Annotated in this window: 56 protein-coding genes (2 of these 56 running past the window's edge); 25 read left to right on the plus strand and 31 right to left on the minus strand. The window is 52.7% G+C overall.

Translation table 11 applies throughout. The features are described from left to right. On the minus strand, positions 1-359 hold the 5' portion of the coding sequence (locus ACZ2GZ_RS14770; RefSeq protein WP_408584500.1) for a sensor domain-containing diguanylate cyclase. It extends 1,159 nt beyond the left edge of the window; only the first 359 of its 1,518 coding nucleotides appear in the window; it begins with the start codon at positions 357-359; its stop codon lies beyond the left edge, outside the window. Between the two features lie 200 nt (positions 360-559). On the opposite strand from ACZ2GZ_RS14770, the gene ACZ2GZ_RS14775 reads away from it, so the two are divergent. Further along, positions 560-1,033: a DUF6188 family protein gene (locus ACZ2GZ_RS14775; RefSeq protein ID WP_125318031.1), complete on the plus strand. Its 474-nt coding sequence runs from the start codon at positions 560-562 to the stop codon at positions 1,031-1,033. Positions 1,034-1,153: 120 nt separating this feature from the next. On the opposite strand, the gene ACZ2GZ_RS14780 is transcribed toward ACZ2GZ_RS14775, so the two are convergent. From ACZ2GZ_RS14780 to ACZ2GZ_RS14805, 6 genes are all read right to left on the minus strand, one after another. Continuing rightward, positions 1,154-2,605: a glycoside hydrolase family 1 protein gene (locus ACZ2GZ_RS14780; protein ID WP_031200425.1), complete on the minus strand. Its 1,452-nt coding sequence runs from the start codon at positions 2,603-2,605 to the stop codon at positions 1,154-1,156. Between the two features lie 9 nt (positions 2,606-2,614). Further along, positions 2,615-4,468 carry a beta-glucoside-specific PTS transporter subunit IIABC gene (locus tag ACZ2GZ_RS14785; RefSeq protein ID WP_021067991.1) on the minus strand — a complete coding sequence of 618 codons (1,854 nt, stop codon included), beginning with the start codon at positions 4,466-4,468 and terminating at the stop codon, positions 2,615-2,617. Between the two features lie 99 nt (positions 4,469-4,567). Next, a complete protein-coding gene (licT, locus tag ACZ2GZ_RS14790; RefSeq protein ID WP_021067990.1) occupies positions 4,568-5,419 on the minus strand; it encodes a BglG family transcription antiterminator LicT in 852 nt (283 codons plus the stop codon). Between the two features lie 212 nt (positions 5,420-5,631). Beyond that, positions 5,632-6,372 carry an AAA family ATPase gene (locus tag ACZ2GZ_RS14795; RefSeq protein WP_029596342.1) on the minus strand — a complete coding sequence of 247 codons (741 nt, stop codon included), beginning with the start codon at positions 6,370-6,372 and terminating at the stop codon, positions 5,632-5,634. Next, complete coding sequence (locus ACZ2GZ_RS14800) at positions 6,363-7,631, minus strand: HAMP domain-containing sensor histidine kinase (protein WP_029596343.1); 1,269 nt, start codon at positions 7,629-7,631, stop codon at positions 6,363-6,365. Before ACZ2GZ_RS14800 ends, ACZ2GZ_RS14795 begins: the two co-directional genes overlap by 10 nt. Continuing rightward, positions 7,631-8,278: a response regulator transcription factor gene (locus ACZ2GZ_RS14805; RefSeq protein WP_214827779.1), complete on the minus strand. Its 648-nt coding sequence runs from the start codon at positions 8,276-8,278 to the stop codon at positions 7,631-7,633. The genes ACZ2GZ_RS14800 and ACZ2GZ_RS14805 overlap by 1 nt, the downstream gene beginning before the upstream one ends. 142 nt (positions 8,279-8,420) lie before the next feature. On the opposite strand from ACZ2GZ_RS14805, the gene ACZ2GZ_RS14810 reads away from it, so the two are divergent. Then, complete coding sequence (locus tag ACZ2GZ_RS14810; RefSeq protein WP_214827782.1) at positions 8,421-8,990, plus strand: hypothetical protein; 570 nt, start codon at positions 8,421-8,423, stop codon at positions 8,988-8,990. Between the two features lie 29 nt (positions 8,991-9,019). On the opposite strand, the gene ACZ2GZ_RS14815 is transcribed toward ACZ2GZ_RS14810, so the two are convergent. The 3 genes from ACZ2GZ_RS14815 to ACZ2GZ_RS14825 all read right to left on the minus strand — a co-directional run bounded on the left by ACZ2GZ_RS14815 (position 9,020) and on the right by ACZ2GZ_RS14825 (position 11,508). Further along, positions 9,020-9,727 (minus strand): membrane protein, encoded by a 708-nt coding sequence (locus ACZ2GZ_RS14815; protein ID WP_029596346.1) that lies wholly within the window; start codon positions 9,725-9,727, stop codon positions 9,020-9,022. A 90-nt stretch (positions 9,728-9,817) separates the two neighbouring features. Further along, complete coding sequence (locus ACZ2GZ_RS14820; RefSeq protein WP_408584501.1) at positions 9,818-10,357, minus strand: hypothetical protein; 540 nt, start codon at positions 10,355-10,357, stop codon at positions 9,818-9,820. After that, on the minus strand, positions 10,354-11,508 hold the full coding sequence (locus tag ACZ2GZ_RS14825) for a MutS2 family protein (RefSeq protein ID WP_408584502.1): 1,155 nt from the start codon (positions 11,506-11,508) through the stop codon (positions 10,354-10,356). Before ACZ2GZ_RS14825 ends, ACZ2GZ_RS14820 begins: the two co-directional genes overlap by 4 nt. 459 nt (positions 11,509-11,967) lie before the next feature. Between ACZ2GZ_RS14825 and ACZ2GZ_RS14830 the strand changes: the two genes are divergently transcribed. From ACZ2GZ_RS14830 to nagE, 3 genes are read left to right on the plus strand one after another with little or no spacing between them, the layout of a single operon-like run. After that, on the plus strand, positions 11,968-12,456 hold the full coding sequence (locus ACZ2GZ_RS14830; protein WP_051627763.1) for a PTS sugar transporter subunit IIA: 489 nt from the start codon (positions 11,968-11,970) through the stop codon (positions 12,454-12,456). Positions 12,457-12,475: 19 nt separating this feature from the next. Further along, positions 12,476-13,324, plus strand: a complete 849-nt coding sequence (locus ACZ2GZ_RS14835; protein ID WP_029596349.1) for a PRD domain-containing protein — start codon at positions 12,476-12,478, stop codon at positions 13,322-13,324. Next, positions 13,321-14,808, plus strand: a complete 1,488-nt coding sequence (nagE, locus tag ACZ2GZ_RS14840; RefSeq protein WP_214827785.1) for an N-acetylglucosamine-specific PTS transporter subunit IIBC — start codon at positions 13,321-13,323, stop codon at positions 14,806-14,808. The genes ACZ2GZ_RS14835 and nagE overlap by 4 nt, the downstream gene beginning before the upstream one ends. A 476-nt stretch (positions 14,809-15,284) precedes the next feature. Here the strand turns inward: nagE and htpX are convergent, their stop codons facing one another. Then, entirely contained in the window at positions 15,285-16,166 is an 882-nt protein-coding gene (gene htpX / locus ACZ2GZ_RS14845) for a zinc metalloprotease HtpX (RefSeq protein WP_353049062.1), read from the minus strand. A gap of 21 nt (positions 16,167-16,187) precedes the next feature. Beyond that, on the minus strand, positions 16,188-16,736 hold the full coding sequence (locus ACZ2GZ_RS14850; protein ID WP_021067978.1) for a LemA family protein: 549 nt from the start codon (positions 16,734-16,736) through the stop codon (positions 16,188-16,190). 137 nt (positions 16,737-16,873) lie between these two features. On the opposite strand from ACZ2GZ_RS14850, the gene ACZ2GZ_RS14855 reads away from it, so the two are divergent. Together ACZ2GZ_RS14855 and ACZ2GZ_RS14860 are read left to right on the plus strand one after the other, a co-directional pair. Then, entirely contained in the window at positions 16,874-17,302 is a 429-nt protein-coding gene (locus ACZ2GZ_RS14855; protein WP_029596352.1) for an NUDIX hydrolase, read from the plus strand. 14 nt (positions 17,303-17,316) lie between these two features. Beyond that, complete coding sequence (locus tag ACZ2GZ_RS14860) at positions 17,317-18,501, plus strand: M20 metallopeptidase family protein (RefSeq protein WP_408584503.1); 1,185 nt, start codon at positions 17,317-17,319, stop codon at positions 18,499-18,501. A gap of 10 nt (positions 18,502-18,511) precedes the next feature. Here ACZ2GZ_RS14860 and ACZ2GZ_RS14865 read toward each other — a convergent pair whose 3' ends face one another. The 5 genes from ACZ2GZ_RS14865 to ACZ2GZ_RS14885 all read right to left on the minus strand — a co-directional run bounded on the left by ACZ2GZ_RS14865 (position 18,512) and on the right by ACZ2GZ_RS14885 (position 22,298). Beyond that, positions 18,512-19,837 carry a hemolysin family protein gene (locus tag ACZ2GZ_RS14865; protein WP_029596354.1) on the minus strand — a complete coding sequence of 442 codons (1,326 nt, stop codon included), beginning with the start codon at positions 19,835-19,837 and terminating at the stop codon, positions 18,512-18,514. Between the two features lie 91 nt (positions 19,838-19,928). Beyond that, a complete protein-coding gene (locus tag ACZ2GZ_RS14870; RefSeq protein WP_029596355.1) occupies positions 19,929-20,405 on the minus strand; it encodes a DMT family transporter in 477 nt (158 codons plus the stop codon). A gap of 11 nt (positions 20,406-20,416) precedes the next feature. Beyond that, positions 20,417-21,088, minus strand: coding sequence for a Crp/Fnr family transcriptional regulator (locus ACZ2GZ_RS14875; RefSeq protein WP_021067973.1), 672 nt, complete (start codon positions 21,086-21,088; stop codon positions 20,417-20,419). An 11-nt stretch (positions 21,089-21,099) separates the two neighbouring features. Further along, the gene (locus ACZ2GZ_RS14880) at positions 21,100-21,525 is read right to left on the minus strand and encodes a DMT family transporter (RefSeq protein ID WP_021067972.1); all 426 of its coding nucleotides are present in this window, start codon (positions 21,523-21,525) and stop codon (positions 21,100-21,102) included. 113 nt (positions 21,526-21,638) lie between these two features. Beyond that, complete coding sequence (locus tag ACZ2GZ_RS14885; RefSeq protein WP_021067971.1) at positions 21,639-22,298, minus strand: type 1 glutamine amidotransferase domain-containing protein; 660 nt, start codon at positions 22,296-22,298, stop codon at positions 21,639-21,641. A gap of 371 nt (positions 22,299-22,669) precedes the next feature. Here ACZ2GZ_RS14885 and ACZ2GZ_RS14890 point away from each other — a divergent pair, with 371 nt between their 5' ends. Next, positions 22,670-23,776, plus strand: coding sequence for a glycerol dehydrogenase (locus tag ACZ2GZ_RS14890; protein ID WP_214715230.1), 1,107 nt, complete (start codon positions 22,670-22,672; stop codon positions 23,774-23,776). A 19-nt stretch (positions 23,777-23,795) separates the two neighbouring features. Here ACZ2GZ_RS14890 and ACZ2GZ_RS14895 read toward each other — a convergent pair whose 3' ends face one another. Together ACZ2GZ_RS14895 and ACZ2GZ_RS14900 are read right to left on the minus strand one after the other, a co-directional pair. Next, positions 23,796-24,266, minus strand: coding sequence for a hypothetical protein (locus ACZ2GZ_RS14895; RefSeq protein ID WP_214715232.1), 471 nt, complete (start codon positions 24,264-24,266; stop codon positions 23,796-23,798). A gap of 61 nt (positions 24,267-24,327) precedes the next feature. After that, positions 24,328-24,546: a hypothetical protein gene (locus ACZ2GZ_RS14900; RefSeq protein WP_021067968.1), complete on the minus strand. Its 219-nt coding sequence runs from the start codon at positions 24,544-24,546 to the stop codon at positions 24,328-24,330. Between the two features lie 208 nt (positions 24,547-24,754). On the opposite strand from ACZ2GZ_RS14900, the gene ACZ2GZ_RS14905 reads away from it, so the two are divergent. Beyond that, complete coding sequence (locus ACZ2GZ_RS14905; protein WP_214715234.1) at positions 24,755-25,594, plus strand: M15 family metallopeptidase; 840 nt, start codon at positions 24,755-24,757, stop codon at positions 25,592-25,594. Between the two features lie 78 nt (positions 25,595-25,672). Then, entirely contained in the window at positions 25,673-26,008 is a 336-nt protein-coding gene (locus ACZ2GZ_RS14910; RefSeq protein WP_029596360.1) for an antibiotic biosynthesis monooxygenase, read from the plus strand. Here ACZ2GZ_RS14910 and ACZ2GZ_RS14915 read toward each other — a convergent pair. Next, positions 25,991-26,692, minus strand: a complete 702-nt coding sequence (locus tag ACZ2GZ_RS14915) for a CBS domain-containing protein (protein ID WP_214715241.1) — start codon at positions 26,690-26,692, stop codon at positions 25,991-25,993. The genes ACZ2GZ_RS14910 and ACZ2GZ_RS14915 overlap by 18 nt on opposite strands. Before the next feature lie 111 nt (positions 26,693-26,803). On the opposite strand from ACZ2GZ_RS14915, the gene ACZ2GZ_RS14920 reads away from it, so the two are divergent. Both ACZ2GZ_RS14920 and ACZ2GZ_RS14925 read left to right on the plus strand, forming a co-directional pair. Beyond that, a complete protein-coding gene (locus tag ACZ2GZ_RS14920) occupies positions 26,804-27,532 on the plus strand; it encodes an AzlC family ABC transporter permease (RefSeq protein ID WP_214715243.1) in 729 nt (242 codons plus the stop codon). Continuing rightward, entirely contained in the window at positions 27,529-27,831 is a 303-nt protein-coding gene (locus ACZ2GZ_RS14925; RefSeq protein WP_029596363.1) for an AzlD domain-containing protein, read from the plus strand. The genes ACZ2GZ_RS14920 and ACZ2GZ_RS14925 overlap by 4 nt, the downstream gene beginning before the upstream one ends. Positions 27,832-27,867: 36 nt before the next feature. Here ACZ2GZ_RS14925 and ACZ2GZ_RS14930 read toward each other — a convergent pair whose 3' ends face one another. Both ACZ2GZ_RS14930 and ACZ2GZ_RS14935 read right to left on the minus strand, forming a co-directional pair. Next, positions 27,868-29,346: an HD domain-containing phosphohydrolase gene (locus ACZ2GZ_RS14930; protein WP_214715250.1), complete on the minus strand. Its 1,479-nt coding sequence runs from the start codon at positions 29,344-29,346 to the stop codon at positions 27,868-27,870. 112 nt (positions 29,347-29,458) lie between these two features. Beyond that, entirely contained in the window at positions 29,459-31,246 is a 1,788-nt protein-coding gene (locus ACZ2GZ_RS14935) for a mechanosensitive ion channel (RefSeq protein ID WP_029596365.1), read from the minus strand. Positions 31,247-31,471: 225 nt separating this feature from the next. On the opposite strand from ACZ2GZ_RS14935, the gene mgsA reads away from it, so the two are divergent. From mgsA to ACZ2GZ_RS14955, 4 genes are all read left to right on the plus strand, one after another. Then, entirely contained in the window at positions 31,472-31,885 is a 414-nt protein-coding gene (mgsA, locus tag ACZ2GZ_RS14940; RefSeq protein ID WP_021067960.1) for a methylglyoxal synthase, read from the plus strand. Between the two features lie 90 nt (positions 31,886-31,975). Next, positions 31,976-32,785 carry a hypothetical protein gene (locus tag ACZ2GZ_RS14945; RefSeq protein ID WP_241764624.1) on the plus strand — a complete coding sequence of 270 codons (810 nt, stop codon included), beginning with the start codon at positions 31,976-31,978 and terminating at the stop codon, positions 32,783-32,785. A gap of 113 nt (positions 32,786-32,898) precedes the next feature. Continuing rightward, positions 32,899-33,414 (plus strand): YflT domain-containing protein, encoded by a 516-nt coding sequence (locus ACZ2GZ_RS14950; RefSeq protein WP_029596367.1) that lies wholly within the window; start codon positions 32,899-32,901, stop codon positions 33,412-33,414. A gap of 13 nt (positions 33,415-33,427) precedes the next feature. Beyond that, entirely contained in the window at positions 33,428-34,123 is a 696-nt protein-coding gene (locus ACZ2GZ_RS14955) for a YflT domain-containing protein (RefSeq protein ID WP_029596368.1), read from the plus strand. A 47-nt stretch (positions 34,124-34,170) separates the two neighbouring features. Here the strand turns inward: ACZ2GZ_RS14955 and ACZ2GZ_RS14960 are convergent, their stop codons facing one another. Genes ACZ2GZ_RS14960 through ACZ2GZ_RS14970 form a run of 3 tightly spaced genes read right to left on the minus strand, consistent with a single transcriptional unit; the run spans position 34,171 to position 37,458 of the window. After that, a complete protein-coding gene (locus ACZ2GZ_RS14960; protein WP_029596369.1) occupies positions 34,171-35,133 on the minus strand; it encodes a 2-hydroxyacid dehydrogenase in 963 nt (320 codons plus the stop codon). A gap of 51 nt (positions 35,134-35,184) precedes the next feature. Further along, positions 35,185-36,327, minus strand: coding sequence for a YcjF family protein (locus ACZ2GZ_RS14965; RefSeq protein WP_029596370.1), 1,143 nt, complete (start codon positions 36,325-36,327; stop codon positions 35,185-35,187). Between the two features lie 12 nt (positions 36,328-36,339). Continuing rightward, a complete protein-coding gene (locus tag ACZ2GZ_RS14970) occupies positions 36,340-37,458 on the minus strand; it encodes a GTPase (RefSeq protein WP_029596371.1) in 1,119 nt (372 codons plus the stop codon). 81 nt (positions 37,459-37,539) lie between these two features. Between ACZ2GZ_RS14970 and ACZ2GZ_RS14975 the strand changes: the two genes are divergently transcribed. Beyond that, positions 37,540-37,926, plus strand: coding sequence for a VOC family protein (locus tag ACZ2GZ_RS14975; protein ID WP_214715258.1), 387 nt, complete (start codon positions 37,540-37,542; stop codon positions 37,924-37,926). Positions 37,927-38,022: 96 nt separating this feature from the next. Further along, positions 38,023-38,823, plus strand: coding sequence for a formate/nitrite transporter family protein (locus ACZ2GZ_RS14980; protein ID WP_029596373.1), 801 nt, complete (start codon positions 38,023-38,025; stop codon positions 38,821-38,823). Positions 38,824-38,874: 51 nt separating this feature from the next. Here ACZ2GZ_RS14980 and ACZ2GZ_RS14985 read toward each other — a convergent pair whose 3' ends face one another. The 6 genes from ACZ2GZ_RS14985 to ACZ2GZ_RS15010 all read right to left on the minus strand — a co-directional run bounded on the left by ACZ2GZ_RS14985 (position 38,875) and on the right by ACZ2GZ_RS15010 (position 44,102). Then, positions 38,875-40,338: an alanine/glycine:cation symporter family protein gene (locus tag ACZ2GZ_RS14985; protein WP_029596374.1), complete on the minus strand. Its 1,464-nt coding sequence runs from the start codon at positions 40,336-40,338 to the stop codon at positions 38,875-38,877. A gap of 353 nt (positions 40,339-40,691) precedes the next feature. After that, on the minus strand, positions 40,692-40,859 hold the full coding sequence (locus ACZ2GZ_RS14990; protein WP_021067950.1) for a hypothetical protein: 168 nt from the start codon (positions 40,857-40,859) through the stop codon (positions 40,692-40,694). Position 40,860: 1 nt separating this feature from the next. Beyond that, positions 40,861-41,064 carry a YwbE family protein gene (locus ACZ2GZ_RS14995; protein ID WP_029596375.1) on the minus strand — a complete coding sequence of 68 codons (204 nt, stop codon included), beginning with the start codon at positions 41,062-41,064 and terminating at the stop codon, positions 40,861-40,863. A 64-nt stretch (positions 41,065-41,128) separates the two neighbouring features. Then, positions 41,129-41,461 (minus strand): hypothetical protein, encoded by a 333-nt coding sequence (locus tag ACZ2GZ_RS15000; protein ID WP_214715260.1) that lies wholly within the window; start codon positions 41,459-41,461, stop codon positions 41,129-41,131. 47 nt (positions 41,462-41,508) lie between these two features. Continuing rightward, positions 41,509-43,206: a glycoside hydrolase family 13 protein gene (locus tag ACZ2GZ_RS15005; protein WP_051627765.1), complete on the minus strand. Its 1,698-nt coding sequence runs from the start codon at positions 43,204-43,206 to the stop codon at positions 41,509-41,511. 140 nt (positions 43,207-43,346) lie between these two features. Beyond that, positions 43,347-44,102 (minus strand): alpha/beta hydrolase, encoded by a 756-nt coding sequence (locus tag ACZ2GZ_RS15010; RefSeq protein WP_021067946.1) that lies wholly within the window; start codon positions 44,100-44,102, stop codon positions 43,347-43,349. Positions 44,103-44,490: 388 nt separating this feature from the next. Here ACZ2GZ_RS15010 and ACZ2GZ_RS15015 point away from each other — a divergent pair, with 388 nt between their 5' ends. The 7 genes from ACZ2GZ_RS15015 to ACZ2GZ_RS15045 all read left to right on the plus strand — a co-directional run. Further along, on the plus strand, positions 44,491-47,997 hold the full coding sequence (locus ACZ2GZ_RS15015) for a chitobiase/beta-hexosaminidase C-terminal domain-containing protein (protein ID WP_214715276.1): 3,507 nt from the start codon (positions 44,491-44,493) through the stop codon (positions 47,995-47,997). A gap of 122 nt (positions 47,998-48,119) precedes the next feature. Continuing rightward, on the plus strand, positions 48,120-49,325 hold the full coding sequence (locus tag ACZ2GZ_RS15020) for an NAD(P)/FAD-dependent oxidoreductase (RefSeq protein WP_029596379.1): 1,206 nt from the start codon (positions 48,120-48,122) through the stop codon (positions 49,323-49,325). Positions 49,326-49,375: 50 nt separating this feature from the next. After that, positions 49,376-50,038 (plus strand): hypothetical protein, encoded by a 663-nt coding sequence (locus ACZ2GZ_RS15025; RefSeq protein ID WP_029596380.1) that lies wholly within the window; start codon positions 49,376-49,378, stop codon positions 50,036-50,038. Positions 50,039-50,147: 109 nt separating this feature from the next. Then, positions 50,148-52,232 (plus strand): heparinase II/III family protein, encoded by a 2,085-nt coding sequence (locus ACZ2GZ_RS15030; protein WP_029596381.1) that lies wholly within the window; start codon positions 50,148-50,150, stop codon positions 52,230-52,232. A gap of 109 nt (positions 52,233-52,341) precedes the next feature. Continuing rightward, the gene (locus ACZ2GZ_RS15035; RefSeq protein WP_214715278.1) at positions 52,342-54,351 is read left to right on the plus strand and encodes a catalase; all 2,010 of its coding nucleotides are present in this window, start codon (positions 52,342-52,344) and stop codon (positions 54,349-54,351) included. Between the two features lie 145 nt (positions 54,352-54,496). Next, positions 54,497-55,681, plus strand: a complete 1,185-nt coding sequence (locus ACZ2GZ_RS15040; RefSeq protein WP_131471984.1) for an MFS transporter — start codon at positions 54,497-54,499, stop codon at positions 55,679-55,681. Between the two features lie 109 nt (positions 55,682-55,790). After that, positions 55,791-57,525, plus strand: the 5' portion of a protein-coding gene (locus ACZ2GZ_RS15045; protein WP_029596385.1) for a PAS domain S-box protein. The gene runs 323 nt beyond the window's last position; 1,735 of the gene's 2,058 nt are visible here — the first part of the coding sequence; it begins with the start codon at positions 55,791-55,793; the stop codon falls past the right edge of the window.

Genomic DNA, 57,525 nt, shown 5'->3' on the forward strand with positions numbered 1-57,525 from the left:
CGCTCACGCTTCAACTGTTTGACGTAGCCGAAGAGCAACGCCGCGCCTAATCCAAAGAAGACATAACTGAGCAACAGTGGAAAGGATAGTATCCCGGATTGACTGTATACTAAAAGCCAGCTGACCATAATTGCAACTGTCATGCCTTTCCAGTGAAAACAGACGAGTCCCGTCATAATCAACAACAGCACGGACCAATGCAAATCATAAAAGTCGAACAACACCCCGTGCCAAATCACGACGAGACTGCTCGTCCCGGCGAGCAGCCAGCGATTCAGGGCGGGGGTCGTCATCAACCGGAGGATGTTGAGGACGATGGTGATTAGGACAGTGCCGCCAATCAATAAGCCATAAACCATGGTTACCCCTCGTTTCATCGATTCATCTATACATTTGATTATAAATCGAATCCTTGAAGGCGGGACCGAATTCGCCCAATCACTGACCAAACTTTTAACTTCCTTGAAGTATTTTCCATAAGATGTCGAACGTCTTTATCTACCTCTCGTATGAGTGATTTCACATAATCCTTTCGTTTACTTTAGTGGAGTAACGTGGAATGATGGAATTAACTAACCTATTTAAGCGAGGTGGAAGCGTGACCCGTACCGAACATCTAGAAGCTACACGGATTTTACAACATCTATTTAACGCGTCTTCCTTCGTCGGAATCGACTTCGGTTCCGGCCCAAACCATCACCTACTTTACTTTAAACGAGACGGCAACGAGTCTTGGCTCTCAATCGAAGGACCTTGGTACGTCCACTCATCGGGTCCGTCGTTCAACGAAGACGAACAACTCCATCACCTCGTCGGACTGCGACGTGAACGCGTCCGCTCCGTCCGTTTAACAGAAGACAACCCCAACCTTGAACTCACATTTGAATCCGGATCGGTCCTGTTCGTGAACGGTTATCATGAGCAGTACGAGAGTTGGCAGGCCGGGGACGCCCGCCCGCTCGGAGGCGAACACTTTTTACTCGTCGCCATGCCTCAAGGAGACTTGGCCGTCTTCGCGGAAGATGACGTCTGATGGCAGCCTGGACGGAGATTCTCACGTATATGTTGATTGCCGGCGGCGTCAGTCTCGCCATCATCGTTTTGCGAAAAATCACGAAAGCATAAGAAAAGAGCGGCCGCGGCCGCTCTTTTCTTATTTCACCGTCTCGTCCTCGAACAAGCTCGCCCCGTTCGTCTGGATGACGTCTTGATACCAGAAGAACGAGTCTTTCCGTGAACGCTCGAGTGTCCCTGACCCATCGTCGTGCTTATCGACGTAGATGAAACCGTAACGTTTGCTGTACTCCCCGGTCGATGCGCTGACAAGGTCGATACAGCCCCAGCTCGTATAACCGATGACGTCGACACCGTCTTCAATCGCCTCCACCATCGCTTTCAAATGGTCACGCAAGTACTCAATCCGATAATCGTCATGGACCGAACCGTCCGCTTCGACCTTATCATAAGCCCCGAGACCGTTCTCGACGATGAAGAGCGGCAATTCATAACGCTCATACAGTTTGTTCAAAATGACGCGAAGTCCCATCGGATCGATTTCCCAGCCCCAGTCGCTTGCTTTCAAGTAAGGGTTTTTCACACCGCTCATGATGTTCCCTGCTGCTTCGTCTTCTGTCTTCTCCGCTTTCTCGGTACGCGACATATAGTAGCTGAGTGAGAAGAAGTCGACCGTGTGTGCTTTTAGCGTCTCGAGATCGCCATCTTCCATCACGAGTTCAATCCCGTTCTCACGGAAGAATCGTTTCGCGAACGACGGATATTCACCGCGAACGTGAACGTCGCCGCAGAAGAAGTTCATCATGCGCTCGGCGTCATGCGCGTACCAAATGTCTTCCGGGTTCGAGCTGTACGGATAGACCGGCGCCGCGATGAGCATGCAGCCGATTTGCATCGACGGGTCGATTTCGCGTGCTGCTTTTGTCGCGAGCGCACTTGCCACGAGTTGATGGTGCAACCCTTGATATGTCAATTGCAACTGGTCGTCCCCTTCACGGATCGCCATCCCGAGACTGAGCATCGGCATGAATTGGGCCCCGTTGATTTCATTGAACGTGAGCCAATATTTGACCTTGCCTTGGTAACGTTCGAACAAGACACGGCTGTACCGCTCGAAAAATGTCACGAGGCGGCGGTCACGCCAACCACCGTATGCTGTCGCCAAGTGGAGCGGCAACTCATAGTGCGAGATGGTGACGAGCGGCTCAATCCCCTGCGCGACGAGCTCGTCGATGACGCGATCATAGAATTGAAGACCTTCCTCGTTCGGCTCGAGTTCGTCACCGTTCGGGAAGATGCGCGACCAAGCGATCGACATGCGGAATGTTTTGAAGCCCATCTCTTTGAAGAGAGCGATGTCTTCCTTGTAGTGATGATAGAAGTCAATGCCTTCGTGGTTCGGGTACGTATACTCGTCATGTAACTCGAAATCGAACGTCGGGTCATGGATGATTTTCATCCGGTCCTTGCCGCCCGGCATCACATCCGCGATCGACAGTCCTTTGCCGCCTTCTTGATATCCGCCTTCAAATTGGTTCGCCGCTGTGGCGCCACCCCATAAAAAGTTTTTCGCTACTTGTTTCATATCCATTTCCTCCTTTTAGGCTAAGACGCGCAAGACGCCGTGGTTTGGTTCGACGATGCCGCTATGTGTCGGCAAGACATCTAAGTAATTCCCTGTATTTGTGACAATTACCGGAGTTATCGTGTCGTAACCGGCTTGAGCAATGGCTTCTAAATCAAATTTCACCAACACGTCGCCTTCGGTCACTTGTTGTCCGTCTGTGACGAACGATTCGAAATGTTGGCCTCCGAGCTGGACCGTGTCGAGCCCGACGTGAATCAATACTTCGACACCGCTATGCGACCGGAGTCCGATTGCGTGCTTCGATTGATAGACCGTGACGACTTCCCCGTCGAACGGCGCATAGACGACGCCTTCCGTCGGCATGATGGCAATTCCTTTCCCCATCGCGCCACTCGAGAACACTTCATCGCGAACGGTCTCAAGTGCGACGACTTCCCCTTTGACCGGTGAGGAGACCGGTGTACCGACGTGATCAGTCAAGACAGGTGCTGATTCGACACGCGGCGACGTTTCTTCCGATGCTACTTCTTTATGGAATGCGAACGTGAGTCCGAACGAGACGAGCGTCGCAACTGCCATCCCAATCAACGCACCATAGAATGTCATATCAAGGCCCGTTGCCGGAATCATGACCGGGATACTGAACACGCCGAGACCACCCATCGCATAAGCGGCCGTCCCGAGCATACCGCCGACGACACCGCCGGCCGCGCCGCCAACCATCCCAAAGACGAACGGTTTTTTACGCGGGAGCGTCAATCCGTAAATCGCCGGCTCGGTGATACCGAACACACCAGCGATCGTCGACGAGGTACCAAGTCCTTTCGTCTTCGGGTCACGCGCCTTCAATGTGATGGCGAGCGTTGCCCCGACTTGACCGAATGTCGCCATGAGGACTCCGACGACGATCGTGTCCATGCCGACGACTGCCAAGTTGTTGATGATAATCGGCACGAGCCCCCAATGGAGACCGAACATGACGAGCACTTGCCAAAATGCACCGATGAAAGCGATGGCGACGACTGGACTGAGTTCATATAAGAACGAGTAGCCGCCGGCGAGACCTTGACTCGCGTATGTTGCGACCGGACCGATGGCGAGGAACGTGAGCGGGACGACAATCAAGAGTGCCATCATCGGGGTCGTGAAGTTACGGACCGCCTCATGCGTGTGTTTGTTGAAGAACGTTTCGACTTTCGATGACACGTACGCCGCCAAGATAATCGGGATGACCGAGGACGCGTAGCTCATCAAGACGACTGGCACCGTGAGGAATGAGAGTGACTCGCCCGCACCTTGTATCGCGACGATAGCCGGATAGACGAGCGCACCCCCGATAATCATCCCAATATACGGATTGCCGCCAAACTTCTTCGCTGCCGAATGGCCGAGGATGACCGGTAAGAAGTAGAAGAGCGCGTCGGCCGCTGCGTTCAAGACGATGTATGTGCCCATGTCTTGTGTCAGTAAGCCGAGGGCGACGAGAATGGCGAGCAACCCTTTCAATAGACCACTACCGGCCATCGGACCGAGAATCGGGGTGAAAATCCCCGCAATCACATCAATCAAACGGTTAAAGACGCCCGTTTTTTCCGTATCGTCGTTCGATGACGTCTGGAATCCACCCGCCTCGACCACGTCTTGATAGACGTATGGGACGTTGTTGCCGATGACGACTTGGAATTGACCGCCGCTTTGGACGACCGTGATGACGCCGTCATGATTTTTTAACGCTTCAGGATTGGCTTTCTGTTCATCTTTCAATTTAAAACGTAGCCGTGTTGCACAATGGAACACGCTTTTGACGTTATCTTTCCCGCCGACGTGACGAATGATGTCCGCGGCGAGCGTTTTTGTTTGGCTCATACTGTTCACTCCTTCAATTTGGGTAAAAAGAAAAACCTAAATGAACGCACACGGGAGGTGCCGTCATTTAGGTTTGGCCTGCATCATCAGTAACCATCCTTAGGATCGTCGTTCTTTCATTAAGTTTTCGATATGAATCATCATATACAACCGCTCATCGGTCGAAACCTCGTAATTGTACTTCGTGGCGATTAGACCCGCGATTTTCTCGACACATTCGTAAGCATCCGGATAGCGCAGCTTCACCATCTCGAACAGTGTCTCGTCGCCCCCCTGCTTAATCTTCTCACCTGAGGCAAGCCGTTGGACGAAATACTTCAAGTGGGTCAAGAATCGTGAATAGGCGTATGATTCTTCATCCAAATCAATTTGAAAGTGGTACGTGATGATGGTGAGGATTGCTTGTGTGGCGCGTGTCATCTCGGTGACGAGATGCAAATTTTCACCTTTGGCGCCCGACATCGTCGCGTTGACGAGATGGAGCGCGATGGCGACCGCCTCGTCTTCGTCTAATTTGACGTCGTGCCGTTCATTGATGAGGGCGACCGCTTCTTTCCCGATGGTGAACTCGGGTCCGTAAAATCGTTTCACTTCCCAAACGAGCGGGTTCCGAATGATGATTCCATCCCGATACCGACTGAGGGCGAAATGGATGTGGTCGGCGAGGGTCACATATAGCGAATCATGGACCGACTTCTCAAGCCGCGTCTCCGCCAACTTGACGATTTCTTTGACCGTATCCATCTCCGCCGCTGGCATCTCATTCAAAAAATGAACGAACCGTTCGTGGCTCTCTTTACTCTCGAGCGTAAAGACTTTTTCAATCCGCGCTTGATCAATCGCATCACCCGGACGTTTTTGAAACGCAATCCCCCGTCCCATGACGACTTGTTCTTGACCGTTCGCTTGAATGGCCACGACGTTATTGTTGAACACTTTTGAAATCTGCATGGAATCAATTCACCTCCGCTCAAGTTCGAGTGAAAAGAAAAAAACCTAAATTCACACCGGTCCGCCCAAATTTGGATGATCGGCATCAATTTAGGTTTTGCCTGCTTGACCAGTAACAATCCCAAAATGGATTTTCTTCTTCTCGCTACTAGCATACTCCCTTGAAATCTTGACGTCAACATAAAAATAAAACGCTTACACCGTGACCGTTTTCACTCGAACAGGATGCGTTGCATCCGTTCTGGTGCCGCTAGAAAGTCACGCATGACACGGACGTGCTCGAGTTCGTCGAACGTCGTCGGCCGGAGTCCCGTCTCGACTTGGAGTATGTCGGCGTCAGGATACGACATGAGGATTGGTGAATGGGTCGCGATGATGAATTGACTGCCCGATTGGACGAGTTCATGCATCCGCGCGAGCATCGTCAACTGCCGCATCGGGGACAAGGCGGCCTCAGGCTCGTCCAATATATAGAGCCCGCCATCCCGGAAACGATGGAGCATGAGCGACAAGAACGCCTCCCCGTGCGATTGCTCATGGAGCGATCGACCGCCGTAAGACGCATAGAACCGTTCCGGGTCGGGCGACGTTCGTGCAATCTCATCCACATAACTCGACAATTGATATGCCGTCTCGGCCCGGAGGAAAAATCCGTCCTTCGGTCGATAGGCACCCCGAATCGGACGGAGCGCCTCGAACAACGGGCTATGCGTTGCCTCGGTCTCAAAACGGAACGTCGTCGCCCCACCTTCCGGATTGAATCCGGCGGCGATGGCCATCCCTTCGACCAACGTCGATTTTCCACTCCCATTCTCGCCGACCAAGAACGTGACCGGCTTCGTCAGCGTCAGTTCATCAAACCCCTCAAAAATCGGTAGCGAGAACGGATAGCCAGGTGTCTCAATCCGGTCCCGTTCCAAGCGCACACCCCGCAAAAATAAGTTTATTCCCATTCGATCCAAAACAGTGCCCCCTCTCTCGACTCAATCCCGTACGACAGCCCTTGTGCCTCGAGTAACAGCTTATTGATAGCCAGACCAAGCCCGTGCCCGTTCGAACGGTCGCCTTTCACATACATGTCCCAGATGTTGGCACGCATCGATTCTGTGATGCCCGGACCCTTATCCTCGATTTCAAGCCGTCGCTCAGTGAGCCTGATTGTAATCACACCGCCAATCGGACTCGCGTGATATGCGTTCTGAAGAAAGTTCGACAGGATGCGCTCCATCGCCAACCGGTCCGCCTGTACTGTCACATCCTCAAGTTCAAGCGTGACCGTCACTTGCTTGTGCCGGAACCATTCCTCCATCCGCGCGACCGTCGCTTCAATCAATTCATTCATGTGAACAGTTTCAATCGTGAGCGCCAGCTTGCCTGCCGATAGCTTCGAGTATTCGAGCATCTGGGTGACGAGCCGGTCGATGCGATCGACTTCTTCGGTCATGCTACGTCCCGTCGCGGCCACGTCTTCTTGTTTAACGACACCGAGTTCAAGCATTTCTGCCTCGTTTCGGACGATGGCGAGCGGGGTGCGGACGTCGTGCGTGATTCCCGAGATGAACGTGTTTTGCAGTCGCTCTTTCTCTTCAAGCGACGTGTTCATCTGACGGACCGCTTCCGTCAAATCTCCAATCTCGTCGTCGGTGACAGGCGGTAGTGTGATGTCATGCCGGCCCGACATGATGGCTGTGGTCGCCTGCTTCAACTCGACGAGCGGGGACGTCAAACGCCGCCCCATCCAATACGTCACACCGACGGCGACGATGAGCGCGAGCAAGAACCCGCTCCCGAGAATGACGTAGATTTGACGAAACTGCGGATTCGACAGCGGGACGGGTGCGTACGTCACGATTTGTACATCCCCTTCTTCCCGAAGGAACGTCAATAACCGCGCCCCGTTCACACTGACCTCATCTCGTTCGGAAAGTAAGTCTGGATCGAGGACTGGCGACATATGTCGACGCATCCTGCCCCCACGATCAAGATTGACCGCCTCCCCGTCTTGAAACACGAGAACATCGAGTTGACCCGGTATGCCGCGTCCATCCACAAGCGCCTCATACACGATGTCCGCTTCACGCTCGAGTTGGTCATAGCTCTCCGTCTCCGCGAAACGCCCAATCAGGAGTGATGTCAGACCAAATGTGAGCACCGCCATGACGACGAGGGGAAGGATTGCCGTCCAAAGCAATTTCTTCATCAAACGGCTCATCAGACTTCCTCCAATCGATAACCGACGCGGTGCACCGTCTTCAAGTACCGCTTCATCGTCGGCAATTTGTCACGCAACTGTTTGACGTGCGTGTCGACCGTGCGCGTGTCCCCGGCGAACGTATAATCCCACACCTCGTCAAGTAGGCGGTTGCGATCGAGCGCTTCTCCACTATGTTTCAAGAAGAAGAGGAGCAACTCGTATTCTTTATTGGTCATCCGAATCGCTTGGCCGTGATCGGTCACCGTACGGGATCGTGCGTCCACCATCATGTCGCCGAACGAGATCTCGTCCGTCTGTTTGACGAGACGTTTCAGGCGAATTTCGAGTTCCTTTAACACGATCGGTTTGACCAAATAATCGTCGGCCCCGAGCTCGAGGCCGAACACACGGTCATCCGCCTCTCCCCGTGCCGTCGCCAAGATGATGGCCGGCCGTGGCTTGAGCGTCTTCAGTTTTGGAATGAGCGTCCATCCTTCCCCGTCCGGCAGACGAACGTCGAGCAGGACCGCATCGAACGGTTGCTCGAGTTGTCGTTTCGCCTCGGCGAGTGTACCGGCCACACTGACATGAAACCCCGCGTACGTTAAAAAGCGGGCGAACCCGTCCGCTAATTTCGGTTCATCTTCGACTACGAGTACGTTCATCTTTATCGCCTCCACCCCCATTATATCGCATCGCGAAACGAACCCATCATTTCCCAAAGACAATTTGCAGAAACCTTGCAACTCCCTCACAACTTTTGAACGTCCACGTCCTACACTTGAAGTAGTAAAGGAGGAGATTAATATGAAAACATCTAAATTAGCCATCGCCCTGGCCGGCCTACTTGCCGTCTCAGGAACCGGCGTCTATGCCGCCACGAACGATACGACAACAACCGACGGAACGGAAACGACGACCCAATGCGAACGCGGAGAACGCGGCGAGCGGGGCATGTTCGGTGACCGGGCAGCCGGGCAGGCCGCTTTGCTCGAGGCGCTCGGTTTGACCGAAGCCGAAGTGGAAGCAGCGCGAGAAGAAGGACAATCGCTTCCTGAACTCGCGGAAGAAACAGGAATCACCATCGAACAGTTCATCGAGGCGATCATCACTTCTCATGAAGCGAAACTTGAGGCAGCCATCGAATCCGGTGACTTGACGCAAGATGAGGCCGACGCGATTCTTGCCGACCACGAAGAACGTTTTGCTGACATCACGAGTTACGACGACTTAGGCGACATGCGCGGCTTTGGCGGTGGACGTCACGGAGGCGGGCATGGCCCTCATCACGGTGGTCAATTCGGTGGCCCGAACCAAGATGAGGACACACCTGCGGCCGATGATAACGTAGACAATCAGAGCACCAATTCACTGTAAGCAAAAAGGCAACCGCGAGGGTTGCCTTTTCATATGGCCAATAACAGTAAAGCGTATCCGATGAGCCCGACAGCAAACGCACGAAAGCTGCTGTCTCGTTCTTCTGGCAGCTCTTCTTTCATGACGTTCAAAATAATCCCCCCGGCCAAGAACGCGACAATCATCGACAGCGTCACTTCATGGAGCGCTGAAAATGAGCCGACGCCCCACCCGGCAAGCACGGCCAACGACAACCACAATCGGCCTCGCCTGTCGTACGACTCCTGATGGTGATGCCTCAGACCCTGGTCGACCGTGATGAAATGAATCCCTAATGCGACAAAGTAGAGTGTCATTGCCCATGCCGTATCGAACTCGCTCTCCGCGAGCACATAGCCGATGCTGAAGTTGTAGACGATGAACAACGCCATGTGAATCCAAAAAACGCTGTCGTTGCCACGCCGTTTCATTTGCGTGGCCAACCGTTCCAAGCCATAAAACACTGCCAGACCGAGCATGCTGACGACGAGGATATGATTCTCGATCGAGGCAAATAGCCCACTCTCGAGATGTCCTTCGAGTTCTTGTTGATATTCGTTCAGTTCAGGCAAGAGATGAAGAAACACATACGCGACGGCGACTCCGCCGGCGAGTGACAGAAACCGGCTCCGCGGCGTCTCGCGCACGTGAATCAACTGTCCTGAAAAGTAGTGAATCAAGGCAAATCCGATGGCGAACAACAAGCTTAACCAAAACATCCAGTCACCTCCGACACGTTACCCGAAAGCCGAACTGTACGTGATGACTCCCGGTCCTTGTTCCTTACCCGAGTGTCTTCCCGGATACACTCATTTGCTTCGTTCGGCACGTTGCCGCGCCCGAATCTCTTTCTCGACGCGACGGAGCGCCTTCTTCGAACCGCGAGCAAAGTCATGGGCTTCTTTCCGGTCCCGGTAATCGATGAATAACGTTTCCAGGTCATAACCAGCTGGATACAAGTCGAGCGCTTTCGCCTCGCGTCGAACTCGGCGGAGCGGTTGCTCACTGTAGACACCGTCGACATAGACGGTGACTTGGCGCAACGATTCGTCCATCGCATAGACAAGACCGACTTGATCCGTCTCGAGCAGGCGGACCCGGTCCCCTTTTGACAGAACTTGATCTGGTTCGATGACGGATGAGACGACTGCTTGCGTCAGACGTGCCGGATCGACGAGCGACTGGTCGTACGTCTTGTCGTGCATATAGCGGGCCGCCTGCTTCAAAATCGATTCGGGCAATTTCATTTTCCGGGCAATGAATAAGGCGTTGCTGTCGCCGGACTGCCCAATCAACAGCCGATACTTCGGTTCGAGCGTTTCCGGGTCGAACTGCATGGCCGCGTTCATGAAGTCCGGATGCGTCTCGGAGTACGCTTTGATTTCGCCGTAATGGGTCGAGGCGACGACGAGATGTCCGTGTCCGGATGGGCCGGGATATGAAGCCCGCTCATCGTCATCAAACTGAGCAGACCGATCGTCTTCAAGACGACCGTCTTCCCGCCGGCGTTCGGTCCGGTGATGATCAGACCGCGGTACGTGTCCCCGAGCGAGAAGTCGAGGGGGACCGCCCGTTCGAGGAGCGGATGGCGGACTTGTTTCAAACGGATTTTCCCGACAGCGTTCACGCGAGGGGCGATGCCATCGATGGCTTGGCTATACTTCCCTTTCGCGAACACCATGTCGTATTGGGCGATGACATCAAGCGTCGCCTCGATGGTCGGCAACGCTTCCGCCACCATGCCGGTGAGCGTGGCGAGCACTTGATAGATTTCGACCGCTTCCTCCGTTCGTTTGACGACGAGTTCCGCGTTCAACTTCGCGACCGCCTCTGGTTCGATGAAGACCGTCGTCCCTCGGCTCGACGTGTCGATGATTGCCCCAGCGACTTTATGTTTATATGACGCTTTGATTGGAATTGTGAATCGGTCTTGTTTCTTCGTCACAAAGCCGTCTTGAATCGCTTCCCGGTTCGCAGCGCTCTTCAAGAACTTGCTCAACCGCTCCTCGATCCGTCCTTCGAGAATGTCGATTTGTTTGCGGACGCGTTTCAATTCTTTGGACGCCTCGTCGACGACCCGTCCCCCACGAATCGATTGGACGATGTCTTCCTCGATGCTGCGCCACTCGCTCATCTCTCCCGCGTAAAGGGACAAGAGCGGGGCAAAGAACGCCTGCTCGGCCATGAACCGCTTCAGTTTACGGGCCCCGCGGAAAAATTCGGCGACGGCTTCGAGTTCGCTTGCCTCGAGCTGGATGCCACGGCTGATTTTACCGATGAGTGGTTCCATATCGGATACCCCGATAAAGGGGACGTGTGACGTCGCGTCGAGAATCGCGCGTGCTTCCGATGTCTCTTGAAGCCGTTTTTTCACCGTTTGCAGATGGCTCGTCGGACGCTGGTTTCGTAACAAGTTGCGTCCGAATCCGCTGATGCAGTAGCGTTCGACGTGATGAATCAAGTCGTTGTATTGTAGTTTGTCTAATGTTTGTTCATTCATGATGGAGTCTCCTTATTTTGTGATGGAGATACCGCGCAAACAAAAAGCGTCGGCCGATGACGACCAACGCAAAAAGACAGACCGGTGTCTGGCAGTTTATGAAGGGCGGTATCTGTAACAGAACATGAAGGCATGACAAAGAGACGCGTCATCCAACATTTTTCAGTTCGTTAGGCAGATACAACCTCACTCATTAACATGCAACACCTTTCCCATTCAGTTTCGCCCTAACTATACAACAGATTTTCGAAGAAGTAAAATTTCTAGAGAACGCTTTCAAATTAGGTCTTGATATCTATACATCGGCGTGCTATCTTGAGGGTGACGAAACGAATAATGATCACATGTGACTGATTCGATCAGGCATGGGGTAAGACGAAAGGCTCACGCCACCCGTCTATACTCCATGCCTGTTTTGTTTTTTCACAATCATTTTTCAAGCGAAAGGATGAATCGAACATGTTATTGAATAAGTGGATGAAGAGACATACACTGACACTTTACGCACCCATGGAAGGAGACATCATTCCACTTGAGGAAGTGACCGACCCCGTCTTCAGCGAGAAGATGATGGGCGACGGGATTGCCATCATGCCGACGGACGGAACGGTCGTCGCACCGGTAGATGGAACCATCATCCAAGTCGCACCGACGAAGCACGCGATCGGTATCCGTTCGGGAGACGGAGCTGAAATTTTGATTCATGTCGGACTCGATACGGTCGAACTCGCGGGTAGCCCATTCAACGTCCACGTCAAAGTCGGTGACACGGTCACGACCGGACAGCCACTGTTGACGGCCGACTTGGAACAAATCCAGCGAGCCGGTAAAGACACGGTCACTCCGATGGTCATCACAAACGGGAGCACGTTAGAGCACCCGTATTCGTTCCATGCAGGAGGCCCATCGCTTCCCGGGAAAACCGTCGTCGCTCAAGCGGAACAATGACTCCTCGTTAGGAGGACACATGTTAAAAATTAAAAAGATTTTAAACAACAACGCGGTCATCGTCTCGGACGAGGGCGAAGAGAAGATCGCCATCGGACCAGGCGTCGCGTTCAAGAAGGCTCGCAACGATATCGTCAATCCGCATAAGGTGGAAAAGCTGTTCGTCATGTCGGAGAATGATAAGTTTCAACAACTGCTGACACGGATTCCAATTGAGCACTTCACGATTTCAGAAGAAATCATTTCGCATGCGGAAAAACGGCTCGAGACGACGTTCAACGAACACATCCATATCGTGCTCACCGATCATATCTCGTTTGCCATCGAGCGCGAGCAAGAAGGCATCTCGCTCCGCAACAAGCTGTTGAACGAGATTAAGATTTTATATCGCAACGAATACGAAATCGGGTTATGGGCGCTTCACCTCATCGAGGACAAACTCGGCGTGAAGATGCCCAAAGATGAGGCGGCCTTCATCGCGCTACACATCCATACACTAAAAGTGAAGGGAGGTGATTTACGCAAGACGGTCAAACAGACGACAATCGTACGTGACATGATTCAATCGATTTCGAGACGGCTCGATCTATCTATAGAAGAAGATGACTTATCCTATCAACGCTTATTAACTCATTTACGATTCGTCATGGATCGAGTCAACCATTACGATCACCATACGATCGACGAAGATATGCTTCAGATGATTCAAACGAAGTTCTCGTCTGCCTATGCATGTGCGTCTGACGTCGCAAACGAAATGGAAGACTTATACGGCATCGTCTTGCCCGAATCAGAGCTTGGTTACATCACGCTCCACATTCAACGCTTGCAAGATCAACACCATCAAAAAGGAGGACATTCACAATGATGAACTTTTTACAACGTCTCGGACGTTCCCTCATGTTGCCAGTTGCCGTACTTCCTGCAGCTGCCATTCTCATGGGGATCGGTTACTGGATCGACCCGGTCGGCTGGGGTTCTGAAAACATCGCCGCCGCATTCTTGATCAAAGCCGGTTCAGCGATCATCGATAACATTCCAATTCTCTTCGCAGTCGGGGTCGCCCTCGGGATGGCGAAAAACCGTGACGGCTCAGCCGCTCTAAGCGGACTTGTCGCCTTCCTCACGGTCACGACACTCTTGTCTTCGGCAACGGTCGCCTTGTTCCAAGGTGTCGACGTCGAAGCCGTCAACCCAGCGTTCGGTAAGATTGCCAACGCGTTCGTCGGTATCTTGTCAGGTATCGTCGCCGCTCAAATGTACAACCGCTTCAGTCATGTGAAGCTACCAGATGCACTCGCCTTCTTTAGTGGGAAGCGTCTCGTGCCAATCATGACGGCATTCTCGATGATCCTCGTCTCGGTCGCCCTTTACTTCGTCTGGCCGGTCGTGTACACAGGACTCGTCGGATTTGGGGAAACGATCTCTAAAATGGGTGCAATCGGGGCAGGCCTTTACGGCTTCTTCAACCGTCTGTTAATCCCAACTGGTCTTCACCACGCCTTGAACTCGGTATTCTGGTTCGATGTGGCCGGCATTAACGATATCGGTAACTTCTGGTCAGGTGAAGGTGTGAAAGGGATTACTGGACGCTATCAAGCCGGGTTCTTCCCGATTATGATGTTCGGTCTTCCGGCAGCAGCCCTCGCCATGTACCATACAGCGAAAACAAAACGTAAAAAACAAGCGGCCTCGCTCCTTCTCGCCGCAGCGTTCGCATCGTTCTTCACAGGTGTCACGGAACCGCTCGAATTCTCGTTCATGTTCCTCGCACCAGTTCTCTACCTCGTCCACGCGGTCTTGACAGGGGTTTCCCTCTTCATCGCGGCGACGTTCCAATGGACGGCCGGATTCGGCTTCAGCGCCGGTCTTGTCGACTTTGTCCTCAGCTCACAGTTACCGCTCGCGAACCAGCCGTACATGTTGCTCGTTCAAGGTCTCGTCTTCGGTGCCATCTACTACGTCATCTTCCGCTTCATGATCGTCAAGCTCAACTTGGCCACACCTGGCCGTGAGTCAGACGAAGCGGTTGACGCAGTCGCAACGGAAACGACTCCTGAAGGCGAAACGAAGACGGCTCCAGTCGCTGCCGGCGGTCAATATTCAGCGATGGCAGTGATGATTTACGATGGTCTCGGTGGCGATCAAAACGTCACAGGCATCGAGTCATGCGTCACACGTCTCCGCGTCGATGTGAAAGACATGGATACGGTCGACCAAGCACAAATCAAGAAAGCGGGCATCCCTGGTATCAAGGTTGTCAGCCCGAACCATATTCAAGTCATCGTCGGAACGAACGTCCAATTCGTCCTCGAAGAGATTGAAAAACTCCGGAGCCATCGCGCCGGGTAACTGACGAAAGCCACCTCGCGCGCGAGGTGGCTTTTTTTACTGTCTTTGCTCATATGTTTTGTAAAATTGAATCAAAAAGTAAAGAAAGATCCATGGCAACACGTATGTCGTCATCCACATGAATGCCTCGATGAGTAATCGCCACGGGTTAAATCCGAAAAAACCGAGTATAGATAGCCCGATGAACAGCGCTAGTCCGATCCATAGACGCGTTTGACCGTTTTAATCATGTACCCTCTTCCACTCAGCTCTTCTTCTTAGCTGACATCAACATGAGCGAAACCGTGATGGAATAAATCAATAAAAATAGGACAATGCCTAACTCGAGTGCCGATTCAAACATGGAATCTCCTCCATTTCATCCTCTTTTTTCTATCATTCCCATTTAATATTGATACAAACTGAATTCGCGAAATGAGTTGGTCCTATTCACGTACAAAAAAGCCCTCTTCTAAAAAGAGGACCTTCGTTATAGGCTACATACTGCGAAGTCTGGCAATCCGTTCAGCCGGGTTCGGGTGCGTCGAGAACAGACCGCTCAGCTTTTTCTTAAGCGGGTCTGAAAAGTAGAGCGACGCCGAGGCGCGAGAGGCTTCCTTCACCGGTGTTTGGATATTCGCGATTTTCTCTAGCGCCGACGCGAGCGCATCCGGATTACGCGTCAACTCGGCCCCGCTCGCATCCGCCAAAAACTCGCGATTTCGCGAGATGGCCAAGTTGACGAGCGTGGCGATGAGCGGCGCAAGAATCAATAACACCAGCCCGACGATCATAAAAATCGGGTTTTGGTTGTTGTCGCGGCGGCCGCCGACACTTCGGAAGAAGAGCATCCGCGACCCGATATCGCTTATGATGGCGATGACCGAGACGAGGGCGAGCGTCACTGTCGCCAGTCGTACATCGTAATTTTTGATATGGGCGACTTCATGGGCGATGACACCTTCGACTTCTTCGCGCGTCAACTGGTCGAGCAGTCCGGTCGTCACGGCGACAGCCGCCTTTTCTGGTTTCAGGCCGGTCGCGAACGCGTTCGGTGACGCATCGTTGATGATGAAGATGCGCGGCATCGGGACACGCGCGACCATCGCCATATTCTCGACGGTGTGCCAGAGAAACCGATGCTGATCGACCGACGTGATCTCTTGGGCATGGTTCATCTTCATGACGATGTTCGTGCTCGACATGATGACGATCCCGATATAAAACAGCGAGAACACCGGCGTGAAGATGAGGCCTGGGAGCGGGTCACCATAATTCAAATACGAGATGACCACCCCGACGCCTAAGACGAGAAGGACGAATCCGGCCACGATGAACACGGTCTTGATTTTATTTTTCCGAATCTGTTCATATAAAATCATCGTCGCCACTCCAATCCATTAAAATGAAACTCGCACGTTTTCGCGTTCTTCTTCACGAGCTTCGAGCATGTCGCGTTTTTCGAAGTTGTGAACGGAGGCGATGATGTTCGTCGGGACCGATTCGACTTTCGTGTTATATTTCATGACCGTATTGTTATACAACTGTCGTGAGTAGGCGACTTTATTTTCGGTCTGCGTCAGTTCTTCTTGGAGCATCTTAAAATTCTCATTCGCTTTCAAATCTGGATATGCCTCACGGAGAGCGAACAAGTTTTTCAGCGCGCCGCTCAATTGATCGTTCACTTCCATCTGTTCTTGACGGCTCGTCTTCGACCCGAGCTGATTCCGGAGCTCGACGACTTTCGCAAGCGTCTCTTGCTCGTGTTTGGCATAGCCCTTCACCGTTTCGACCAAGTTCGGAATCAAATCGTAACGCCGTTTCAACTGTACATCAATCTGTGCCCACGCCTCGTCGACCCAGTTTCGATATTTGACAAGTCCGTTGTACATCGAGAAATAGACGAACGCCAAGACAACGATAATCCCAATTGCGATAATCCAACCCATTTCGACACCTCATTTCATGATTTTCTCCTGTATTAATTCCCTCTCGTCGTATACCATAAGCATAACTTAGGAAAATATAGTAAATGATTCATATCTACAGTGAGCTTTCTCACGATTTCATACAAAGGAGTGTCACGATGTCTATTCCATCCATCGTCGTCGCTGTGAAGGCAGTGATTGTGCAAGACGACCGGCTCCTCATCATCAAACGGGCAACCGATGATGAAGTCCATCCTGGCACGTGGGAGCTTGTCGGCGGCAAGCTCGACTTTGGCGAGACGCTCGAACAGGCCCTAGAACGGGAAGTATTCGAAGAAACCGGGCTACGCGTAACGGTTCAACACTTACTGTACGCCACGACATTTTTGACCGACTCGAATCGTCAAGTCGTCCTGATGACGTACTGGGCTCATCCCGTCGCAACAACCATCACTCTCTCTGAAGAGCATAGCGATGCCAGATGGGTGAAGGCTGATGAAGCACGACAGATGTTACTTCAACCGATTCTCGATGATTTAGATTCACATGACGTATGGAACTTGATTCAAACAAAAACAATCAACTGACAGGAGTGCTTGCTATGCTTGTGACTGACCTCGATTCCCGATTGACTGAGTTATACGAAGAGATGGTGTCGCTTCGACGCCACTTCCACCAACATCCCGAACTCTCTTTTGAAGAACGGGAGACACCGCGGACGATTGCGGCCTATTTACGTGAGCTCGGGCTCGACGTGCGCGAACACGTCGGCGGCAACGGTGTCGTCGGACGGATTCAGGGCGGTGACGGTCCAACCATCGCGTTTCGTGCCGACTTCGATGCGTTACCGATTCAAGATTTAAAAGATGTTCCGTATCGTTCAAAAGTGAACGGCTCGATGCACGCTTGCGGCCATGATGCCCATACGGCGACGTTGCTCGTCTTGGCGAAAGCCTTTACGGAAATTGATCTTCCCGGAGATGTCGTCCTCATCCATCAGTTCGCGGAAGAGCTCGCACCAGGCGGGGCCAAACCGATGATCGAAGATGGCTGCCTCGACGGGGTCGACTACATTTATGGTTCTCATATTTGGACGCCGCTTCCATTCGGCACGGTTGGTGTGAAGACCGGACCGATCATGGCGGCGGCCGACCGGTTCGAACTGACCGTCAAAGGCAAAGGAGGTCACGGGGCCATCCCGCAACACACGGTCGATGCCGTCATGGTCGGAACCAATATCGTCAGCCAGTTGCAACAAGTCATCAGCCGCCGCATCGACCCGCTCGAACCGGCCGTCTTGACCGTCGGGACGTTCGTCGCCGGTCAAGCGTTCAACGTCATCGCCGACGAGGCGAAACTGTCCGGCACGGTACGGACGTTCACCCCGGAGACACAGACGCGCATCATTACCGAGATGGAGCGCACCATCGCCCACATCTGTTCGGCGAGCGAGGCACATTATGAGCTCGATTACATTCGCGGCTATCCCGCTGTCATCAACCATGCGACCGAGACCGACCATGTGCGTCGCAGTGCCGCGCGTGTCGTCGGGACGGATGGCGTCATCGAGATGGCACCGCTCATGGTCGGAGAAGATTTCGCCTACTATATGCAACACGTCCCCGGTAGCTTCTTTTTCACAGGGGCCGGCAATCCGGAAGTCGGGGCCGTCTTCCCCCACCATCACCCTCGGTTCGATGTGGATGAACGGGCGATGCTGCATACCGCCCGCATCCTCATGCAGGCGGCGTTCGAGACGTGGAACATGCACAAAAAAGAAGACTGACGCCGCGGCGTCAGTCTTCTTCTGTTTGATCAGATAGCATCGACACAAGTACTTGGTCGACACGTTTTCCGTCCATATCGACGACTTCGAACCGGAGTCCGTACGCCTCGACGACATCTCCCCGTTTCGGGAAGTCACCGAGCGAATAAATGACGAGACCGGCAAGCGTATGATAGGAATTTCGTCCTTCATCGAAGCGATTGTCTCGAATCCCGAACGTCCGCTTCAAATCCTCGATGCCGAGCAATCCATCGGCCAAATATGAGCCGTCTTCACGGCGCACGACTTCCGGTGTTTCTTCTTCAATCATCACTTCGCCGACGATTTCTTCCAAAATATCGAACAACGTGACCATTCCAAGGAACCCACCATACTCATCGAGCACGAAGGCGATTTCGACGCCATTCTTTTGCATCATCTGCAACACTTGGCTCGCTTCTCGCTGTTTTGGCACGACGAGCGGTTGTTTGATTCGTTTCAAGATTTGCGATGGCTCCCGAAGCGTCGGTAACGTCAAAATATCACGGACATCGATATAGCCCACGAATTCATCGAGCGTATCGCGACCGACCGGGAGTTTATTGTGTTTACTCTCATAAATCGATTTCTTGATATCGTCCATATCATCTTCGAGGTCGACCCATTCGAGCGTCGTCCGCGGCTGCATCAACTCATAAATCAACTGGTCATGGAACGCAAACACGCGCTCGACCTGTTGTACTTCTTCGTGAGCGAACGCCCCTTGTTGGGCCCCTTCGAATAAGAGCTGTTTAATCTCGAGCTCCGTCTCGCCACTCGATTGTTCTGCTTTCAAGCCGAGCAGTTTAAAGAGGAACAACGTCGATTTCGATAAAATCCAAATGAACGGTCGCATCACTTTGCTGAATACATCCAACGCTGGAATGATGGCCATCGTGACTTTCTCTGGTGACACGAGGGCAATCCGCTTCGGCACGAGTTCACCGATGATGAGCGACAAGTATGTGATAATCGTGACCACGACGACGTAACCGACGGTCGGTGCGTATTGGGCACTCATTCCGAGCTGTGCGAACAATTCGCCGAGCGGTGCCGAGAAACGCGCACCCCCGTAGGCCCCGTTAATGATCCCGATTAACGTGATTCCGACTTGGACCGTCGATAACAGGTCGGTCGGATCTTTTGAATACTTGAGTGCGATTTCGGCACTGCGCTTACCGCGGTTCGCCTCGACTTCAAGTTTGGCCGGTTTAGACGAGATGAGCGCGATCTCCGTCATCGCGAAAATCCCGTTCAACACAATCAAGAATAAAACAATCAGTAAATCGATTACTATGGAAGAATCCACCGTTTTCATCACCTCTACGTATATTTCGTACTGCTTCCCTCTCTATCCTATCAGAGATTCGTTATCCACCTGTACCCGTTTTGCTCAAAAAGAAGCCACTTCAACGTGAAGTCGCTTCGTTTGAACTTTCTTGCTGAAGAGCCGTTGCTTGTGACTGCTTGAAGACGATGACACCGAGAAGTAGCACCATCAGTCCGATGACCTGACCTGGGGACAATGACAACCGTGGCATTCCGAACGCTCCGGACAAGTCGACACCGAGTGCCCAAATCAATTGAGAGACGAGGATAATCGACACCGATAAAGTCGGCCCGAGCAATTGAATGCTTCGCATCACACAGAAGACGACACCGACACCGAGCAGACCGCCGAGCGCATAAATCGGCGAGATGTCAAACAGCCCTTGCAGATTACCGCCAAATAGAACAAGTGGAACGAGCGAACCGAGCAACCCGACGATAAAGACGAGCACCGTCGTCGCCCAGGCGCCTAAATAGACGTTCATTTTTGCATTGACCGCCGCTTGGACACTTATGAATGCGCCGGCCACTGCCGAACAGATGATTCCTACTATCATGAATTTCCTCCTTATTCGTACAACATGCCATTGGCACGTTCTTTTAATCGAGTCGCATCTAAAATCGTCACTTGCGTCCGTGTTTTCTCGACGAGTCCCTCATCCGCGAACGCCTGTAACGTGCGGTTCAAATGGCGATAGCTCGTCCCGAGCCATTCCGCGACTTCTTTTCGCTTCAACTGGCTCATCTCATCTTGGAACAACTCATTCCCTGACTCGCTGAGCGAGACGAGATAACCCGCCAACCGTTCTTCGAGCGTCGACATGAGATGGTTCGATGAGGCGTTCGCCTCGATAAACAACTTCTCAGACACGCCACGGAGAAGGTGCTCCGTAAATTCGATTGTCCGGTTATGTGTGCGCAACACATCGAACGGGATGCGCAAACACGTCACCGGGCCGACTGTCTCGACCGTGTGGAGCACGTTGCGTCCACTCGCATATTCGATATCTCCAATCAACGTCGGGGCCATCTTTAAACGCAGTAAGCGCAACTTGCCTTCCTCACTTAACGTATAGATTTTGACACGTCCCGACAACACGACGAAGAGTGACTCAATCGGGTTACCATTCGTGCAGAGCATCGCCCCGGACGGATAGGTCATGATTGTCGACGCCTCTAACGTTTGTCCTGAAAACAGATGGGCCCACCCGAGCCGTGCTAACGCTGTTTCTACTCTCATCTGGCTCCTCCTTACGTGAACGTGTAAATCCCAATCCCGATGATCATTAAAGCGAGCCCCAAAAGCTGACCTTGATTGACGGGTTTCTGTTTCACCCCGAACCATCCGTTCACATCAATCAAGAACGCTCCAATCAATTGGGCGACGAGCAAAACGCAAATGGCCCATGTGACACCGAGCTGTTGAATGGCTGTCAATTCCCCGAAGACGACGAAGACTCCGAACAAACCGCCGAGGCTGTAATACCAAGGCACGCGCCGAAACGCCGTCAAATCTGCATCCCGTTTGAACGCATAAATGAGGAGTGCGAGCACGAGACCGACGAGATGGACGACTGTGACCGACAACCAGGCGCCGACCGCGTAACCGAGCTTAGCGTTAAAAATACCTTGCAACGCGATGAAGGTGCCCGAGAGCACGGCAAATAAAATTCCCAAACAAGTTCCCCTCCTATCTCCTCGTCTGACTGTACGTGAGATGGAGCGCTTTGAAAAGGACATATGTCCGAAAAAAAGACAGCTTAGGAATGATTCCCAAGCTGTCTTCACGATTATCCAAGCAACTTAACGATTTCGGCGCCGACTTGTTCTGACGACTGCGGGTTCTGACCCGTGACAAGGCGCTCGTCCACGGCTACGTTGACGGCCCAGTTGTCGGCGTTATCGAACTTCCCGCCACGCTCGCGCATCGCCGATTCAAGCAGGAACGGCACCGCTGAGTCGAGTTGCATCTCGCGCTCTTCTGCGTCCGTGAATCCTGTCACGCGCTTGTCTTTGACGAGCGGCTCTCCGTTGCTCAACTTGACGTTGACGAGACCGATTGGGCCATGACAGACGGCCGCGACGACGTTTCCACCTTCATACGTGTCACGGATGACACGCTGTAACGTCTCACTGTTCGGGAAGTCGACGACTGTCCCATGCCCACCCGGAAGGAAGACCGCGTCATACGTGTCATCCGCCACTTGATCAAGTCGGGCTGTATCTTTCAATAGATGTTGCGTATCCAACACCTCTTGCGGCAATTCGCCCTCTAAGCTGTTCGCATCGATTGGCACGTCTCCGCCTTCGATGCTCGCCACCGTGACTTTATAGCCTTGCTTCTCGAATTGAAGATACGGTGCAGCGAATTCCTCGAGCCAAAGCCCTGTCGCGTGACCGTTCTCTAATTGATCGGCAGACGTCGTGACAATCAGTACATGTTTAGACATTGAAAATTCCTCCTTCTAAATTAAGCATACGAAAGACTTGTTCCCGCTCTGGTTCCATTCAAACCTCTGGATCTGCGACGTCGGTCTTTTTTTGACCTGGTCCGATTTTGGAAATGGCTTTTGCTTGCCGACCGTCTATACTCATTACATGCTGGCAGAAAGGAACGATTGTGATGAGATACGTACTCGATTGGGGATTTCTTGCCGTCGCCGTCTTAATTGTATTACTCGTGATGATGAGTGGGCTGTGAAAGAAGTTCGGTTCGGATTCACCGAGCTGTCACAAGGATGGCTGTTTGAAGCTAGGGTTGAATCGGGAACAAATCTACTGTTGTCCTGTCGTGATCGCTACTTCAGAAAGGATGTTGAATATGTCAGAACGCGTATTTATCAGTCCAGCCAAGTACGTGCAAGGCAAGAATACAATCGATCGAATCGGGGACCATGTCGGTCACTTCGGGTCACAAGCGTTGCTCATCGCCGATGACATCGTCTGGCGCTTGATCGGGGAGCGGGTGACCGATTCACTTAAAGCGAGCGGCGTCAACGCTGAGAAGGCCGATTTCGTCGGTGAGGCCTCCCGTCACGAGATTGAACGGATTGCCAAAGCGGCCGCAGAGAGCCATACCGCAGTCGTCATCGGGATGGGCGGCGGGAAAACGCTCGATACGGCCAAAGCCGTCGCTGACGAACTGGACGCCCGCATCGTGATCGTGCCGACCATCGCTTCGACGGATGCGCCGACGAGTGCCCTCTCTGTCATCTATACGGATGAAGGAAACTTTGAGACGTATCGGTTCTATAAAAAGAATCCAGATTTGGTTCTCGTCGACACGAAACTGATTGCTGAAGCCCCGGCTCGTTTCCTCGCCTCAGGAATTGCCGACGCGCTCGCGACATGGGTCGAGGTTCGAAGTGTCCTTGCTTTTGGCGGAAAAACGATGGCGGGCGGTGTCCCGACCATTGCCGCGGAGGCAATTGCCAAACGCTGTGAAGAAGTGCTGTTCGATTACGGGATTCTAGCTTACGAATCCGTAAAAGCCAAAGTCGTCACGCCGGCACTCGAGTCCGTCGTCGAAGCGAACACGCTCTTGAGCGGTCTCGGGTTCGAGAGTGGTGGATTAGCCGCTGCGCACGCCATCCATAACGGATTCACGGCCCTGCATGGCGACATTCACCATTTGACGCACGGCGAAAAAGTCGCCTTCGGCACACTCGTCCAACTCGCACTCGAAGGCCGGACGCAGGCAGAGTTCGACCGCTATGTCGCCTTGTATATGGCGCTCGAGTTACCGGTCACGCTTGAAGACGTGAAATTGAAAGATGCTTCCCGCGAGGACATCTTAAAAGTCGGCCAAGCCGCGACCGCAGAAGGCGAGACGATTCATAGCGGATTCGATGTCACCCCAGAACAAGTCGCCGATGCCATCATCGCGGCCGACCGCTACGCCCGCCTGTATCAAAGTAAACTCCGCTAAACGAACAAACGAGGAACGGCTAGTTGAGCCGTTCCTCGTTTGTTCGTTTGCGGGTGACGAAGGAAAACGCCACTCCAAGTGCCATACAACTGACCGTCAGGACGAAAAACGTCAATTGGTTCGCATAAATGATGTTCGTGAACTGATTCCATCCTGACGCATAGGCCGCGTTCTCAGAAGCACGGATGCCAGCGCGGAGCGAAGCGGCCTGCTCGGCGTTAATATAGAAACCGACTCCCGCCATGACGAGACTCCCCACCAAGAGACCGATTCGCGCCAAACGGTTTACCGACGCGACGGTGCGCTGCGCGAGCCGAATCGTAATCCAAATGAACAACAGGATGAACGGCCAACCGACTAGCAAGACGAGCACGTATGGATTCCCCTCGCCCGCCGATTCCGTATATGCGGCGGTCATCGTCTCACCTAGCTTAAAAAGCACAAATGTAATGAGCGTGATGATGAACCACGCCTTAAGCAATTTATCCATGACAACACCTCGTCCTCAGTATAGCAAAAAAACACCATGCACTTTCGCACATGGTGTCCGGTCAAGCTTTCGGACGGACGGCATAGTAAATCAAGATGACGAGCCACGTCCAGACGCCAGTGAAGATCCCGATAATCCCGATGATGAAAAATCCGAGAGGAATCATCGATTTCGTCCGATTGTAATCTTTCCACATACTCGATAGCCCTTTGATGTTGAAATACAAAAAGGCAAAGAATAGGACAAGCAGTAACAATGGTAAACCAAAAATGAGTTCCATATGTGCTCACTCCTTTCGATACTTCGATCCATCTCTTCCCTACACGATAAGTGTATCGTTTTTGGGTTGCCGGCACATCGGGCTCAGGCAGTACACGCTTCAGGTCAAGAGACGGAGACGATTTCTCTCTTATTCCCTGATTCGTTATCTTTTCATCATTTGAAAAAAAGGGAAAAGAAGAGCACCGACTCAAAAGGAGGTCATCCTTATGAAACTCATCCATGTACTCCTCGTCTTGATGCTCATCTTTCCCGTCATATCCACTTCCGCCGCAACCCCGTCACCCCAGCCAGGCTACACGATTAAAACGACGAAACTGTACTGGCGGGCCATGCAAACGTCCCCGGTCGCCAAGACGCTGTCCACGAACACACCTGTCCGTTACACGATGTATAATCGCAGTTGGTCAAACGTTTATATTGATGGCACACGCTACTATACCCCGTCGAGCAACTTAAAAGCTGGCATCCCGAAACTTGCGCCTGCGGAACGGATTCGACTCGTCAATAAACAACACGGCCTCTCGAGCACGTATCGTTCGCGGCAACTCGTCCCATTGACCATCCCGACCGTCTACACGAAAGGAAGCGAGCGAACCCTCATGGTCGCTGAAGCCGCTCACGCGCTAGCCCGCCTCTATTACGCCGGGCGAAAAGAAGGCCACACGTTGTATGCCCTTAGCGCCTATCGCTCCTACGCCAGCCAGAAATCACTCTACATGTATTGGGTCAACACGCGAGGCACAGCGTACGCCTCAAAATATGTCGCCCGTCCTGGATATAGTGAGCATCAGACCGGTCTCGCCGTCGATATGACGAGTGCACGCATGCAGATGGGACTCTATGCCTCGTTCGACCAGACCCCAGAAGGCAAATGGATGCTCCAACAGGCACACCGTTACGGATTTATCGTCCGCTATCCGAAAGGAAAAGAGAAAATCACCGGCTACAACTACGAGCCATGGCATCTCCGGTACGTCGGTGTGAAAGAAGCGACGACGATGAAACAACAAAATTGGACGTTCGAGGAGTGGTGGGCCACACGTTGATGCGAGCATCTCGAGCGAGGCATCGATCGTGTTCCATGTATAATGAACGCGTACGATATCGCAGAGGAGGACATGTGCATGTGGATTGTCATGAACAAACTAGACGTTGAAAAAGGGAAAGTTGAAGCGGTCACCGCTCGTTTCCAAACGACGAAAGGCATCGAGTCGATGGATGGATTCGTCCGGATGCAAGTGTTGACGGATACATCGGATGAGACGAAGGATCAGGTCGTCATCATGACGACGTGGCGCGACGCGGCGAGCTTTGAGAATTGGCGCGATAGCGGTGCGTATAAACATGCCCACAAAAAACGGGACGATGGCACTTCTGAAGTGAAGCCCATCGTCCTCGGAAACACGGTCACCCAATATGAGGTCGCCATCGAGCACGGCGCCTCAACCGATGACGTATAAAATATCTTGTGGTCTGATAATCCCGAGTAACGGCTCATCTTCTTGTCCCGTCTCGGTAATCAGCAAGGCATCGAGACGGACGCCGTCCTTCATACTGATAAAATGATGGTGCGCCTCGATGACCGACGTCTCTTGCGCGATAAACCGGTACCGTCGCAGGTGCGGGTCGTGATGGAGTACGTCCTTGACTTGAACGCCTTCGAGTGACACATGTGGCCCGTCGACCGTTTCGGCGAGCCAACTGGTCACTCCTTTTTTCGTCAACAACCCTCGCCACGACCCGTCTTGGTTATAGACGGGGAACTGCGAATAATTCTTGTCTCGAATCTCACCGAGCACGGCGACCAGCGAGTCATCGGCGTTGAACGTCGTCACGATTTTACGGAACAGCGGGATGACTTGACGCGGATGGAGGAGTTCTTTCTCCACTTCGAGAATCAAATTGACGATGGAGTCATGCGGTTCAGCGATGATGAAGTCCGGCTCCCGCCGTTCGTGGACGATGGCGTTCCGCAACTGACTCATTTGATGTAAATCTTCTTTATATCGATCAATAATCGGATTATGTTTGGCAAGACGGTTGACCATGTTGCTGAAACTGAAATGCTGGCCGTCCCCCATCTCTCGACTTAAATAATCTTCAATCCGATGATACGATGCGATAAACTCTTCAGCTCGACTCATATATTCACGCTCCTTGTCGCCTTTATATACCCTATTTTTTTAAGTTCGAGCAGGAAAGCGTGACCCAATCTCGAATCCACAACTAATCATCTATGAAATGGAGGGGTTCTCATGGCAACTCCGGTCTCGCAAATGACACCGATCCCGAACAAGGACGCCTTCCGTTCCGGCATGCGTGCCGGCATTCCCGTCGCCGTCGGCTACATCCCGATTGCCATCGCCTTCGGTCTGCTTGCGAAATCATTCGATATGCCAAACGTCATCACGCTCGCCATGTCATTATTCATTTTTGCCGGCGCCAGTCAGTTCATCGGTGTCCAGTTGATTATGGCCGGTTCGATGTATTGGGAGATTATCTTGACGACGTTCATCTTGAACTTGCGGCACTTCCTCATGTCGGCGTCATTGTCCCAGCGTCTCGAGACGACCTCGAATCGATTTCTGGCCGCCATCGCGTTCGGCGTGACCGATGAGACGTTTAGTGTCGCCTCGACGCGTGACGAGTCGACGCGCGGCCACTTTGTGCTCGGACTAAACCTAATCGCCTTCTTGGCTTGGAACGTCGGGACATGGATTGGCGTCTTTCTCGCCTTCGGCTTGCCCGTCTCGGTCCAAACGAGTATGGGCATCGCCTTGTACGCCATGTTCATCGGCCTGCTCATCCCATCCCTTACCCGCAAACCGGTCATCGTCGTGGCTGGGATTGCCGTCCTGACTCAAGCCATTCTCTACTTCGGCGTCTCTCCATTCATCCCGCTGTCGTCGGGCTTGAGTATCATCTTGGCCACGATTGTCGCAGCCGGGATTGGCGCTTTGGTATACAAGGAGGATGAGGTATGATCAGTCTGTTTTTGCTCGTCCTGGCCATGGCGTTCGTCACATACATCCCGCGGCTCGTTCCGCTGCTTTGGCTCCGGGACATCAAGTTGCCGCCGTTCTTGAAGCGATTTTTACTGTTCACGCCTTATGCGGTGCTCGCCAGCCTGATTTTTCCGGGCATCTTACAGGCGACGAACAGTCTCACGTCCGCTTTAGCGGGTGGGGTCGTCGCCGCAGCGCTCGCATTACTCCGGGCCAACTTGATGCTCGTCGTCATCGGCGGCATCGCCGGGGTGTATCTCGTTGATGCGCTCCTCTAACAAACAAGTCCGCCCAAATCGGGCGGACTTGTTTGTTTAGGCAGAGACGGCCTGACGTCGTAATTGAACGAACACGTCGACGAATGCGGCATCCCACTGGGTATTACGTCCACTCTCGAGAATTGAGAGTGCTTTTTCGACAGGCATCCCTTTCCGATACGGACGGTCCGATGTCATGGCGTCATACGCATCGGCAATCGCCATGATGCGACCGAAGAGCGGGATCCCTTCCCCAACCAATCCGTCCGGATATCCGCGCCCGTCAATCCGCTCATGGTGAGACCGGACCCCGGCCATAATCGGTTGCAGTGACTCGGGCAAGGCGATTTGATTCAATATATGAATGCCGATCGTCGGATGCTCTTGAATCTGAGCGAACTCGTGGTCCGTCAGCTTCCCTTCCTTCAACAGCACATCATCGCGAATCCCGATTTTTCCGATATCGTGCAGCAACGCCGATTTGCGGAGCAACTCAATCTGTTCATTCGGCAACTGAAGCGCCTGCGCCAATTCGACCGAATAAGCGGCCACCCGCTCAGAATGTCCGGCCGTATACGAATCGCGGGCGTCGAGTGTCGCGGCGAACAACACAAACAGGCTATTTAACAGTTGCTCGTTTTCCTGATCACGGTACGTGACGTTCGTCACCATCTGGTTGAAGCCGGTGACGAGTTGGGCGAACTCATCGGAGTAAGGGTTGTCGATTGTGTTCAACCGCCCGGCATCCAATGCGGCGACCCCTTCGGTCAAGGCACCGATTGGACGTTTGATGTTGTCATAAAGTAAAAAACTACTGAACGTCGCAACTCCGATGATGACGACTAAAATCAAAGCCGCCCACTGCCAATACGCATCGGCTTGTTCCACCGTCGACAGCTGCACTCCTGACGCCAAAATGAACAATGCGACCGGGAAGACCCCGATAACGAGCATGCTAATCAACAACTTCGTCCGGACACTGATGGACCGATACGTCGCTTGCAGCGGACGTTGATGTAGGCGATGGCTCATCTCTTGCAATTGGAGCAAGAGCGGTTCCACCGACCGGTACGTCAAAAAGAATTCGATAAGCGCGTGTAAGATGGCAATCAAGATGGCGCCGAATGCCGCCAAACCAATCAACCGATACGGGAGGTCGATCCAGCCTTGGTGAATGGCAAACGCCGTCAAACTCATCGCCGGAACGGATAACCCGAATAAGTGTGGACCCAGAATCCGCTTTACCGTCAACGTGGGAAAGTGACTCGTCTGATTGAACGCCTGTTGTAACGCCTCATAGGTCGGTGCATCCGTATGGAACACGTGATAGATAGGACGAATGTGACGCCGATAAAGGAGTAATTCAAGCCCGATCATCGTCATGCCCGACATCCCCATGATGACGGCCAAGATGAGCATCTCGGTCTGGGACAGACTGAGCGTCTGAAAAATAAACAGTCCCCCGACCCCGAACACGGCGATGCCTGATCCCCATATGTAGTTCATAATGAGCGTACGTTGAAACTGTTTGAACATATGTATGTCACTCCTGCCTTCTTACCGACCTGTTTCTTATTATATCGACAAAAGTGACACTATTTTACAGCAAAACAAAACGGGCCCCTATACAGGGACCCGTCATTCACTGTTATGGACGAAGTGGACCTTCGTTGTCATCAAGTGAACGGTTATCTTGATCTGGTGTGATGTTGTCGTGGAACGGGTTCGGTTCTGGACCGTCTACGTTCGTCACATCAGATTGTGGGGCTTGGGGACGATTCGTTTCACGCTTCAACTCTTGTTTCGTTTGATTCGCTTCACGTTTCGACTGTTCCACACCTTGTTTCGCCTGTTGCTTCGCAGCTTCGGCTTCTTGATTCATCTGTGCTTTTTCTTGCTCGAGACCTTCTTTCGATACTTCTGTTTCATCGATTCGCTTCTCAGCTTTCTTCAAGTAGCGAGCTGCTGTCTCACGTCCACCAAGACCGAAGGCAAGGCCGAAGGCGAGAGCAACTGCACCAAGGATGAGCAAGAATGCCGTATTGACGATCATTGGCGCGATGCCAAGTTGGCTGATTGCCATGAAGAAGGCGATTCCAAGAATCGCGTATTTCGCGACGTGGCGCAAGACGCTCGGTTGGCCAGCTCCATCTACGAGCACGCTACCGACGAGACGCTCTGCCATGTTCGCGAGCCAGAAACCGACCGCCAAGATGACGATGGCTGCGATGACCATTGGCAAGTATGCGAAGATTGCTGTTGCGAGCGAAGCCATAAAGTCGAGGTTCGCGACTTGAAGTGCCTCTGATACGAACAACAAGATGATGATGATTTGAACGATTGTACCGATGACTTGTGCAATCGATGTCGATGACGTCGAGCGGCCACCTAGACCCATTTTGCTAGCGAGTGAATTGACGCCCAAGTTCTCAAGGAGAGAAACGACGACACCTTTCAACCACTTGGCAATGAATACACCGGCGAGAATCAAGACGATTGCCACGATGATATTCGGAATCATCGCCAAGACATCATTGAGCATCGAGATGGCCGGATCTGAAATTCCACGAACATCAAGTGCTTCAAGCGCTGAAATCGTGACCGGAATCATAATCAAGATGAAGACGATCGTTCCAACCGCTTTTGCGAGACTTGACCCTTTCACGTAATCAGCCAAGTGAAGTTTCTCGGCGAAGCGGTTAAGACCTGCCGCTTCCAAGAACTTCGTCAAAATATCGCGGACGATTTTCGCAACGACATAACCAATCGCGAAGATAAGGGCTGCAGCGACAAGTTTTGGAATGAAGGCAAGGAAACTGTTCAACAAGTCTTCAAACGGACCGCTGATGCCTCGTAACCCAAGCGCATCGAGTACCGCTGGAAGAGCTAACAATAGGACAAGGTAAAAGACGATATTGGCGACCGTGTCAACCCATTTCGTCTGATTGACACTAGTCGACTCTTGGCCTGTCTTCTCCATCAACTTGTTCAAGTTGAGACGATGACCTGCCATTTGAATCCCTTTTTTCAAGAGCGTGGCGATAATCCATGCGACGAGCAGGATGAGACCTGCTTTAATCACGCCTGTGATTAAGCCAGAGAAGCCGGCATAGATTTGACTGAACGGTTGAGCGACAGCTGGTACGTTCAAGAATTCAAAGATAATTAAGAATGCGAGAAGCAGTACGCCGAAGAAGACGACTTTTGCGATGATGCGTTCAGGCGTCCACCGCTTTTCCTCTCTTCCAGGCTTTCCGGGTTCACCTTCTTGTTTTACCCCTACACGGTCGTCAAGACGTGCTTTGCGAAGCGCTTTGCGCGTCACGTTTTCAAGAACTTTCGCCAAAATGAATCCGACGACAAGAATGACCAAGGCAAGCAAAAGCTCAGGCAGCCATGACATGAACGTGTTGAAGTTATAGGTAGTATTGTTCATTTAACATCTTCCTCCAATCTCTTTTTGAAATGATTTCATTTATTTGACTCTTTGTATAAATACCAACATTTGCAGTTGCCTAAACCTTGCCAGTTCTTATTCCTCTATACATGATTCAAGTCAAAACGTTTTTTTAGAAAGTGATTCTAGTAAGAAAGAAGTCGTGTCTTTCTCAAGTAAATGTGATACGAATTAAAAGAAGAAGTCTTTTGAGGAGGAATCAAGATGAACATCGCCCTGATTGCCCACGATAAGAAAAAAGATGATTTGATCGTGCTCGTAAAAGCCTACGCCCACGTCTTGAAACAACATCAATTATTCGCGACCGGTACGACTGGAAAGCGCGTCGCTGAGGCGACCGGTTTACCGGTCCATTGTTTTCAATCCGGACCGCTTGGCGGGGACCAAGAAATCGGCGCCGCCGTCGCTCGAGGCGAGATGGACATGATTATTTTCTTCCGTGACCCGTTGACGGCCCAGCCGCACGAACCCGATGTGAGCGCCTTGATGCGTCTCTGTGACGTGTATTCGATCCCGCTAGCGACGAATATGGGAGGCAGTGAGATTCTCATCCGCAGCATCGAACAAGGCGACTTCGAATCATTGACGCTATCGCATAACGACCCACCCCCGGAATAATCCAACTATGAGAAGAGAGGAATTTTTCTGAAACCACACGTATCGAACGATCCAATCGTTCAACAGTTTTACGATCAAGTCCGAACGCACTTGCACGACCTGCTCCATGATGAGACGAAAGCCGATCGGTTGCTCGACAGTTTAGCGGGCTATATTCGACAGGCGGAAAAGAATGGACAGTCGCTAGAGGGGCTGACCAAGCAAAACCCGAAGGATTATGCCTTATTTTTAATCGAACAACCGACGACGAACGAAGAGTATCGCCGCCGCTACCATACGATGATCGAGGCGTCAGAAGAATTGAAATCGCATGAGAAAACTCAAGCCAATCGGGAATTCGACTGGGCCATCGATCGGCTCAACGACGTCCAGGTCAAGCTTCAAGATGTCGAGATGCGTGACGTCTCCTTTTTGGCCTATACAAAAATCGAGGCCATCAAATCATCGCGTCGCGTCTGGAATCAATTCGGTTGGCTGCTCGGCATGATTTTAGCGTTCGCCTATGCGAATCTGTTGCTCGTCATGGATGACGTGTTCAGTTTGCGCTTGTTCACGGCTCCGGCCATATCTTATCCGCTTGACTATTTCGGGTTCGTGCTCCCCGTGTTGCTGACGGGAGCCGTGTTCGGACTTTTGACGCGTTTTCGTCATCACTTTCAGACGTTAGGACGGCGGATTCTATTTGCTTTGCTCATCATTGCCGTATACGTCGGGTTCGTTTTATTGACCCAACCTATCCTGTTCTCGCTCGGATGGTCGTTCTTGATTCAATTGACGCCTGTGTATGCACTCATTCTGCTAGCAATCAGTGGATTCATGGCCATGTGGACGCTCGTCGAGTTCGTTTGGAAGAACACGCGATGCCATCTTGGAAACGAAACATTGATGATTTATTATTGATGACGCCATTCTCATATTGAGATGGCGTTTTTTGTTTGAACCCTTGCTAGAACGGAAATTACTAATAGCGTGACGTCGATTTATAAAATAAACGATTATGAAGGAGGCACAACATGTCGGATCGCAAAATTATTGGATTATTCCATAACGAACAAGAAGTCATGGATAAGGTGAATGAACTCAAGCAAGCTGGGGAAGCCGAGAAAAACATGCACGTCGTAGCCAAGCGGGACGGGGAAATTTCTGCTTTGCGCTACCACACCGATGTGAACGCCGAATCGGGGATTCGCGATGTCAACTGGTTGGACCGCGTAAAAGCGTTCCTTCACGGAAGCGACCGCATTCGCGATGAGTTAAGAAACATGGGACTCAGCGACGCGGAGGCTGAAGAGTATTACACGTCAATTGATGCCGGCAAACTATTGCTTTACATCGATAAGCATTCATACGAACGCTATCCGAACATGTATAAAAAAGATAGTGAGCTCGATCATGATAAAGGGGAGGAAGCGGATGGCATCGCCTTCGACGCGAAACCGTTCAATGATCATGACGAAGAACCGCGCGGCACGAAAGAGGACCCAATCGTCCGCGGACATTCTGGCTTAGAAGACCATCGCCGATTATAAGGAGGAAACCAACATGAGTGAGAAACGATTCATCAGCATGTATGATACGCAAGATGCAGCGCTCGGCAAAGTCGAGGAGTTGCGTGCGAAAGGCTACAAAGATTCAGACATCTATGTCGTCGCCAAGCACGAGGACAACGTCTCGATTTTACGTCGTCAAACGGACGTCCATACCGAAGCGTCACACCATGCCGGATGGTTCGACAAAGTACGGGCGTTCTTGAGCGGACACGAGGACGTCCACGCGGGGCTCCGAAACATGGGCTTGAGCGAGGAAGAGGTTAGTCGCCACTATAGCGACGTCGAGGCCGGGAAAATTTTGATTTATGTGGACGAGGATTTCGAACGTCGCCACAATGAAGGACTGACGGTCGATTCGACGCCGTATAACGATACAAGACACGACACAAGCCATCAAGGCCATCACACGTCCGACGGTCTTGAAATCGACTCGACTCCGTATAATGACCCAAATCGTACAACCCATGGCACGCGGGCTGATCGTTCGCCAGCCTCTGACGGCTTAGAAATCGATTCTAAACCGTTCAATGAGCCGGTCGGTGACGACCCGAACCGGGCCGTCGACCCTGAACAGGATCGGTTGGACAAAGAATCCAAATTAAACGACCGCGAGAACAAGTTGCGCGGACTCGATGATCGGGCACTCCGTAACGATTATGAGGACCCGGATAATATCCGCCGTTTCTAATCCATGATGCAACAAGGACCTGACCGCAACCCGGTCAGGTCCTTGTTTTACGTCAAACGGTTTTTTGGCTCTTCCCCAGCGAGCACGTTTATGATGGCTTCCCGATTGAGCGCCATCATCGCGAGTCGGGTCCGAATCGATGCGCTACCGATGTGCGGGAGTGTCGTCACGTTCGGGAGCGTCAAGAGCGGATGGTCCATCGCCACCGGCTCTTTGGCGAACACATCGAGCCCAGCCGCCCAAATCCGCTGTTCGCTTAACGCCTCGTACAGCGCCGTCTCATCGATAATCTCGCCACGGGCGACATTGATGAAGATGGCTGTCTGCTTCATTTTGGCGAACTGTTCCGCCCCTAACATCCCGCGTGTCTTCTCAGTGAGGGGCGCTAGGACAACGACGAAATCGGATTGTTCGAGCAGCTCATCGAGGTCCGCATAGACGAACCCGTACATCGACTCCGATTCATGACGTCGCGTCCGATTATGATACAACACGTCCATATCGAAGCCGCGGGCCCGGCGTGCGACTGCTTCGCCGATTCGCCCCATCCCGATAATCCCGAGCTTGGCCCGATACAAGTCCATACCGACATATCCCATCGGTGTCCACGACTTCCATTCCCCAGCCCGTAAATCGCGTTCGGCTTCCCCAAGCCGGCGTGCCGTCATCATCATCAGTCCGAAGGCAAGGTCGGCCGTCGTCTCGGTCAACACGTCAGGCGTGTTCGTCACGACGATGCCGCGTTCTTTGGCCGCTTCGATATCAATATTGTTATAGCCGACCGCCAAATTCGAGATGACCTCGAGTTGTGGGGCTTGTTCAATCAGTTCCCGGTCAATCGTGTCACTGAGCATCGTCCAAAGCGCATGCGCCGATGCCGCTTCTTCCACTAACACGTCGCGTGGGACACTCTTCGCTTCTTCCTCCCACATGCGGACCTCGTACTCGTCCCGCAGCGGTGCCACAGCCTCTTCCGGTAATCGTCTCGTAATGTAAATTCGTTTCTTCATAATTGTTTCCCCCTTTTGTCTCGTCTCGATCAGTGTATCAAACCGGTTCAATCAAGACTTGTTTTTCGTGACTGGATTTTGTTCCATGAATTTTTCGAACAACGAGCCAAAATCGCTGTCGAGCAGTTGCTCGATCGTCTTCGATGAATCCATCGCGTTCCGGTAAGCGACTTCGTTGATGGCGAGCCCGATTGCCCACGTGATGCCTGATGCGACAGTCGCATTGATGACGCTTGCCGCTGCATTTGCTCCCGGGAAGAACTTCATGACGTTCAGTAAAATCGTCTTTGAGAGCGCCCGGCCGATTTGTGGGATGATGGTGCTACCAATCAGTGTCTTCAGCATATCGTCGTTCGCTTTCACGCCCCAGTAGCGAAATAAGTGGACGCTCATCGTCACTTGAATCGGTGTGAGCGCGATGGCATCAGCGAACGGGAGCGGCACGGCGGCGGCCGTTCCGGCACTGGCGACATACCCCGAGATGATTCGGTTCGCCTTCTTCCGCTTCAATTTGAGCATCGCCTCACTCTCGGCATGAATCTCCATGAGCAATCCTTCTTGGAGCGAGTGGTCGAGCTGTTCGACCGACCAGGTGACGAGACGTTCCCAATCGAGATGGGTCCGCAATTCCGGGTCATTCAATAGCTCGGCGGCGATGCTGACTTGGAACACCGCCTCTTCCGGCACCACATCGACTAATTCCTGGCGAAGCGCCGCGAGCTCATCTACATCGACTTGGTCGATTTGTGTCAACAGGACGGCGACCGATGTCGCTTCGTTCAACTGTTTGATGAGCGCCCGGTCGAGCGGGGTGACCCGTTTCATCGAGGCGTTGATGACGTACCAAACGAGATGAATCTGTTCGGCCGCGCCTTTCGTCTGGGCCCGCTCGACGAAACCGATGACTTCATCGGCATACGCTTGCTGCCGGTCGCTCCCAATCTCATACCCTTCACTGTCATAGAGCACGATGGAAATCTCATCGCTCATGAACTGATGAATCCCCCGCGTCACCGGTTCACCGGCGGCCACTTTCGTCAAGTCACGACCGAATACGTGGTTAACGACCGAACTCTTGCCCGAGCCGGTCGCCCCTGCGATGAAAATATTCGGCTTTTTGACTTTCCCTCGTAAGCGGTCGAGCTCTTCCTTCAAATCGTACGTATCAAAGTTGAATGGGGTCTGTTTATCCATGTCCGTTCCTCCTCATTGATTGAGCGTCCGGCCGAGCCGTCGCATCTCTTCCTCGAATCCGCGGTGCACGTCTAGCTCGATCGTCTGTTTAACCAGCTCGTATTGTTGGTTGACGGCTTTCTTGATGCCGCGCTCCGCCGTTCGCCGTTTGAACGCCCAATAAATGAAGTGGACGCCCGGAATCATACCGAGCACCATCTTTCGGACGGTCCGGTTGAACGAATAGTCAAACCCGAGCTCGACCCGGCGTGTTTTAAAGACGAGGTCGGACGGTGCGCCGACGAGCGGGTAGCGTTCCATCAATTGAATATAATGCCGCACGCCTTGGGCCATCGCCGCCTCTGTCGTCTCAGCGGCCGCTTCGAGCGTTCGTTCCAAGTCTTTTTCGATTTGGCGGGCTTTCCAGCTGATCATCACCTGCGGGGTAATCATGCGGATTGTTTCAGCCGAACGATAGCTCCGGGCACGCCACGCTTCCAACTCGGTCAATAAATGACGCGTCAAGTTATGTGGCAGCTTCCGTTCGACGTCTCTCCAAAGGTTGGTCCGATTGCGTTGCCACACCGCCTCATAGCCGATATGCGGCACGACTTGTCCGCCGAGCAATTTCTTTTCGACACTGTTGACACGAATCATCGCATCCCGTGAAATTCCGAGTTCGCGCATGAGAACGTCCTCCATCGCTTCTGCCTTCTCGACGTTCATGGCACTGTCCGGATTATAGTTCGTCAAAATAATGGTGACGTTGCTTCGCTTCGCGTAAAGCGGTTTGAGAATCGATTCGAGTTCGTACGCCTCGACGCGCCCTGAATTGATTGAAAGGAGGTAATAGATAGTATGGAACCAGTCAGCAATATCGAGCGCGCCTTCCCGCTTGTTGACGATGGAGAGGACCGCTTCGTGCCATTCATCGGACCGGTCTGCCTCGAGCCCCCACGTATCGAAGAAACGGAACAGAATCCCGCGCTCGAGGTCATAATACTCGTATTCGTGAAGTCCTTCGGCTGTCACCGGGCTGCCGGCACGTGACTCGGCGACGTCACGCCCATAGATGTAATTTAAAAAAGCGCTCTTCCCGACCCCCGTCTTCCCCGCAATCAAGATGTTCGAGACAAGCCCTGTGTTGTCCATATGGTTCCCCCTACATTCGTTATATAATTACCATTATACTAAACGGACACATTTGAAACGTCCGACGGAAGGATGAGACCGATGCTGCACCATGTCGAATTGTACGTTTCCGATTTAACGAAGAGCCTGAACGCTTGGGACTGGCTTTTCACCGAGCTTGGCTATACCGTCTATCAACAATGGGACGAAGGAAGAAGTTACCGCTTCGGCCCCACGTATCTCGTCTTCGTCCAAACCGAGGCCGACCACCTCGAACCTCCGTACCACCGGAAAAGGACCGGGTTGAACCATCTCGCCTTTCACGCCGCGTCATTGGAGCAGCTCGAGCGACTGCGCTCGGAGTTGACTCAGCACGGATTCACGGAACTGTATGCCGACCGCTTCCCGCACGCCGGTGGTCCGAATTATACCGCCCTCTATTTTGAAGACCCCGACCGCATGAAAGTCGAACTCGTGGCAACGATGTGAACAGTTGAAACGGCTTTCAAAAAAAGTTTGTGAAAACAATTGCAAACTTTTGTTGGACCTCCTAGACTTAAGTTGTCTAAAGGAGGCCGTGTTCAAATGGAAAAACAAGCTGTCGAGTATATGGAAGAAGCCGCCTATAAAAAAGCGACGCTGTTGCGTCATGCGTTTGGTCACTACGCGCTCCGATCCATCGTTGCCGGTTTTTTGATTGGGATTGGGGTCGTCTTTGCTTTTTCGGTCGGGAACATGTTCATCAATGTGCCGGGGACGATGCTGTTCGCCGGGATGAGTTTCTCGGTCGCGCTCGTCTTCATCGTCTGGATGGGTGGCGAGCTGTTCACGAGCAACACGATGTATTTGTATACGGGCGCGAAACGCGGACGTGTCGACTGGCGTGATTTAGCGGCCGTCTGGGGCATCAGCTGGCTCGGTAACCTCGTCGGTGCGCTCATCCTCGTTGCACTCGTCATCGGGGCCCACAGCATGGGTGACGTCGACACGGATCATCTCTTGTCCGTCGTCGCTGCGAAAAAGATGGGCGGCGAGGCGCTCGCGATTTTCTTAAAAGGGATTTTGTGTAACATCCTCGTCTGTATCGCTATCTTCATGCCACTGAAAACGAAGAATGATGTCGCCAAAATCATGCTGACGATGCTCCCGGTCGTCGTCTTTTTCGCCGCCGGCTTCGAGCACTCGATTGCCAATATGGGCATCTTCGGGCTCGTGCTCTATTATGTCCCGTCCGAGGCGATTAACGTCAGTCTAGCGTTGCATAACCTCGTCTTCGCCACGCTCGGCAATATCGTGGGCGGTGCCTTGTTCGTCGCCGGGACGTACGTCCATTTGAACGCCAAGCCAGCCGATACGAAAATCGAATCCATCCGTCAACAAGCATAAAAAGACAGGGGCCCCGATGCGCAGGGCCCCTGTTGTTGCATATTGAACGAATTAACCTTTTGTCGTATCGGCAGCAGCCGCTTGGACTGCACCTTGTGCGACTTCTTCTTCTTCGACGTCCCAACATTCCGTGTTCTCGATGCCGAGTTTACGGGCCGAGAAGCGTGGGTTGAGCCCTTGGGCACGCTGCTCTTCGTAGTCGCGAAGGACTTTGAAGGCGACGCCACCAAGCAATGTGATGGCTGCAATGTTGATTAACGTCATCCCTGCCATGAACAAGTCAGCCAAGCTCCAGACGAAGCCGAGGCTTGCGACCGCTCCGATGAAGACGAACGCCATTGTCGCAAGGCGGAAACCAAGAACTGCGTTTTTGCTCTTCTTGATGAACTCGATGTTTGTTTCACCGTAGTAGTAGCTACCTGCGATTGAACTGAAGGCGAACAAGAAGACACTGACAGCTACGAACGCTGGCGCCCACGATCCGATTTGTTCGCTCAATGCATTTTGAAGCATGACGATTCCTTCTCCGTTACCGGCAGCATAGCTGTCTGAGAGGAGGATGATGGCCGCTGTTGCCGTACAGACGATCAACGTGTCCAAGAAGACGCCGAGCGCTTGAAGGAAACCTTGTTTCGCTGGGTGTGAAACTTCAGCAGCTGCTGCCGCGTTTGGTGCCGAACCCATACCTGCTTCGTTCGAGAAGAGACCGCGACGTACACCCATCGAGATGGCTGCTCCGACCGATCCACCGAACGCTTGCTCAAGACCGAATGCGCTCTGGAAGATCATCGCGAACACGCCTGGGATTTCTGTGATGTTGACGACGACGACATAAGCGGCGATGGCCAAGTACAATCCAGCCATAATCGGTACAACGATTGCCGAGAAGTTGGCGACACGGTGTACACCACCGAAGATGACCAATCCAGTCAAGACGACGAGGATGGCTCCACCGACGACGGCATCGATGCCGAACGCGTTATCAAACGCGGCCGCGATCGTGTTCGATTGCACTGAGTTGAAGATGAGACCGAACGTCACCGCGATTAAGACGGCGAAGACGATACCAAGGGCCCGGTTGTTGAGTCCTTTTTCAATGTAGTATGCTGGACCGCCGCGGTACGCGACGTCATCTTTTACTTTATAGACTTGTGCGAGCGTGCTCTCAATCATCGCTGTCGCTCCACCGAGAAGCGCGACAATCCACATCCAGAAGACCGCTCCTGGTCCACCGACCGTCACGGCGACGGTGACACCGGCCAAGTTACCCGTCCCGATTCGTGTGGCTGCTCCGATGAAGAACGATTTCATTGAACTGATGCTCTTGCTGTCTGTGACCTCCGGTTTTTCAGCGACGACCCGGAACATCTCTTTTAAGTAACGGAACTGCATAAAGCGTGTCCTCACTGTAAAGTAAATCCCGGCTCCGACGAGCGCGACGATCAAAACATAAGTCCATAAGATGTTGTTCATGTAATCGACGCTTCCTTGTAACATGCTTTGCACGGCTTCCATAAGTAAGTTCCTCCCTGTTGTGTGAATCTAAAGTTGTTTAAAAATTTTATGATGTCTTAGTTCTGAATTATACAAAGATTCTGACAATTAGCAATAATTTTTTTATAGGTCAGTTCACACAATTTTCATATGTTATATAACAAAAGTTGAGCAATAGCTTTATTTAAAGCGCTTACAAAGCCTTTTAAAAGAAATAATAAATCTTTATTTCCCCGATTTTTTTTGATGTCCCCATTCAACTTGTTTCAAACTATTCGCTTTGTGAATAGGTTTTAAAGTATAGAAAGTATTCATTCAAGTTCGCTATTCATTTGGGAAATAAAAAAACAGTCGCTCATGTGAGCGGCTGTTTGTTAAACGCCTGTCCGTTTCTTCTGGTTGTTCGGCTTCTTCGTCAACTGGTTCGTCAACGGTTTCTGCTTCGTCCCACGAAGTCCTGTCGGCACTTTCGTTTCGTTCTGTTTCTTTTCAGCGAGCTTTTGCTTCATCGCCTCTTGAAAACTTAATTTCTTTTCAGTCATATTATTCACCTCCAGCTTCGATCACTTTCACCCGACCGACCTGTCCATCGCTTAAGCGTACTTTAATGCCGTGCGGGTGACGCGGCGAGTTCGTCAAAATGTCTTTGACGACGCCTGACGTCAACTTCCCACTCCGCTGATCTTGTTTTAGGACAATCTGGACGTGGAGCCCTGGGCGAATGTCCGTGCGTTTCGTGCCATCCATACCCGACACCCCTTTCCGTATAGTCAACCTCTATCATATGCTCTTTTCCCTCGTTTGTCACAATCTATTCCACGATGCCGATTTGTCCGACCGTCTTCGTCAAATAACTTTGGTCGGTCCCGAATCGGTTCGTTACCTGCCCCCAAGCCGTCTCGACCTCGACGCGTCCCCGTCCAAACGTGATTGTTAAAATCCCTTCTCCTGCCTCATTTTTTAGTCGGGCCACTCCTTGCAACGCATGAAAGGCACGGGTCAAATCTTGTGCGAATTGGACGTACGCTCCCGTCTGGACCGTCTCACTGACTGCACCATGGACAAGCCGTAACGTGTCGCGTGACGCTTCCACGATGACGAACTCGAGCGTCCCCTCATCGTTTCCGATCTCGATGTGATGCATGTTCCCACCTCCTAAAAAGACACCCTCGTCATGAAGGTGTCTTCTCATTATAAGCGGTACAGTCTTGCTTCGAACGGACGCAGCATAAACGTGTCCGTCTCGATCGTCTCAGGATCCATCTCATTCGTTAACACGAGCGTCGCTTTGTCGAGACCAGGCAGCGTCGTCTCGGCAGGGTTTGCCGTCAAGTTGACGATGACATAAAACGTCTGTTGTTCGAACGTGCGCTCATAGGCGAACACTTGCAGATGTTCCGGCAACAAATCGCGGTAACTGCCGTACGTGAACGTGTCCTCCGTCCGACGAAGACGAATCATCGCCTTATAGAACGAAAGAATCGAATGGGCATCCTTCGATTGGGCGTCGACGTTGAGCGTCTCATACTCTTCATGAATCGGCATCCATGGCGACGATGTCGAGAAACCAGCGTTCGGTGACGCGTCCCATTGAATTGGGGTACGGACGTTGTCGCGTGATGTGCCCCATACGTGCTGCATCGAATCGATTTCACTCATCCCGTTGGCAATCCGTTCGAAGTATTCATTTTTCGTCGCCACATCGTCATAGTCATGGATGGACGGAAGCGGCACGTTCTTCATGCCGATTTCCTGCCCTTGATAGATGAACGGTGTCCCGTGCATGAAGAAGTACATCATACCGAGGGCGGTCGCGCTCTCACGCCAATAGTGGTTCTCATCCCCGACGAGCGAGACGGCACGGACCATGTCATGGTTCTCGATATAGAGGGCGTTCCATCCCGTCTCGAGCAAGCCTTGTTGCCACTTGTCAAAGATGCGCTTCAGCTCGACGACATCGAGCGGCGCTAGACGTGACTTACGCATGATGTCAACATGATCGAAATGGAACGCCATGTTCATCGCCCCGTTTTCCGGTCCCATCCATAAATCGGCGGCTTGCGGTTCAATCCCGTTCGTCTCGCCGACCGTCATAATATCGTAATTGGCGAACGTCGCTTGTTTCATCTCTTGGAGATAGTCGTGGATGCCATCGATGTTCGAATACATCGAGAACGCCGTGACGTGCGGTTTTCCGTCTGGGGACGGCAACATCGTCTCGGTTGGCATCTTCTTGATGTGGCTGATTGCGTCGACCCGGAATCCGTCGATGCCTTTGTCGAGCCACCAGTTGATCATATCGTAGACGGCACCCCGCACGTCTTCATTTTCCCAGTTCAAGTCCGGCTGCTTTTTGGAGAAGACGTGCAAATAGTATTGCTCGGTCGTCTCATCGTACTCCCACGCCGAACCACCAAAGATGCTCGCCCAGTTGTTCGGGGGTCCCCCATCCGTCCCATCGCGCCAGATATACCAATCGCGTTTCGGGTCGTCTTTCGAGCGTTTCGATTCGACGAACCACGGGTGCTCATCGGACGTGTGGTTGACGACGAGGTCCAAGAGCAGCTTCATGCCGCGTGCATGGACGGCCTTGAGCAAGGCGTCAAAGTCTTCCATCGTCCCAAACTCTTGCATGATGTCTTGATAGTCCGAGATATCATAGCCGTTGTCATCGTTCGGAGATTTATACATCGGACATAGCCAAATCACATCGATGCCAAGGTCTTCTAAATAATCGAGCTTCTCGATAATGCCGCGGAGATCCCCAATCCCGTCTCCGTTCGAATCTTTAAAGCTACGCGGGTAAATCTGATACGCGATCGCTTCTTTCCACCACGTGCGGGTGACCGTTTTTTTCGCCACTTGTTCTCTGCTGACCATTGACTCCATACGCCGCTTGCCTCCTACATCTCATCATTTATATTTTATATACTTGAAAAGCAATACCTGTTTTAGGCTGAATCTAATCCTACAATAGCACTTGTGCAAGCGTTTGCAAATAATGAGATATAAAAAATGTAGTCCGGAGACTACATTTTCGGGGCTGTCGCAACTTGTTCACAGAATGCGCCGATGACGTCCGCTAACCGCTCCCGGTCATGGTCCATCGTCGCCACATGATACGACTGTTCGAGCACCTCTCGTTGTTTTGGGGCTTGAACAGTCTCGTACAACCACATCGAGTCCTCGGGCGGCACGACGTTATCGATGGCCGAATGGATGACGCACGTCGGTACGGTCACCTCGGCCGCCATCGGTCGCACTTCCTCGATGAGCGCGAGTAATTCCCGAATGGCTGACGTCGGCACTTTGTCGTAGACGATTTCGTACACGCCCGGTGCACAGATATCCGGTTCGTCTTCATCAATGAAACGACAGACATCGTCCGTGGCGTGACAGGCATAGCCTGGCACGGACAACGCCGCATTGATGGTGACGATCGCATCGGCCTGTCCGGCCAAAGCGGCCTTCATCGCCAGCGTCCCGCCCATGGACTGCCCGACAACGATGACGTGTCGACATCGCTCACGCAAGAGACGGATACCGGCTTCCATCGACTCATACCAGCAGCGGCGTGTCGATTGCCGAAACTCTTCCGGATCCGTCCCATGTCCTTTGAGCCGCGGTGCGAAGACGGTGAATCCTTTCTCCATCAAGGCGATTCCGACGTCACGCACACTTTGAGGCGTCCCGTTAAAGCCATGGCATAACAAGATGCCGATATCATTTCCTTCATAATAAAATGCGCCCGCTCCCGGGATGACCGGATAAGTAATTGTCGTCATTCGTTTCCTCCCCATTTAATCCACAGTTAACCGATACACTTAATTGTATTAATGAATTGTAAGAGTTGGGGGGCGTCCCGTCAACCCGATTGCCTACTTGCTCAGTTCTCTTCAAGTCTGTAATCAAACTGTAATATGAACTTCGCAATAAGTGGATTGAGTTCTGACGTCTGCTTGGTTATGTTTAACATGTAGTTGAAAAGTTGGTAAATGATAGTGAAATCCGTCAATCGATGGAGGGAGTACGAATGCAACTTCCTTACGTCAAGTCGATTAATGTAAGCGCTATCATTTCGTTTTGGCCTAAAGGGGGCATCCGCTCAAGCAAGTGACCACACGAACTGGGACATCGTATCGGCCATCTACATAATCAAAGGGAGACTAACACATGGGGAAACCACAAGCACGTTCATTCAAACAAATGACCGGCCTCGCCTTATCAGCCGGACTCATCGTCAGCAGCATGACGCCGATCGCGGCAAACGTACACGCAGAGACGCTGAACGCTTCAGACCTGTTCATCTCGGAATACGTTGAAGGCTCGAGCAACAATAAAGCGATTGAACTGTTCAATGGAACGAATGCGGCCATCGACCTCTCGGCCTATAAACTTGAACTCTATTCAAACGGCGGTACGGCTCCAGGCACGACCCTCAACTTGACAGGTACGCTCGAGCCAGGTGGCACGTATGTCATCGTCAACGCCAGCGCGAGTGATGCCTTGAAAGCGAAGTCGAACACGACAAGCGGTGTGACGAACTTTAACGGCGACGACACGCTCGTCTTGAAAAAAGGGGACACGGTGCTCGACGTCTTCGGTCAAGTCGGATTCGATCCGGGTACGAAATGGGGAACGACGGTCGCCACGGCTGACCAGTCGTTGGTTCGGAAAGATACGGTCACGACAGGGGATGCGAACGGCGCGGATGCGTTCGACCCGGCCACTGAATGGAACACACAACCAATCGATACGTTCACGAACCTCGGATCACACACGTTCCAAGGCGTCGACTACGGCGATGGCGGTACGGTAGAACCACCGGCGCCGGTCACTCCGATTTCAATCAGTGACGCCCGTACGAAAGCCGAAGGTGAAACGGTCACGATTAAAGGAGTCGTCACGGCGAAACTGGCCAACACGATTTCGATTCAAGATGCGACAGGCGGACTCTCGGTCCGTCCGACGTCACTTGCCGTCAACGTCGGTGATGAAGTCGTCGTCACGGGTGCCATCGGTTCGTATCGTGAATTGCTTCAATTGAACAGCGCCGTCGTCGTCTCGAAACAAGCGGCGAGCGTCCCAGCTGCGCAAGTCCTCACTGGCGAACAAATCAATGAGGACGTCGAGTCTGAACTCGTCACCGTCAATAACGTCACCCTCTCAGGTAGCGGGCAAAACTTGACGGCGACGGATGGAACGAAAGAGTTCGTCGTGCGTGATGAGCGCGGCATTCTCGATTTACAGACGGACGTCAACTACTCGTCAATCACGGGTATCGTGCAACAGTTCGATAATACGTATCAAATCATTCCGCGCGACGTATCTGACACAGTCATCGACGCATCGGTACTCCGTCCGGCGACAGCGAAGCCAGGTGCGGGCACGTTCGTCGGTCCACAAGACGTGACACTTTCGACGACGACAGCGGGCGCTGACATCTATTACACGCTCGACGGGTCGGACCCGAAAGTGAACGGTACGCTTTATACGTCACCAGTCCGCATCGAGGAGACGAAAACGCTCAAAGTTGCCGTCAAATCGGGTGATGCGTTCAGCGCCGTGACGACGTTCGACTATAAAATCACGGACAAAATCCGTATCCATGACATCCAAGGCGCAAGCCACACGTCACCGATGAACGGACAGACTGTTGAAGGCGTCGAAGGCGTCGTCACGTACTCGTTCGTCTCGATGGGTACGACGTATTACTATATCCAAACGCCTGACATGGAAGCCGACCAAGATGCACGCACGTCAGAAGGAATCATCTTGTATGGTGGTCGTTCGATCGCGGGCATCCAAGTCGGTGATCTTGTCAACGTGAAAGGTCTCGTCAGCGAGTACGCCATCGAAGGCTACAGCGACCGTCAACAGACGGATATGAAGATGACGCAAATCGATACACGCAACGGAAGTGTCAACGTCGTCAAGAGCGGTGTCACACTCCCGACGCCGGTGAAAATCAACGCGTCGAACTTGCCGACCGAGTTCATTGACAGCGATGCCCTCGCCGTCTTCAACCCGGACAAAGACGCCATCGACTTCTGGGAGAGCCTTGAAGGGATGCGCGTCGAGACGGGCAACCTCAAATCGGTATCACCGCAACAGAACGGCGACCTCGTGACCGTGCTCGAAGCAACACCGACCGAGACGTTCAACGGTGGTATTCTGTTGAAAAAAGATGATGCCAACCCGGAACGGATTCAATTCCGTCTCGAACCGAATGCCGACGCTCGTGATTTCGATGTCGCGACCGGTGACCGCTTCAATGGCCCGATCGTCGGTGTCGTTGGATACTCGTACGGCAACTATAAAATTCAAGCAGGTCTTGATGAGATGAAGGCTGCCTTCGTCAAAGGTGATGCCAAGCGTGAGACGACGTTCATCGAAGCTGAAGAGGACAAATTGACAATCGCCTCTTACAACCTCGAGAACTTCTCGAACAACGTCAAAGAGACGTCGGACGAGAAAGCCCTCAAACTCGCGAAAGCGTTCGTCGAGGAGTTGAACAGCCCGGACATCATCGGTGTGACCGAAGTCCAAGATAACAACGGGGAAGGCACGGGCGATTCTGCGGCCGACCAAAGCTACCAACGTTTGATCGACAATATCGTCTCGATTGGCGGCAAATCGTACAAGTACGTCAACATCGACCCTGAGTACAATAAAGACGGCGGCGCACCAAATGCCAACATCCGCGTCGGCTTCTTGTATGACCCGGAACGTGTCTCGCTCACAGAAGGCATCCCTGCCGGTGACGCAACGACGGCTGTCGGTTATGAAAACGGCAAGTTGACGCACAACCCGGGCCGGATCGACCCGCTCAACCCGGCGTTCAACAGCTCACGCAAACCGCTCGCGGCCCAGTTCGACTTCCAAGGCGAGAACGTCGTCGTCATCGCCAACCACTGGAACTCGAAAGGTGGCGACACGGGCGTCTTCGGCTCAAAACAGCCGGTCGTGCTCGGTAGTGAAGTCCAACGGAAACAAATCGCTCAAATCGTCCATGATTTCGTCGCTGACGTGAAGACGGACAACCCAGAAGCGAACGTCGTCGCCCTCGGTGACTTCAACGACTTCGAGTTCTCGGATGCGATGCAAATCTTCAAAGGCGACTTAATGACGAACATGGTCGAGAAAGTCCCGGCCGTCGACCGTTACTCGTACGTCTATCAAGGGAACTCGCAAGTGCTCGACCATATCCTCGTGTCGAACCGTTTAGCGGCGACGACCGAAATCGATATGATTCACGTCAACGCTGACTTCACGGAGATGTCGGGCCGCGCCAGTGACCACGACCCGGTCCTTGCACAAATCGATCTCACTCCGGAGCCAGAAGTGGAATTGACGCGTTACACAGTCGAGAACAACAAGGCGGCACGCCTCGTCCTCCAAGATGACTTCATCGGCGTGACAATCGGCAAAGGAACGAACTTCAAGAACGGCATCTTTGTACGCGGCGCCTACACGGAATTGACAGGTGATCCGCTCAAAAACGTCGTCGTTCAAGTGAAACCGAAAGAAGCCGGTGCCATCATCGACTTCAAAGGCGCCATCGTCAAAGAAGTGATTGTCGACGGAACGAACCTTGCGGAAATCCGCGGGGCAGAGAATGTGAAACGAATCAGCTACACGAAAGGCGCATCCGCTAACACGGTCGTCATCAAAAAATAACGATTGAATCGAGAACGTAAGCGATTCCGCAAGCCGCAGACAGATTGTCTGCGGCCTTTTGCGTTTTTATTCGTGAAATTCGGGGATTAAGTAGAAGATGCTGATTATCGGAGGATGACGTCATGGAGATGCATAACGGGAACTTATATTGGCCGACCACAGAATCGGAACAGATTGTCTTACAAAAACCAATCAAGAAAGAACGCTACGACGTACTCGTCATCGGAGCGGGCATGTCCGGGACGCTGACAGCCTATACGCTTCACAAGGACGGTGTCGATTTCGCCGTCATCGATCAAGGGAAAGTCGGGACCGGGAGTACGGCCGCGAACACGGGACTCATTCAATACTCGAACGACATCATGTTGCACGAACTGGCCGACCAAATCGGCGAAGCGGATGCCGTCCGCTTCTATAAACTGTGTGCCGAGGCGGTCGATGCGCTCGATGAGGTCGCCGAGAAGGTTGACGCCAAAGACGTCTATATCCGGCGCGACAGTCTTTGCTTCGCCAGCAGTGAGGCAGATGTCTCCAAATTGAAACGGGAGTATGAGATGCTGACGAAACACGGACTCGCGGCGGAATGGCTCGACCGGGAGGCGTTACAGGAACGTTACCCGTTCGATAAACCGGCCGGCTTGATCACGAACGGCGATGCCGAGGTCAATCCGCTCACACTGAGCCGTCAGGTCGTCCGGTATTTGTCGACCCAAAACGTCTCGATATTCGAAGAGACGGACGTCACGGAAGTCGTCGCCGACGGCGACGACTGGCTCGTCTTGACGCCATCAGGGACGTTCAAAGCGGGCCACGTCATCTTTGCGACCGGCTATCGCCCGGCCCCGCTCCTCGACACCCATCGGATCGAACTCAACCGCTCCTATGCGATTGCGACGAATCCTGTCCCTGATTTCGCTGACTGGGAAGGTCAGGCGCTCATCTGGGAGACGAAACGACCGTACCTCTATTTACGGACGACCGTGGACGGTCGCATTATCGCCGGCGGACTCGATGAAGAAAAGGCAGAGACCCCGCATAGCGAGGCGCTCATTCAAAAGCGGGCCGAGCGGTTGCGCCAAGAAGTCGAGGCTTTGTTCCCGATGTACAAGTTGACAGTTGAATACGCCTGGGTGGCCCTGTTCGGTGAGTCAATCGACCAACTACCCTTCATCGGGGAACATCCGGATCGTCCCAACCTCTACTATTTGCTCGGGTACGGGGGCAATGGCACGGTCTACAGCATGTTAGGTTCTAAAATCTTGAGTGCGTTGGTACGCGGTATCGATCATCCAGATGCTCGGATCGTACGGCTAGATCGGACACGTTAATCCCCTGACATCAGGGGATTTTTTCATACATATGCATTGGAGTGAGTTAAATGACAACAAAACAAAAACCAAAATGGGTATATCGTCTGAGGCGCGGCCTTCTCTTCATCCCCGCCATCGCCTTGACCGCCTACGTCTGGCCGCATGAGTCGACCGAAAAAACGACTGATGAAACCGTCACGCAAGCAGATGCGACTGACGACGCAGGACGTTACACGATTGAAACGAGACAGGCCGTGAAAGAAGATGAGGCCGTCCGCTATACGTATGACATCATTGTCCACGGACAACCTGACGTCGAGACGCTCCAATCCATCAGTCAAGATGTCATGGACGAGGTGACGGCGCGCGATACGTTCCAAGCTGCCCTTCTCCGCTTCTATGATCACGAAGCTTATATCGGTACCGAATCTCCACTCGGCGAAGCCGTGTTTGCTCCCGAGGGCGATTGGAGTTTAGCGGATACGGTGCAGCCCGGAGCCTATGAGGAGATGACATTCGGCTGGCAATTGAAAGAGAAGGAATGGGATGCGCAACTGTCAGACGAGGAAGCGCGCGTCTGGCAAGTATGGAATCGCGTCTATGAGGCCGAGCGATCGGACGATCCTGACTTGAAGGCGAAAGTGACCCGCACCGTCTCAACAAAATATGACCTCGACCCTGAAACGGTCCAGCGCATCGTCTTAAAGCAAAGTGTCTGGGCCGCGTTATAACCGGATTCATCCAGAAAGATAGTACGAATTTTCCTTTCTTTGGCTAAATATATAATTGTATACTAATTGTATACATGTAACCGTTGACGGTCAGAGAAAGGAAGACGTTATGAAACGATGGATGGTTTTATGCCTACTGCTGGTGATGATTGGCGCCACCTTGATGCCGCGACAGGTTGACGCCGCATCAATCCCACCTTACGAGGTGAGTGCACCTGGTGGCACGACGCTCTATCAATTTGTCGGCAAGACGCTCAAGCCGAAAGCGACGTTGCGTGCGGCGAAGCGGTTCAAGGCGCTCAGTACGTCCGGTCACTACTATAAAATCCAAGACGGTAGAACCGTCTACTACGTGAAGAAGCAAGCCGTCACACTAGTCGCGACGAACTTGTCGTTGACGACGTTTTCCGGTTCGACCTACTCCCGACTGACGCACGAGTATATGCGCTCAATTTCTCGCGGACAGACGCCTTACTATTACGATGAGTTGACCGCCAAGACTGCCATCGCCCGGGCCGACGCCGCTATGAAGGGGAACTGGTATATCCCGTCCCCACCCTATCAGTTGCGTGTCCCGAACATCGATACATACCGGTTTGATGTCAGCGTCCCTGCGGTCGATTCGACGTCGTTCAAGTTTCAAATCCATTACTTCACGACGTTGAACCAGTTGACGCAAGCGTACGCCGCCACCGGACGAGACGATTATCTCCGCTACGGCAAACGAATCGTCAAGAGTTGGACCAAGCAATACCCGGCCGCGAACTATACGCGCTACCGCTGGCCGTATCACGATCATGGTACTGCCATCCGGACATTCCATTTGCTCAACTTCTGGAATGAATTCCGTTCGTCCGCGGTCAACACCGACCCGGCCTTCTCGCAACTGTTCGCCAAGACACTATATGAACATGCAACACTGCTGGCAACACCAAGCTTTTATAAACCGAACAACAATCACGGCATGTTCCAAGATATGGCCTTGACCGCCGTCGCGGAGACACATCGGAGCTTCTATCGTTCCTCGTCGTGGCGTTCTCTCGCGACGAACCGCCTCACTGGGCAGTTGAACCATAGCTTGAGCACGGACGGGGTCCATCTCGAACACTCACCGTTCTATCAAATTTATCTGTACGATACGCTCGCACGTTTCAACGACTGGGCGGCCGCCAACCGCTTCGCCTTATCGAGCCGGATGCGTGACGTCAAAGATATGCCGAGCGCGCTGACGTATATGTTGAAACCAAACGGGACACTGCCGATGTTCGGCGACACCCCGTCCATCACGCACCGGACGGACGCGATTCCATATATCGAGCGCTATCCGCACTTGACCTACGCGATGACGCAGGGACAATCGGGGACCCAACCGTCGACACGGGTCGGCAAGCTATCGAACCAGTATGCCTTCTTCCGTCAACATTGGGGCGGCACCACCGGACCGTTCCGGGACGCGGTCCAAGTGATGATGACGGCTGGCTATCATAGCAATATCCATAAGCACGCCGACGATTTGTCGATCGATCTGTACGGCTATGGGCGTGACTTCCTCGTCGAGAGCGGACGCTATGCATATACGAACCGTCCCGAGCGCAGCGTCGTCATGCAGGCTGCGGCCCACAACACCGTCCATGTGGCGGGTAAGAGTTTCAACTTGACGCCGAGCAACTTGCGGCGAAGCCAAATCACATCGGTCGGTGCTGCATCGACGCAATGGACGGCCGCGGGAACGAGCGGGCTACTTGGTAACGGGATGACGCACACCCGTCGTCTCGCCTACGACCGTGATGGGACCGTGCTCGTCTATGACGACATCACCAGCCCGACCACGACCTCATTCGTCCAGCGGTTCCATCTCGGGACCGGCTTGAATCGCGTCTCGAGCGGCAGCCGTCACGCCATGTATAAAGACAATGAGAATCGATCGATCCATCTGTTGCAACTTAACGTCGGATCGACACCTAAAGTTGCCGTCGGTGCGAGTTACGTGTCGTACCGGGACTACGACTGGCAACGCCGCAATCAAGTCGTGACAACGAAGCGTGGCAAACAAGTGGAGTATTTGACACTGATTCATATCGGTGAAAAGACGACGAAAATCACGTCCGCCACGGTTCAAAAGACGTCGCGCCACTATATCGTGCGCTACAAACTGTCGGACGGCAAGACGAAAACCTTATCGATGCTACGTTAACCTCCATTTGAAAAATGGGGGTTTTTTCTCGGTCGGTTAGGGAAAACTCGTACAGTAGGCCAAATTGTGGCTTACAGCGTGTGCACATACTTAAAGGGGAGGCACTAACATGGGGAATAAGAAAGAAGAGCAGTTAAAACAACATACGATTGACAATGAGCAGCAAGCCGGGCTCACGACGAACCAAGGATTGAAGATGGCGGAGGATGAATTCTCGCTCAAAGCCGGCCGTCGTGGACCAACACTGATTGAGGATTTTCACTTCCGCGAGAAAATGACGCACTTCGACCACGAACGTATTCCTGAGCGTATCGTGCACGCACGCGGTGTCGGAGCGCACGGGGAGTTTCAAGTGTATGAGTCACTCGCCGAATATACGAAAGCCGATTTCTTGAACGACCCGTCGAAAGTAACGCCGGTGTTCGTCCGCTTCTCGACAGTGCAAGGTTCGCGTGGGTCTGGGGACACCGTGCGCGACGTCCGTGGCTTTGCGACCAAGTTCTATACCGACGAAGGCAACTATGACCTAGTCGGGAACAACATCCCAGTCTTCTTCATTCAAGACGCCATCAAATTCCCTGATCTCGTCCACGCCGTGAAACCGGAGCCGCACACGGAAGTGCCTCAAGGCGGAAGCGCCCACGACACGTTCTGGGACTTCGTCGGACAAAACCATGAGACTGCCCATATGATCATGTGGGCGATGAGCGACCGGGGCATCCCGCGCAGCCTCCGCATGATGGAAGGGTTCGGCGTGCACACGTTCCGCCTCGTCAACAAGGAAGGCAAGGCACACTTCGTCAAATTCCATTGGAAACCAAAACTCGGGGTCCATTCACAAGTCTGGGACGAAGCCCAGAAAGCGCTCGGCAAGAACGCTGACTTCCACCGTGTCGACTTGTACGAAGCGATTGATAAAGGCGATTATCCGGAATGGGAGCTCGGACTTCAAATCATCGCCGAGGAAGACGAGTTCAAGTTCGACTTCGATATTCTCGATCCGACGAAACTCTGGCCGGAAGAAGAAGTGCCCGTCAAACTCGTCGGAAAGATGATACTTAACCGCAACGTCGACAACTTCTTCGCTGAGACCGAGCAAGTCGCGTTCCACCCTGGTCATCTCGTTCCGGGAATCGACTTCTCGAACGACCCGCTCCTGCAAGGGCGCCTGTTCTCGTACACCGATACGCAACTGTCACGTCTCGGGGGACCGAACTTCCATCAAATCCCGATCAACAAACCGGTCTGTCCGTTCCATAATAACCAGCGCGACGGCATGCATCAGATGGCTGTCCATAAAGGACAGACGAGCTACCATAAAAACGCGCTTAACAACAATCAGCCGGAGCCCGTCCCAGCCGACCAAGGCGGGTTCGAGCACTATCAAGAGAAAGTCGACGGTCATAAGATTCGAGGCCGGAGCGACAGCTTCCTCGACTTCTACTCACAAGCGAAGATGTTTTATAACAGCATGACCGACGTCGAAAAGCAACACATCCAAGATGCCTGCAGCTTCGAGCTCGGTAAATGTGAGTCGGACATGGTCAAAGAGAATGCCGTCGACCTGTTGAATCGAATCGACCGTCACCTCGCCTCGGTCGTCGCTGACAACCTCGGGGTCGACCTCCCGGCCGAGAACAACGAAGTCGTCTCAGACAAAGCCTCACCGGCGCTCAGCATGGCCAATACGATTGCGAAGCCGGACACGAAGAGCGTCGCCGTCCTCTTGGCCGGAGACGTCGATGCCGCGCAAGTGAAGGCGTGGGTGCAAGCGCTCGCCGATCATAAGGTCAATTACAGCCTCGTCGGCAAGAAATCATATACGCTCGGCGATCTTAAAGTGAAAGAGACATACGACACGGTCGACTCGAGCCTGTTCGATGCGGCTTTCCTCGTCAGCACCGCGACCTCGGTCGAAGACGACGTGCTCGAGTTCATCGAGAACACGTATAAACACTTCAAACCGCTCGCGTTGCATCTGCATCATGATGAAGTGCTCGACCGTTGCCGCGTGAAGACGGACCAGCCAGGTGTATACACGTTCAAACAACATAGCCTCGATGGCTTCGATACGTTTATCGACGGCATCGCAAAGGGCCGGTTCTGGGACCGCCAATAAATGCTTGACGTAACCGATTCGCTTCAGCGAATCGGTTTTTTGATTAGAATGCGTCTGTTCGGACAAACCCCTCTTCGTTTGTTATACTGCTTTAGTTATGTTTATTAACTATTTATAATCAAATGAAACAGGAGGCGGGTGGCAGATGCATTTAACCGCACAAAAACTATGGACGAAAGACTTCCTCATCATCTCTCTCGTCAACTTCTTCTTAACGCTCATCTTTTTCTTATTGATGGTGACGATTGGTGTCCACGCCGTCTCGGCATATGGGGCTTCGACGAGCGAGGCTGGCCTTGTCACCGGCATCTTCATTATCGGGACCCTCGTCGGGCGACTCTTTATCGGGCGCTTGATCGATTCGATTGGACGTCGCAAGACGCTCCTAATCGGCCTCACGTTCTTCACCGCTACGATTTTGCTCTATTTCCTCGACTTTGGCATCGGCTTCTTACTGTTCACCCGCTTTGTCCACGGTCTCGGGATGGGACTGTCGAGCACGGCGACGGGAACGATTGTCGCCCAAGTCATTCCCGGCTCCCGAAAAGGTGAAGGCATCGGCTATTACAGCATGAGTTCGACGCTCGCCACCGCCATCGGACCGTTCGTCGGTTTGATGATGAGCCAATACACGAGTTTCTCGGTCATCTTTCTCACCTGTCTCATCGTCGGTCTCATCAGTCTCGGGAGCGCCTTGTTCGTGAAGGTGCCTGAAGCTGAGAATCCGCAAGTCATCCGAGGGTTTTCGCTCGGTGCATTTGTCGAACCGAAGGCGTTACCGATCGCGCTGATCATCGGCGTCGCCGCCCTCAGCTACTCGAGCGTGCTATCCTATATTAATTTCTATGCGAGCGAGCTCGACCTTGTCGAAGCCGCGAGTATCTTCTTCCTCGTCTATTCGATTGCCGTCCTCATCTCGCGCCCGATCACGGGTCGTCTGATGGATGCACGCGGCGCCAATGTCGTCATGTATCCGGCTATCGTCCTGTTCGCCATCGGCATGCTCGTCTTGAGTCAAGCGAACAACGCCGTCATGCTGTTACTCGCTGGGGCATTGATCGGACTCGGCTTCGGCAACATCCAGTCCGGCACGCAGGCGATCGCCGTCAAGGCTGCGGACCCCCATCGGATGGGCATGGCCACGTCGACGTTCTTTATCGCGCTCGACGCAGGCCTTGGATTCGGCCCTTACTTGATCGGATTGCTCATTCCGTTGACCGGTTTCTCAACGCTGTATCTGTTGCTTTCCGGTGTGGCCTGCTTCACCGTGCTCCTCTACTACTTGATGAACGGCCGCCGCGAGCGGACCGAAATGAAACGAGCAGCCTGACAGGACTTTTCACAGTCCTGTCTTTTTGGAATGTTCACACATTTTGTCTCAACTTGCGGTAATATGAAAATGACGCGCCGAAAAGTTTTTGATTGAAATGAGGGACATGATGCACGCCGACCAGACCATCCAACACTATTCCTCCGTCCTGCTCCGTACGTTCGACAAAATTTCAGATTTTGTCTTCTTTATGGAAGTGGACGGTTCAACTTATCGCTACTTATTTGTAAATGAACCGGGACGACAGGCGATTGGCTGGACAGATGCCGATATCGGGAAACGTGTCGAGGACATGGTTCCGCCCGAGACGGCCACTCTCGTCACACGCCATTATGACCAGGCCGTCCGCGAACGAAAAAGTCTCGTCTTCGAGGACTATCGCTTGGCCGAACCGTCTTATACGACATCGTCCGTCTCACACGAGATTCGCTTGCCGGTTCATTACTATGAATCCGAGGTGACGCCGGTCTTCGATGAGTCGGGTGCCTGCACGCACGTCATCTCGGTTGTCCGAGAAGTGACGGACCGGAAACGTCGTGAACTCGAGCTGTCTATCTTGAAAGACCAACACGAATCGCTCCAACGCTATTCACCTCACGGCATCTTCGTTCTTGACGACGCATTACGTGTCCAATCGGTCAATCCTGCCGTCACGCAAATCACTGGCTACGAGGAAGCCGACTTGTTGGGGCAGTCTTTTCTGTCATGGCTACCCGAGTCGGAACGGGACCTTGTCGATGAGGGCCTCCGCTTCGCCTTGTCCGGAACGCCGCATAAATACGGCATGACCGCACCTCAAAAGACGGGCGACTGGCTTGATTTGGCCATCTTGAACATCCCGATCGAAGTCGGGGGACACATCACGGGACTGTTCGCCATCATTATCGACCATACGCCGGAGAAGAATGCCGAACGGGCGACCCAGGAGAGCGAACGTCGTTATCGCCAATTGATTGAAACGATTCCTGAAGGCATTATTGTCCATAAAGACGGTGTGATTCTATATGCCAACGCCTTGGCGCTAGAAACGATTGGCGAGAGGTATATCGAGAATGAATCGATTTTCACGTTCGTCGCCACGGAATATCATGAGACGACCAAGGCACGCCTTCATGCGTTGCGCCAAGGCGATCCGGTCCAAGACACCGAGGTCGTGCTCGTCACCCCGGCTGGACGAAAGCTGCATATGGATATCGGCAGCCTGTTAATCAATTATGAAGGAACGACTGCCGTCATGACCTTGTTGCGCGACGTGACTGAGAAGCGTGAGATGGAGCGGGCGCTTCATCAGAGCGAGACGCAATATCGTCTCATCACGGAGAACATGAGCGACCTCGTCTGTATTCTCGAGCGTGACGGACAAGTTCGCTACGCCTCGCCATCCCATCAAACCGTGCTCGGATATGCCCCTTCTTTCTATGAGGGCAAGAACACGCTCGACTTCATCCATCCGAACGACGTCGAACCGGTTAGACAACAACTTCGGATGATGACGGCGACGAGCGAGCCACTCACGCTCGAATTCCGACATCTGCATCAAGATGGCCGTTGGATTTGGCTCGAGACGAAGATTCAAGCGATTTATGACGACAGCGGGCAACTACTTCATTATTTGACCGTCACGCGTGAAATCATGAAACGAAAAGTGCTCGAGAAGCAGCTTAAGCATTTGGCTTATCATGATACGTTGACCGACTTGCCGAATCGGCGCTACTTCCTTACCTATTTAGAAGAGACGTTAGCACGGTTCACAGAAGAAGACGAGGCACTCGCCATCTTGTCGCTCGACATCGATCGGTTCAAACAAATCAATGATACGCTCGGTCACGACATCGGTGACGAGT

Source organism: Exiguobacterium sp. KKT215 (genome assembly GCF_055635335.1).

Excerpts from the sequence above, each read along its gene's own strand:
- ACZ2GZ_RS14775 (WP_125318031.1), top strand. The coding sequence starts at position 560 with ATGATGGAATTAACTAACCTATTTAAGCGAGGTGGAAGCGTGACCCGT.
- ACZ2GZ_RS14780 (WP_031200425.1), bottom strand. The coding sequence starts at position 2,605 with ATGGATATGAAACAAGTAGCGAAAAACTTTTTATGGGGTGGCGCCACA.
- ACZ2GZ_RS14785 (WP_021067991.1), bottom strand. The coding sequence starts at position 4,468 with ATGAGCCAAACAAAAACGCTCGCCGCGGACATCATTCGTCACGTCGGC.
- licT (WP_021067990.1), bottom strand. The coding sequence starts at position 5,419 with ATGCAGATTTCAAAAGTGTTCAACAATAACGTCGTGGCCATTCAAGCG.
- ACZ2GZ_RS14795 (WP_029596342.1), bottom strand. The coding sequence starts at position 6,372 with ATGGGAATAAACTTATTTTTGCGGGGTGTGCGCTTGGAACGGGACCGG.
- ACZ2GZ_RS14800 (WP_029596343.1), bottom strand. The coding sequence starts at position 7,631 with ATGAGCCGTTTGATGAAGAAATTGCTTTGGACGGCAATCCTTCCCCTC.
- ACZ2GZ_RS14805 (WP_214827779.1), bottom strand. The coding sequence starts at position 8,278 with ATGAACGTACTCGTAGTCGAAGATGAACCGAAATTAGCGGACGGGTTC.
- ACZ2GZ_RS14810 (WP_214827782.1), top strand. The coding sequence starts at position 8,421 with ATGAAAACATCTAAATTAGCCATCGCCCTGGCCGGCCTACTTGCCGTC.
- ACZ2GZ_RS14815 (WP_029596346.1), bottom strand. The coding sequence starts at position 9,727 with ATGTTTTGGTTAAGCTTGTTGTTCGCCATCGGATTTGCCTTGATTCAC.
- ACZ2GZ_RS14820 (WP_408584501.1), bottom strand. The coding sequence starts at position 10,357 with ATGAACGCGGCCATGCAGTTCGACCCGGAAACGCTCGAACCGAAGTAT.
- ACZ2GZ_RS14825 (WP_408584502.1), bottom strand. The coding sequence starts at position 11,508 with ATGAATGAACAAACATTAGACAAACTACAATACAACGACTTGATTCAT.
- ACZ2GZ_RS14830 (WP_051627763.1), top strand. The coding sequence starts at position 11,968 with ATGTTATTGAATAAGTGGATGAAGAGACATACACTGACACTTTACGCA.
- ACZ2GZ_RS14835 (WP_029596349.1), top strand. The coding sequence starts at position 12,476 with ATGTTAAAAATTAAAAAGATTTTAAACAACAACGCGGTCATCGTCTCG.
- nagE (WP_214827785.1), top strand. The coding sequence starts at position 13,321 with ATGATGAACTTTTTACAACGTCTCGGACGTTCCCTCATGTTGCCAGTT.
- ACZ2GZ_RS14850 (WP_021067978.1), bottom strand. The coding sequence starts at position 16,736 with ATGGGTTGGATTATCGCAATTGGGATTATCGTTGTCTTGGCGTTCGTC.
- ACZ2GZ_RS14855 (WP_029596352.1), top strand. The coding sequence starts at position 16,874 with ATGTCTATTCCATCCATCGTCGTCGCTGTGAAGGCAGTGATTGTGCAA.
- ACZ2GZ_RS14860 (WP_408584503.1), top strand. The coding sequence starts at position 17,317 with ATGCTTGTGACTGACCTCGATTCCCGATTGACTGAGTTATACGAAGAG.
- ACZ2GZ_RS14865 (WP_029596354.1), bottom strand. The coding sequence starts at position 19,837 with ATGAAAACGGTGGATTCTTCCATAGTAATCGATTTACTGATTGTTTTA.
- ACZ2GZ_RS14870 (WP_029596355.1), bottom strand. The coding sequence starts at position 20,405 with ATGATAGTAGGAATCATCTGTTCGGCAGTGGCCGGCGCATTCATAAGT.
- ACZ2GZ_RS14875 (WP_021067973.1), bottom strand. The coding sequence starts at position 21,088 with ATGAGAGTAGAAACAGCGTTAGCACGGCTCGGGTGGGCCCATCTGTTT.
- ACZ2GZ_RS14885 (WP_021067971.1), bottom strand. The coding sequence starts at position 22,298 with ATGTCTAAACATGTACTGATTGTCACGACGTCTGCCGATCAATTAGAG.
- ACZ2GZ_RS14890 (WP_214715230.1), top strand. The coding sequence starts at position 22,670 with ATGTCAGAACGCGTATTTATCAGTCCAGCCAAGTACGTGCAAGGCAAG.
- ACZ2GZ_RS14895 (WP_214715232.1), bottom strand. The coding sequence starts at position 24,266 with ATGGATAAATTGCTTAAGGCGTGGTTCATCATCACGCTCATTACATTT.
- ACZ2GZ_RS14900 (WP_021067968.1), bottom strand. The coding sequence starts at position 24,546 with ATGGAACTCATTTTTGGTTTACCATTGTTACTGCTTGTCCTATTCTTT.
- ACZ2GZ_RS14905 (WP_214715234.1), top strand. The coding sequence starts at position 24,755 with ATGAAACTCATCCATGTACTCCTCGTCTTGATGCTCATCTTTCCCGTC.
- ACZ2GZ_RS14910 (WP_029596360.1), top strand. The coding sequence starts at position 25,673 with ATGTGGATTGTCATGAACAAACTAGACGTTGAAAAAGGGAAAGTTGAA.
- ACZ2GZ_RS14915 (WP_214715241.1), bottom strand. The coding sequence starts at position 26,692 with ATGAGTCGAGCTGAAGAGTTTATCGCATCGTATCATCGGATTGAAGAT.
- ACZ2GZ_RS14920 (WP_214715243.1), top strand. The coding sequence starts at position 26,804 with ATGGCAACTCCGGTCTCGCAAATGACACCGATCCCGAACAAGGACGCC.
- ACZ2GZ_RS14925 (WP_029596363.1), top strand. The coding sequence starts at position 27,529 with ATGATCAGTCTGTTTTTGCTCGTCCTGGCCATGGCGTTCGTCACATAC.
- ACZ2GZ_RS14930 (WP_214715250.1), bottom strand. The coding sequence starts at position 29,346 with ATGTTCAAACAGTTTCAACGTACGCTCATTATGAACTACATATGGGGA.
- ACZ2GZ_RS14935 (WP_029596365.1), bottom strand. The coding sequence starts at position 31,246 with ATGAACAATACTACCTATAACTTCAACACGTTCATGTCATGGCTGCCT.
- mgsA (WP_021067960.1), top strand. The coding sequence starts at position 31,472 with ATGAACATCGCCCTGATTGCCCACGATAAGAAAAAAGATGATTTGATC.
- ACZ2GZ_RS14950 (WP_029596367.1), top strand. The coding sequence starts at position 32,899 with ATGTCGGATCGCAAAATTATTGGATTATTCCATAACGAACAAGAAGTC.
- ACZ2GZ_RS14955 (WP_029596368.1), top strand. The coding sequence starts at position 33,428 with ATGAGTGAGAAACGATTCATCAGCATGTATGATACGCAAGATGCAGCG.
- ACZ2GZ_RS14960 (WP_029596369.1), bottom strand. The coding sequence starts at position 35,133 with ATGAAGAAACGAATTTACATTACGAGACGATTACCGGAAGAGGCTGTG.
- ACZ2GZ_RS14965 (WP_029596370.1), bottom strand. The coding sequence starts at position 36,327 with ATGGATAAACAGACCCCATTCAACTTTGATACGTACGATTTGAAGGAA.
- ACZ2GZ_RS14970 (WP_029596371.1), bottom strand. The coding sequence starts at position 37,458 with ATGGACAACACAGGGCTTGTCTCGAACATCTTGATTGCGGGGAAGACG.
- ACZ2GZ_RS14975 (WP_214715258.1), top strand. The coding sequence starts at position 37,540 with ATGCTGCACCATGTCGAATTGTACGTTTCCGATTTAACGAAGAGCCTG.
- ACZ2GZ_RS14980 (WP_029596373.1), top strand. The coding sequence starts at position 38,023 with ATGGAAAAACAAGCTGTCGAGTATATGGAAGAAGCCGCCTATAAAAAA.
- ACZ2GZ_RS14985 (WP_029596374.1), bottom strand. The coding sequence starts at position 40,338 with ATGGAAGCCGTGCAAAGCATGTTACAAGGAAGCGTCGATTACATGAAC.
- ACZ2GZ_RS14990 (WP_021067950.1), bottom strand. The coding sequence starts at position 40,859 with ATGACTGAAAAGAAATTAAGTTTTCAAGAGGCGATGAAGCAAAAGCTC.
- ACZ2GZ_RS14995 (WP_029596375.1), bottom strand. The coding sequence starts at position 41,064 with ATGGATGGCACGAAACGCACGGACATTCGCCCAGGGCTCCACGTCCAG.
- ACZ2GZ_RS15000 (WP_214715260.1), bottom strand. The coding sequence starts at position 41,461 with ATGCATCACATCGAGATCGGAAACGATGAGGGGACGCTCGAGTTCGTC.
- ACZ2GZ_RS15005 (WP_051627765.1), bottom strand. The coding sequence starts at position 43,206 with ATGGAGTCAATGGTCAGCAGAGAACAAGTGGCGAAAAAAACGGTCACC.
- ACZ2GZ_RS15010 (WP_021067946.1), bottom strand. The coding sequence starts at position 44,102 with ATGACGACAATTACTTATCCGGTCATCCCGGGAGCGGGCGCATTTTAT.
- ACZ2GZ_RS15015 (WP_214715276.1), top strand. The coding sequence starts at position 44,491 with ATGGGGAAACCACAAGCACGTTCATTCAAACAAATGACCGGCCTCGCC.
- ACZ2GZ_RS15020 (WP_029596379.1), top strand. The coding sequence starts at position 48,120 with ATGGAGATGCATAACGGGAACTTATATTGGCCGACCACAGAATCGGAA.
- ACZ2GZ_RS15025 (WP_029596380.1), top strand. The coding sequence starts at position 49,376 with ATGACAACAAAACAAAAACCAAAATGGGTATATCGTCTGAGGCGCGGC.
- ACZ2GZ_RS15030 (WP_029596381.1), top strand. The coding sequence starts at position 50,148 with ATGAAACGATGGATGGTTTTATGCCTACTGCTGGTGATGATTGGCGCC.
- ACZ2GZ_RS15035 (WP_214715278.1), top strand. The coding sequence starts at position 52,342 with ATGGGGAATAAGAAAGAAGAGCAGTTAAAACAACATACGATTGACAAT.
- ACZ2GZ_RS15040 (WP_131471984.1), top strand. The coding sequence starts at position 54,497 with ATGCATTTAACCGCACAAAAACTATGGACGAAAGACTTCCTCATCATC.